Annotated in this window: 57 protein-coding genes, 1 pseudogene and 1 riboswitch (1 of these 59 running past the window's edge); of the genes and pseudogenes, 32 read left to right on the plus strand and 26 right to left on the minus strand. The window is 66.4% G+C overall.

Annotated features, from left to right (window positions below):
• Positions 1-22 precede the first annotated feature (22 nt).
• Positions 23-1,036, minus strand: coding sequence for a UDP-glucose 4-epimerase GalE (galE, locus tag LQ144_RS12580; protein WP_230119046.1), 1,014 nt, complete (start codon positions 1,034-1,036; stop codon positions 23-25).
• Positions 1,037-1,151: 115 nt separating this feature from the next.
• On the opposite strand from galE, the gene LQ144_RS12585 reads away from it, so the two are divergent.
• Complete coding sequence (locus LQ144_RS12585; RefSeq protein WP_230119047.1) at positions 1,152-1,781, plus strand: TetR family transcriptional regulator C-terminal domain-containing protein; 630 nt, start codon at positions 1,152-1,154, stop codon at positions 1,779-1,781.
• 91 nt (positions 1,782-1,872) lie between these two features.
• Positions 1,873-2,484 (plus strand): hypothetical protein, encoded by a 612-nt coding sequence (locus LQ144_RS12590; RefSeq protein WP_230119048.1) that lies wholly within the window; start codon positions 1,873-1,875, stop codon positions 2,482-2,484.
• Positions 2,485-2,533: 49 nt separating this feature from the next.
• Here the strand turns inward: LQ144_RS12590 and LQ144_RS12595 are convergent, their stop codons facing one another.
• Both LQ144_RS12595 and dapD read right to left on the minus strand, forming a co-directional pair.
• The gene (locus LQ144_RS12595; protein WP_230119049.1) at positions 2,534-3,385 is read right to left on the minus strand and encodes a hypothetical protein; all 852 of its coding nucleotides are present in this window, start codon (positions 3,383-3,385) and stop codon (positions 2,534-2,536) included.
• A 60-nt stretch (positions 3,386-3,445) separates the two neighbouring features.
• Positions 3,446-4,474: a 2,3,4,5-tetrahydropyridine-2,6-dicarboxylate N-succinyltransferase gene (gene dapD, locus LQ144_RS12600; RefSeq protein ID WP_230119050.1), complete on the minus strand. Its 1,029-nt coding sequence runs from the start codon at positions 4,472-4,474 to the stop codon at positions 3,446-3,448.
• Between the two features lie 138 nt (positions 4,475-4,612).
• Here dapD and dapE point away from each other — a divergent pair, with 138 nt between their 5' ends.
• On the plus strand, positions 4,613-5,734 hold the full coding sequence (gene dapE, locus LQ144_RS12605; RefSeq protein ID WP_230119051.1) for a succinyl-diaminopimelate desuccinylase: 1,122 nt from the start codon (positions 4,613-4,615) through the stop codon (positions 5,732-5,734).
• Positions 5,735-5,824: 90 nt separating this feature from the next.
• Here the strand turns inward: dapE and LQ144_RS12610 are convergent, their stop codons facing one another.
• From LQ144_RS12610 to LQ144_RS12625, 4 genes are all read right to left on the minus strand, one after another.
• A complete protein-coding gene (locus LQ144_RS12610; RefSeq protein ID WP_230119052.1) occupies positions 5,825-6,664 on the minus strand; it encodes an amino acid ABC transporter permease in 840 nt (279 codons plus the stop codon).
• Positions 6,661-7,311, minus strand: a complete 651-nt coding sequence (locus LQ144_RS12615) for an amino acid ABC transporter permease (protein ID WP_230119053.1) — start codon at positions 7,309-7,311, stop codon at positions 6,661-6,663. The genes LQ144_RS12610 and LQ144_RS12615 overlap by 4 nt, the downstream gene beginning before the upstream one ends.
• A gap of 99 nt (positions 7,312-7,410) precedes the next feature.
• Positions 7,411-8,298: a glutamate ABC transporter substrate-binding protein gene (locus LQ144_RS12620; protein ID WP_230119054.1), complete on the minus strand. Its 888-nt coding sequence runs from the start codon at positions 8,296-8,298 to the stop codon at positions 7,411-7,413.
• Positions 8,299-8,353: 55 nt separating this feature from the next.
• The gene (locus LQ144_RS12625; RefSeq protein WP_230119055.1) at positions 8,354-9,109 is read right to left on the minus strand and encodes an amino acid ABC transporter ATP-binding protein; all 756 of its coding nucleotides are present in this window, start codon (positions 9,107-9,109) and stop codon (positions 8,354-8,356) included.
• A 108-nt stretch (positions 9,110-9,217) separates the two neighbouring features.
• Between LQ144_RS12625 and LQ144_RS12630 the strand changes: the two genes are divergently transcribed.
• The 4 genes from LQ144_RS12630 (at position 9,218) to LQ144_RS12645 (ending at position 12,106) form a co-directional block, all read left to right on the plus strand.
• Entirely contained in the window at positions 9,218-10,003 is a 786-nt protein-coding gene (locus LQ144_RS12630) for a TIGR00730 family Rossman fold protein (RefSeq protein ID WP_230119056.1), read from the plus strand.
• Between the two features lie 23 nt (positions 10,004-10,026).
• A complete protein-coding gene (locus LQ144_RS12635) occupies positions 10,027-10,446 on the plus strand; it encodes a DivIVA domain-containing protein (RefSeq protein WP_230119057.1) in 420 nt (139 codons plus the stop codon).
• An 86-nt stretch (positions 10,447-10,532) separates the two neighbouring features.
• Positions 10,533-11,705 carry a hypothetical protein gene (locus LQ144_RS12640; RefSeq protein ID WP_230119109.1) on the plus strand — a complete coding sequence of 391 codons (1,173 nt, stop codon included), beginning with the start codon at positions 10,533-10,535 and terminating at the stop codon, positions 11,703-11,705.
• A 233-nt stretch (positions 11,706-11,938) separates the two neighbouring features.
• Positions 11,939-12,106 carry a DUF3117 domain-containing protein gene (locus LQ144_RS12645; RefSeq protein ID WP_009357720.1) on the plus strand — a complete coding sequence of 56 codons (168 nt, stop codon included), beginning with the start codon at positions 11,939-11,941 and terminating at the stop codon, positions 12,104-12,106.
• Between the two features lie 112 nt (positions 12,107-12,218).
• On the opposite strand, the gene LQ144_RS12650 is transcribed toward LQ144_RS12645, so the two are convergent.
• Positions 12,219-12,851: an O-methyltransferase gene (locus LQ144_RS12650; protein ID WP_230119058.1), complete on the minus strand. Its 633-nt coding sequence runs from the start codon at positions 12,849-12,851 to the stop codon at positions 12,219-12,221.
• A 360-nt stretch (positions 12,852-13,211) separates the two neighbouring features.
• Between LQ144_RS12650 and sigE the strand changes: the two genes are divergently transcribed.
• The 3 genes from sigE (at position 13,212) to LQ144_RS12665 (ending at position 15,343) form a co-directional block, all read left to right on the plus strand.
• Positions 13,212-13,829, plus strand: coding sequence for an RNA polymerase sigma factor SigE (sigE, locus tag LQ144_RS12655; RefSeq protein WP_230119059.1), 618 nt, complete (start codon positions 13,212-13,214; stop codon positions 13,827-13,829).
• A gap of 8 nt (positions 13,830-13,837) precedes the next feature.
• Complete coding sequence (locus LQ144_RS12660; RefSeq protein ID WP_230119060.1) at positions 13,838-14,860, plus strand: anti-sigma factor; 1,023 nt, start codon at positions 13,838-13,840, stop codon at positions 14,858-14,860.
• Positions 14,861-14,929: 69 nt separating this feature from the next.
• Positions 14,930-15,343, plus strand: a complete 414-nt coding sequence (locus tag LQ144_RS12665) for a Sec-independent protein translocase TatB (RefSeq protein WP_230119061.1) — start codon at positions 14,930-14,932, stop codon at positions 15,341-15,343.
• A gap of 30 nt (positions 15,344-15,373) precedes the next feature.
• Here LQ144_RS12665 and LQ144_RS12670 read toward each other — a convergent pair whose 3' ends face one another.
• Genes LQ144_RS12670 through LQ144_RS12680 form a run of 3 tightly spaced genes read right to left on the minus strand, consistent with a single transcriptional unit; the run spans position 15,374 to position 18,508 of the window.
• The gene (locus LQ144_RS12670) at positions 15,374-16,501 is read right to left on the minus strand and encodes an Mrp/NBP35 family ATP-binding protein (RefSeq protein ID WP_230119062.1); all 1,128 of its coding nucleotides are present in this window, start codon (positions 16,499-16,501) and stop codon (positions 15,374-15,376) included.
• 11 nt (positions 16,502-16,512) lie between these two features.
• On the minus strand, positions 16,513-17,271 hold the full coding sequence (locus LQ144_RS12675) for a DUF1003 domain-containing protein (RefSeq protein ID WP_230119063.1): 759 nt from the start codon (positions 17,269-17,271) through the stop codon (positions 16,513-16,515).
• Positions 17,225-18,508: a CBS domain-containing protein gene (locus LQ144_RS12680; RefSeq protein ID WP_230119064.1), complete on the minus strand. Its 1,284-nt coding sequence runs from the start codon at positions 18,506-18,508 to the stop codon at positions 17,225-17,227. The genes LQ144_RS12675 and LQ144_RS12680 overlap by 47 nt, the downstream gene beginning before the upstream one ends.
• A 76-nt stretch (positions 18,509-18,584) precedes the next feature.
• On the opposite strand from LQ144_RS12680, the gene LQ144_RS12685 reads away from it, so the two are divergent.
• Positions 18,585-19,586, plus strand: coding sequence for a general stress protein (locus LQ144_RS12685; RefSeq protein WP_230119065.1), 1,002 nt, complete (start codon positions 18,585-18,587; stop codon positions 19,584-19,586).
• 126 nt (positions 19,587-19,712) lie between these two features.
• Here the strand turns inward: LQ144_RS12685 and LQ144_RS12690 are convergent, their stop codons facing one another.
• Positions 19,713-21,293 (minus strand): aminopeptidase P family protein, encoded by a 1,581-nt coding sequence (locus LQ144_RS12690; RefSeq protein WP_230119066.1) that lies wholly within the window; start codon positions 21,291-21,293, stop codon positions 19,713-19,715.
• Positions 21,294-21,395: 102 nt separating this feature from the next.
• Between LQ144_RS12690 and LQ144_RS12695 the strand changes: the two genes are divergently transcribed.
• Entirely contained in the window at positions 21,396-22,241 is an 846-nt protein-coding gene (locus LQ144_RS12695; protein WP_230119067.1) for a PHP domain-containing protein, read from the plus strand.
• 65 nt (positions 22,242-22,306) lie between these two features.
• Here the strand turns inward: LQ144_RS12695 and LQ144_RS12700 are convergent, their stop codons facing one another.
• The 3 genes from LQ144_RS12700 to LQ144_RS12710 form a co-directional block, all read right to left on the minus strand.
• A complete protein-coding gene (locus LQ144_RS12700) occupies positions 22,307-23,179 on the minus strand; it encodes a site-specific DNA-methyltransferase (protein WP_230119068.1) in 873 nt (290 codons plus the stop codon).
• Positions 23,180-23,187: 8 nt separating this feature from the next.
• Entirely contained in the window at positions 23,188-24,921 is a 1,734-nt protein-coding gene (locus LQ144_RS12705) for a DEAD/DEAH box helicase (RefSeq protein WP_230119069.1), read from the minus strand.
• Positions 24,922-25,315: 394 nt separating this feature from the next.
• Positions 25,316-26,842: an RNB domain-containing ribonuclease gene (locus LQ144_RS12710; protein WP_230119070.1), complete on the minus strand. Its 1,527-nt coding sequence runs from the start codon at positions 26,840-26,842 to the stop codon at positions 25,316-25,318.
• Positions 26,843-26,883: 41 nt separating this feature from the next.
• Between LQ144_RS12710 and LQ144_RS12715 the strand changes: the two genes are divergently transcribed.
• Positions 26,884-27,570 carry a ferritin-like fold-containing protein gene (locus LQ144_RS12715; RefSeq protein WP_230119071.1) on the plus strand — a complete coding sequence of 229 codons (687 nt, stop codon included), beginning with the start codon at positions 26,884-26,886 and terminating at the stop codon, positions 27,568-27,570.
• Here LQ144_RS12715 and thiE read toward each other — a convergent pair.
• Entirely contained in the window at positions 27,567-28,301 is a 735-nt protein-coding gene (gene thiE, locus LQ144_RS12720; protein WP_230119072.1) for a thiamine phosphate synthase, read from the minus strand. The two genes, LQ144_RS12715 and thiE, sit on opposite strands and share 4 nt — an antisense overlap.
• A gap of 27 nt (positions 28,302-28,328) precedes the next feature.
• Positions 28,329-28,449, plus strand: a riboswitch (TPP riboswitch).
• Between thiE and thiO the strand changes: the two genes are divergently transcribed.
• From thiO to LQ144_RS12740, 4 genes are all read left to right on the plus strand, one after another.
• Entirely contained in the window at positions 28,442-29,866 is a 1,425-nt protein-coding gene (thiO, locus tag LQ144_RS12725; protein ID WP_230119073.1) for a glycine oxidase ThiO, read from the plus strand. Its footprint overlaps the riboswitch before it by 8 nt.
• A complete protein-coding gene (thiS, locus tag LQ144_RS12730; RefSeq protein ID WP_230119074.1) occupies positions 29,863-30,099 on the plus strand; it encodes a sulfur carrier protein ThiS in 237 nt (78 codons plus the stop codon). The genes thiO and thiS overlap by 4 nt, the downstream gene beginning before the upstream one ends.
• Positions 30,100-30,104: 5 nt before the next feature.
• A complete protein-coding gene (locus LQ144_RS12735; RefSeq protein ID WP_290369764.1) occupies positions 30,105-30,941 on the plus strand; it encodes a thiazole synthase in 837 nt (278 codons plus the stop codon).
• Between the two features lie 63 nt (positions 30,942-31,004).
• Complete coding sequence (locus tag LQ144_RS12740) at positions 31,005-31,670, plus strand: 4a-hydroxytetrahydrobiopterin dehydratase (RefSeq protein WP_230119075.1); 666 nt, start codon at positions 31,005-31,007, stop codon at positions 31,668-31,670.
• A 24-nt stretch (positions 31,671-31,694) separates the two neighbouring features.
• Here LQ144_RS12740 and LQ144_RS12745 read toward each other — a convergent pair whose 3' ends face one another.
• The 3 genes from LQ144_RS12745 to LQ144_RS12755 all read right to left on the minus strand — a co-directional run bounded on the left by LQ144_RS12745 (position 31,695) and on the right by LQ144_RS12755 (position 32,960).
• The gene (locus LQ144_RS12745) at positions 31,695-31,997 is read right to left on the minus strand and encodes a hypothetical protein (protein ID WP_230119076.1); all 303 of its coding nucleotides are present in this window, start codon (positions 31,995-31,997) and stop codon (positions 31,695-31,697) included.
• Positions 31,998-32,005: 8 nt separating this feature from the next.
• Complete coding sequence (locus tag LQ144_RS12750; protein WP_230119077.1) at positions 32,006-32,230, minus strand: DUF3107 domain-containing protein; 225 nt, start codon at positions 32,228-32,230, stop codon at positions 32,006-32,008.
• A gap of 61 nt (positions 32,231-32,291) precedes the next feature.
• Complete coding sequence (locus LQ144_RS12755; RefSeq protein ID WP_230119078.1) at positions 32,292-32,960, minus strand: TetR/AcrR family transcriptional regulator; 669 nt, start codon at positions 32,958-32,960, stop codon at positions 32,292-32,294.
• An 83-nt stretch (positions 32,961-33,043) separates the two neighbouring features.
• Here LQ144_RS12755 and moeB point away from each other — a divergent pair, with 83 nt between their 5' ends.
• The gene (gene moeB, locus LQ144_RS12760) at positions 33,044-34,243 is read left to right on the plus strand and encodes a molybdopterin-synthase adenylyltransferase MoeB (RefSeq protein ID WP_230119079.1); all 1,200 of its coding nucleotides are present in this window, start codon (positions 33,044-33,046) and stop codon (positions 34,241-34,243) included.
• Between the two features lie 34 nt (positions 34,244-34,277).
• Here the strand turns inward: moeB and LQ144_RS12765 are convergent, their stop codons facing one another.
• Both LQ144_RS12765 and LQ144_RS12770 read right to left on the minus strand, forming a co-directional pair.
• Positions 34,278-34,523 (minus strand): hypothetical protein, encoded by a 246-nt coding sequence (locus tag LQ144_RS12765; protein WP_230119080.1) that lies wholly within the window; start codon positions 34,521-34,523, stop codon positions 34,278-34,280.
• Between the two features lie 271 nt (positions 34,524-34,794).
• The gene (locus LQ144_RS12770; RefSeq protein WP_230119081.1) at positions 34,795-36,144 is read right to left on the minus strand and encodes a glutamyl-tRNA reductase; all 1,350 of its coding nucleotides are present in this window, start codon (positions 36,142-36,144) and stop codon (positions 34,795-34,797) included.
• 158 nt (positions 36,145-36,302) lie between these two features.
• Between LQ144_RS12770 and hemE the strand changes: the two genes are divergently transcribed.
• Both hemE and hemG read left to right on the plus strand, forming a co-directional pair.
• Positions 36,303-37,397: a uroporphyrinogen decarboxylase gene (gene hemE, locus LQ144_RS12775; protein ID WP_230119082.1), complete on the plus strand. Its 1,095-nt coding sequence runs from the start codon at positions 36,303-36,305 to the stop codon at positions 37,395-37,397.
• Positions 37,398-37,401: 4 nt separating this feature from the next.
• On the plus strand, positions 37,402-38,874 hold the full coding sequence (gene hemG, locus LQ144_RS12780; protein WP_230119083.1) for a protoporphyrinogen oxidase: 1,473 nt from the start codon (positions 37,402-37,404) through the stop codon (positions 38,872-38,874).
• A gap of 159 nt (positions 38,875-39,033) precedes the next feature.
• On the opposite strand, the gene LQ144_RS12785 is transcribed toward hemG, so the two are convergent.
• A complete protein-coding gene (locus LQ144_RS12785; protein WP_230119084.1) occupies positions 39,034-39,900 on the minus strand; it encodes a hypothetical protein in 867 nt (288 codons plus the stop codon).
• Between LQ144_RS12785 and LQ144_RS12790 the strand changes: the two genes are divergently transcribed.
• From LQ144_RS12790 to hemL, 8 genes are all read left to right on the plus strand, one after another.
• The gene (locus tag LQ144_RS12790) at positions 39,890-40,057 is read left to right on the plus strand and encodes a hypothetical protein (RefSeq protein WP_230119085.1); all 168 of its coding nucleotides are present in this window, start codon (positions 39,890-39,892) and stop codon (positions 40,055-40,057) included. The two genes, LQ144_RS12785 and LQ144_RS12790, sit on opposite strands and share 11 nt — an antisense overlap.
• An 89-nt stretch (positions 40,058-40,146) precedes the next feature.
• Positions 40,147-40,848 carry a hydrogen peroxide-dependent heme synthase gene (hemQ, locus tag LQ144_RS12795; protein WP_230119086.1) on the plus strand — a complete coding sequence of 234 codons (702 nt, stop codon included), beginning with the start codon at positions 40,147-40,149 and terminating at the stop codon, positions 40,846-40,848.
• Entirely contained in the window at positions 40,845-42,086 is a 1,242-nt protein-coding gene (locus LQ144_RS12800) for a ferrochelatase (RefSeq protein ID WP_230119087.1), read from the plus strand. The genes hemQ and LQ144_RS12800 overlap by 4 nt, the downstream gene beginning before the upstream one ends.
• A complete protein-coding gene (gene hemC, locus LQ144_RS12805) occupies positions 42,083-43,081 on the plus strand; it encodes a hydroxymethylbilane synthase (protein WP_230119088.1) in 999 nt (332 codons plus the stop codon). The genes LQ144_RS12800 and hemC overlap by 4 nt, the downstream gene beginning before the upstream one ends.
• Positions 43,082-43,102: 21 nt before the next feature.
• A complete protein-coding gene (locus LQ144_RS12810) occupies positions 43,103-44,095 on the plus strand; it encodes a uroporphyrinogen-III synthase (protein ID WP_230119089.1) in 993 nt (330 codons plus the stop codon).
• Positions 44,096-44,105: 10 nt separating this feature from the next.
• Positions 44,106-45,089, plus strand: coding sequence for a porphobilinogen synthase (gene hemB / locus LQ144_RS12815; protein ID WP_230119090.1), 984 nt, complete (start codon positions 44,106-44,108; stop codon positions 45,087-45,089).
• Complete coding sequence (locus LQ144_RS12820; RefSeq protein ID WP_230119091.1) at positions 45,086-46,177, plus strand: LLM class flavin-dependent oxidoreductase; 1,092 nt, start codon at positions 45,086-45,088, stop codon at positions 46,175-46,177. The genes hemB and LQ144_RS12820 overlap by 4 nt, the downstream gene beginning before the upstream one ends.
• Positions 46,178-46,182: 5 nt before the next feature.
• A complete protein-coding gene (hemL, locus tag LQ144_RS12825; protein ID WP_230119092.1) occupies positions 46,183-47,514 on the plus strand; it encodes a glutamate-1-semialdehyde 2,1-aminomutase in 1,332 nt (443 codons plus the stop codon).
• Between the two features lie 132 nt (positions 47,515-47,646).
• Here hemL and LQ144_RS12830 read toward each other — a convergent pair whose 3' ends face one another.
• The 4 genes from LQ144_RS12830 to LQ144_RS12845 form a co-directional block, all read right to left on the minus strand.
• On the minus strand, positions 47,647-48,384 hold the full coding sequence (locus LQ144_RS12830) for an amino acid ABC transporter ATP-binding protein (protein WP_230119093.1): 738 nt from the start codon (positions 48,382-48,384) through the stop codon (positions 47,647-47,649).
• Complete coding sequence (locus tag LQ144_RS12835; RefSeq protein ID WP_230119094.1) at positions 48,381-49,142, minus strand: amino acid ABC transporter permease; 762 nt, start codon at positions 49,140-49,142, stop codon at positions 48,381-48,383. Before LQ144_RS12835 ends, LQ144_RS12830 begins: the two co-directional genes overlap by 4 nt.
• A gap of 3 nt (positions 49,143-49,145) precedes the next feature.
• Complete coding sequence (locus LQ144_RS12840; protein ID WP_230119095.1) at positions 49,146-50,081, minus strand: ABC transporter substrate-binding protein; 936 nt, start codon at positions 50,079-50,081, stop codon at positions 49,146-49,148.
• Positions 50,082-50,377: 296 nt separating this feature from the next.
• A complete protein-coding gene (locus LQ144_RS12845) occupies positions 50,378-51,088 on the minus strand; it encodes a 3'-5' exonuclease (protein ID WP_230119096.1) in 711 nt (236 codons plus the stop codon).
• A 131-nt stretch (positions 51,089-51,219) separates the two neighbouring features.
• On the opposite strand from LQ144_RS12845, the gene LQ144_RS12850 reads away from it, so the two are divergent.
• From LQ144_RS12850 to LQ144_RS23135, 4 genes and pseudogenes are all read left to right on the plus strand, one after another.
• Entirely contained in the window at positions 51,220-51,636 is a 417-nt protein-coding gene (locus tag LQ144_RS12850) for an MGMT family protein (protein ID WP_230119097.1), read from the plus strand.
• Positions 51,633-52,595 (plus strand): annotated as a pseudogene (locus tag LQ144_RS23125) (UvrD-helicase domain-containing protein); the annotation flags it as partial. The gene LQ144_RS12850 and the pseudogene LQ144_RS23125, both read left to right, overlap by 4 nt.
• An 805-nt stretch (positions 52,596-53,400) precedes the next feature.
• Positions 53,401-53,478 carry a hypothetical protein gene (locus tag LQ144_RS23130; protein ID WP_354962151.1) on the plus strand — a complete coding sequence of 26 codons (78 nt, stop codon included), beginning with the start codon at positions 53,401-53,403 and terminating at the stop codon, positions 53,476-53,478.
• Between the two features lie 143 nt (positions 53,479-53,621).
• Positions 53,622-54,764, plus strand: partial view of a PD-(D/E)XK nuclease family protein gene (locus LQ144_RS23135; RefSeq protein ID WP_354962152.1) — the 5' portion only. Its footprint extends 237 nt past the window's final position; only the first 1,143 of its 1,380 coding nucleotides appear in the window; its start codon is at positions 53,622-53,624; the stop codon falls past the right edge of the window.

The raw sequence follows: 54,764 nt of genomic DNA on the forward strand, positions 1-54,764 counted from the left end.
GTTGTTCCCGATGTCGGAGGGGTCAGGAGCTGTAGCCCAGGGGGTTGTTTTTCTGCCAGCGCCAGTGGTCCTCGCACATCTGGTCCACCGTCTTGGTGGTGGACCACGAAAGGTCGGCGAGGGCCGAGGTGGCGTCTGCCCAGAAGGCAGGGAGGTCGCCGGCGCGACGTCCCGTGATTTCGTAGGGGATGGGGCGCCCGACGGCCTTTTCGAAGGAACGGATGACTTCCAGGACAGAGGATCCCCTGCCGGAGCCGAGGTTCCACCGGAACACGCCGGTGCGGTCTGCCACATGATTCAGGGCGGCGACGTGGCCGTCGGCGAGGTCCACGACGTGGATGTAGTCGCGCAGGCAGGTGCCGTCCGGGGTGTCGTAGTCGCCCCCGAAGACCATGAGCTTCTCGCGCCGGCCGACCGCGACCTGGGCAATGAACGGCACGAGGTTGTTCGGGATGCCCTGGGGGTCCTCGCCGATCCGGCCCGACGGGTGGGCGCCGACCGGGTTGAAGTAGCGCAGCAGCGCAATGTGCCAGCGCTCGTCGGCGGCACCGAGGTCGGCGAGGATGTCCTCGATTTGCTCCTTGGTGCGGCCGTAGGGGTTGTTCGCGCCGATTTCCATCTTTTCTACGTACGGGACGGCATTGTGCTCGCCGTAGACGGTAGCCGAAGAGCTGAAGACGATCGAGCGGACGTCATGCCGGTCCATCACACGGATCAGGTTCAGGGTGCCGACGAGGTTGTTGTGGTAGTACTTCAACGGTTCCCGGACGGATTCGCCCACAGCCTTGAGGCCGGCAAAGTGGATGACCGCATCGATGGCGTGCTGGTCGAACACGGCGTCGACCGCGGCCTCGTCCACGAGATCCACGCGGTGGAAGACGGCTTCCTTGCCGGTGAGTTCAGCCACCCGGCGCAGGGACTCCTCGCTGGAGTTCACCAGATTGTCGATCACCACGACTTCATGACCGGCTTCCTGCAGGGACAAGACGGTGTGCGAGCCAATGTAGCCGGTGCCACCCGTGACCAGAATTTTCATGCTCCCACGCTATCCCAGCAGGCAGGGACCCCGCTGAATGTGTCCGTTGTGTGTGGCCGGTCACGTTGCGGCGGGGCGGCCTATCCCTGCAGCACATCCGTGCTAAAAACAAAGAGTGCCGAAAATTGTGGATGCCGCCGCCCGGCGCCAGGAGATCGTAGATGCCGTCTGCCGGATCATCGCCTCCGACGGATTGGAGCGGGCATCCCTCCGGGAAGTGGCCGACGAAGCAGGCCTGGCGGTCGGATCCGTGCGGCACTATTTCGCCAGCAGCGAGGAATTGCTGGCCTTCTCCTTTGCGTCCGTGGTGGACCGCATCGTGGCACGACTGAGCGGCGCGTATGCCGGCGTGTCCGCTTCGTCAGCCGGCAGCGAGACGCAGCGCTCGGCGGTATTAACCCTGCTGGGTGAATTCCTTCCGCTGGACGAACAACGCGCGCTGGACGCCTGCGCCTGGCTGGCCTTCAAGAATGCCGCGAGAATCCGGCCGTTCCTTGCTGCCGAGGCGGATCGAAGCCACCGGGCGGTGGCCGCCGTCGTCGGGCAGTTGATCACCGGTCTTGTCGAAGATGATGGTGGCGGGCAACAGCGGCTGGTCACCGAAGCGGAGCGGCTCCTCGCCACGCTCGATGGCCTGACGATGCATGCCCTCCTGCAGCCGGAGTGGATGACCCTGGAGATGTGCCAGGACGTGCTTGAATCCCATCTGGCAGGGCTGGAAGGACCGCTGGCACCCAAGCATTAACGTCCCCGGGCTGGGGGAATAGACTGGAGCCGGAGAGCGGGATGCCGCGTCAATCGGGGGCGGATAGGAACATGCCAAGGGAGGCATACGGATGCAGCACACAGGCGGTCCAGGCTGGCGGATCACCATGGACACGTCGGGGCCCATGCTCATTGCTCTTTACATACGTGACGTCGCCGGGCTGGACGGTGCCGGCTTTCCGGCACTGTCCCACGCCGCCCCGAAAGTCAGGCACGCGGACCATTCCCACCTGACCGCCGAGGTGGGCGGGATCAGTGCCCTCAAGACCGAGTGGGAAGCGTGGTGGGAGCAACTGCTGAAGGCGCATCCGCAAATGTCCCCGGAAATGTCGCCGCCCGGATTCCGGTCGTTCGCCAATTCCCCGGCGCTGCGGAGGGTCCTGCAGGCACATTTCGGCGCAGCGCTCACCTGGGCGCGCGAACGCCGTAAGGAGTATGCGGAACTGGAGGCCGAGCGGGTGGCCGGAGGATCGGTGCACCTGCTGGAAGACATCGTGGAGGACCGGCTGCTGGAGGTGGGCCGGAACTCACGCGACTTCGACCTGACGATCATCGAACTGCCGCTGGACGAACAGCGCGCATGGTTCCTCGAACCGGACAAGATCATCATGAGCCATGGTCTGCTGCAGCAGCCTGAAGTGTTCCGGAGCTACGTGCAGCCTGTCGTGGAAATTCTCGTCTGAGGGAAGAGTGACCCGGCCGGGCGGGAAGCCCGGCCGTTCGGGGAACCCATCAGGCGGGTGCCTCGGCAAAGGTGATTGTTACCGTACCGTCGGAGCCTGGTGAATCCTGCCACCCGTTCCGTGCCCGCCGGTCCCAGCTCTTTCCGTCCACATCCACCTGTGCAACCGCAAATTCCTTGGCATTTGCCACTGCCCAGTGGGCCAGCGACCACGCCAGGTCGCCCGTGGCCTCAAGTACCAGAGTCGGGCCGGAGGTCGAGGAAGGGATGCTGCCGTACGCGGCCTCGAGCTCCTGGAGCAAGGCCTCGGGCTCACCGGGCCGCTCCGGTGAGCGAAGAGTGCAGTCCAGTGCAGTATGCGCCTGGCCGCTCAGCGCCGAGGCGAAGGCCCGGCCCATCTCCTCGTGCTGGGCGTAGGCGCGCGGGTAGGCCGAACGCTGCACACGTTGCGCTGCTTCGGTGATGTCCATCTCTGCGTAGCCAGGCACTTCGACCAGCGCGTCATAGAAGGCATTGGTTGCGTGGTGCGGATCCATGACCTGTTCCAGGGTGCCCCAGCCCTGCGAAGGGCGCTGCTGGAAAAGCCCCCGGGAATCCGGACCCGCCAGGTCGCCGTGCTCGATGTTCCGCAGCTTCGATTCCTGCATGGCAGTCGCCAGGGCGATGCTTGCGGCGCGCGGCGGCAGTCCCCGCCGCACTGAAATGGCGGTGATCAGGGCGGCGTTTGCCGCCTGGTCGGTGGCGAGTTCTGCCCGCTGTGAACCGACGGCGGCGGTACATTCTTCCGTGACCAGCTGCTCCGATTGTTGCAGCAAGGCCACGGCGGTGTAGATGCCGCCGCCGACGAGCACGACGGAGAGCAGCACAACGACCGCTCCGCGCAGCTTGCGTCGGCGTGTCACGAGGTTACTCCCTTGGTCCGGGGCGGCCGGCCGGTTCGGGTGCCGGCCGCTCCTGGACGGTCAGTTGGCGTGCAGGGCGTCGTTTAGCTCCACAGTCTGGCCCTTGCGGGGGAGTACCTCCACCTCGCCGGTGGTGGAGTTGCGGCGGAACAGCAGGTTCGGAACCCCCGACAGCTCCACGGCCTTGACGATCCGGCTCGTGTCCTCGCCGTCGGCGTCCTTCGGGCCAATAACCCGTACCCGGGTGCCCGCAGTGACGTAAAGCCCGGCCTCCACCACGGAGTCGTCGCCGACGCTGATGCCGACTCCGGAGTTCGCGCCCAGCAGGACCCGCTCGCCGAGGGCGATCTTTTCCTTGCCGCCGCCGGAGAGGGTACCCATGATCGAGGCGCCGCCGCCGACGTCCGTGCCGTCCCCGGCCACGACGCCGGCGGAGATGCGGCCTTCGACCATGGAGGTGCCCAGCGTGCCGGCATTGAAGTTGACGAAGCCCTCGTGCATGACAGTGGTGCCCTCGGCGAGGTGCGCGCCCAGGCGGACGCGGTCGGCGTCGGCGATGCGGACGCCGGCGGGGACCACGTAGTCCACCATGCGCGGGAACTTGTCGACGCCGAAGACGGTCACCGCGCCGCGCTTGCGCAATTTGGCGCGGGTCAGCTCAAAGCCGTCCACGGCACAGGGGCCGAAGTTGGTCCACACGACGTTCGGGAGCTTGCCGAAGATGCCGTCCAGGTTGATGGTGTTGGGACGGACGAGTCGGTGCGACAGCAGGTGCAGCCGAAGGTAGGCATCCGCCGTGTCCGCCGGTGCTTCGTCGAGGTTGATCTGGACGAACACTACCTTCTGCTCAGTACCGCGGTCCGCGTCCGCTCCGCCGGCCGCGATGTCGCCAAGGGTTTCATCGGCGTTCTCGACTGCGCGCAGGCTTTCGGCTGCCACGCCCAGGGCGGGGGCCGGGAACCAGACATCCAGCACCGTGGCTTCACCGTTGCGGGTGGCAACGGTGGCCACTCCGAATCCGTAGGCCGAGCGGGAATCGTCGGACAGCGTTTGGGCAGCGGGCACGGCGGAAGAAGCGGTTTCAGTCATGGCCCCAGTGTATCGAGCCGTCGTGCACGCGCCGAAATGAATCCGTGCCCGGCTGGTCGCATTTGACGCCGTTAAGTAGCCAACATGGAGGATTTGCTGCTGCCCGACCGGGCAGGGCCCGGGAGATAGAGTTGGATGATGATTGCCGAAACTGCCCCCGTAACCCTCGACCTGCGCCAGGACGTTGCCCTGCTGACCGCCAAGCTGCTCGACATCAACAGCGTGTCGGGCAACGAAGCTGAGCTTGCCGACGCCGTCGAGCTGGCCCTCCGGCAGCTCCCTGGCCTTGAGCTAATCCGGGACGGGGATTCCATCATCGCCCGCACGTCCCTCGGCCGCCCTGAGCGAGTCATCCTCGCGGGGCACCTGGATACGGTGCCGTTGCCGGTGACGGACGGCTCCCTGGGAACTGTCCCGTCCACCTGGCCATCGGGCATTCCTGGCGACGGCGTCCTCTACGGCCGCGGAGCCACGGACATGAAGGGCGGCGTCGCCGTCCAGCTTGCGCTTGCGGCATCCATGTTGGACGGCGGCGCGTCGCCGTCCAAGGACGTCACCTTCGTCTTTTACGACCACGAGGAAGTGGAAGCCGTCAAAAGCGGCCTGGGCAGACTGGTGCGGAACCACGGGGACCTGCTCAAGGGCGACTTTGCCATCCTGCTGGAGCCGACGGACGGCACCGTGGAGGGAGGCTGCAACGGCACCATGCGGCTTGAGGCTACGACACTCGGGGAAGCCGCCCATTCAGCGCGTGCCTGGATGGGAAGCAACGCCATCCACGCCGCTGCGCCCATCCTGCAACGGCTTGCGGCGTACAGCCCGCAGACCATCAACGTGGACGGCCTGGAGTACCGCGAAAGCCTTAACGCCGTGAAAATCCATGGCGGTACCGCGGGCAACGTCATTCCGGACCGCTGCGTGGTGGAGATCAACTACCGCTTCGCGCCGGACAAGTCACCTGACCAGGCTGAGGCACATGTGCGCGGGCTGCTGGAGGGATTCGATGTGGTCCGCACCGACGCCGCGGCAGGCGCCCGGCCCGGGCTGAACCACCCGGCCGCCGCGTCCTTTGTGGCCGCAGTCGGAGCCGAGCCCAAACCCAAATACGGGTGGACCGACGTCGCGCGTTTCAGTGAGCTGGGAGTCCCGGCGGTGAACTTCGGCCCCGGCGATCCGCTGCTGGCGCACAAGGACAACGAGCACGTTGAGGCCGAGGCCATCCGTGCCTGCCTCCGTGCGCTGCAGAACTGGCTGGCCTGACGCCGCAGGACAGCAGCCCGTAATGACAGAAGGTCCGCAACCGGGATGGTTGCGGACCTTCTGTCGTTTGCAGTCAACGTGCCCGGGGGCCTACTTCACGATGGTGGACACCCCGGCGGTGGGAGCTTTCGCCACGCCGCCGGCCGCCTTCTTGGACCCGCGACGCTCAATCCAGATGGCCAGGCGGGACACCGCAAGGTTGATGGCGATGTAGATCGCTGCAGCCACGAAGAACACGGGGAACAGGAACTGCGGGCCGAGGAAGTCCGCCATGACCTGCACCGCGCGGAGCAGTTCGCCGTACGCAACGATGTAGCCCAGGGAGGTGTCCTTCAGCAGGACGACGAGCTGAGCCACGAGGGACGGGAGCATGCGCCGGATGGCCTGCGGGAGTTCGACGCTCAGCCGTGACTGGAAGCTGGTCAGGCCGATCGCCAGGCCGGCCTCGCGCTGGCCCTTGGGAAGGGACTGGATGCCGGCGCGGATGATCTCGGCGAAGATGGCCGCGTTGTAGAGCACCAGCCCGGCCACCACGGCAATGAACGAACTTGTGGCGAACACGAGCAGGACGAACAGCATCATCAGCACCACGGGCATGCCGCGGAGGAACTCCAGCACGATTCTTGTGGGAACCCGGATCCAGGCTACATCGGAAATGCGCATGAGGCAGAGCAGGAGTCCCAGCGGGAAGGCGATCACTGCCGCGATCGCGGCGGCGCTCAATGTTGCACCGATGCCGTTGAAGATCAGCGACCAGACGTCCGCCTGGCCAAAGATCGCCCACCGTTGCGCCTGGAAGATTCCCTGCTGGGCAAGTGTGACGAGGGCAAGGGCGAGAAGGGCGCCGATGACCACCACGCCGATGATCGAGCCGATCAGGGAAACTCTGCGGGCTTTGGGGCCCGGGACGTCGTAGAGAACAGAAGTCATCGTGCAATCGCCACCTTTCGTTCGACCTGGTGAGCCACGTAGCCCAGCGGCACGGTGATCAGGAGATAGAAGAAGGCAACGCCCACGAGTACCCACATGACCGCATCGCCGTGTTCGTTCGCCAGTTGTTTGCCGTAGCCAAACAGCTCAAGCACGTAGAAAGCGCCGGCCACGGAGGAGTTCTTGACGAGCGCGATCAGGATGTTGATCATGGGCGGGATCACTGTGCGGAGCGCCTGGGGCAGGATGATGAGGGACAGCACCTGGCTGAATTTCATGCCGATGCTGCGCGCAGCCTCAGCCTGGCCCACCGGGACACTGTTGACGCCCGAGCGCACTGCCTCGGCAATGAACGCCGAGGTGTAGGCGCTCAGCGCGATGATGGCCGCGATTTCGAACTGCTGGAACGTGACGCCAAGCCGGGGCAAAACGACCGCGGCGAAAAAGAAGGCGATGGTCAGCGGAGTGTTTCGCACCACCTCCACGTAGGCCATGCTGAATCCGCGGAGGGCCGTCACCGGTGATACCCGGGCGGCGGCCAGGAGCGTGCCCACCACCAAGGCAATGATGCCGGAAACGACGGCCAGGAACAGGGTTCTGAGAAAGCCGTCCCAGTACTGCGGGAGGCTTTCAATGATGACGTCCATAGGATCCTTCAGCTGCGTTTGTGGGGATGTGCGGTAGACGGGAGCGGGGTCACCGGCTGCCGGAAAGATTTCCGGCAGCCGGTGACCGCCAGGCCCGTTCTAGTAGCGGTCGATGGCGGGAAGTTCCGGTGCCGTCTTGATGACGGCGCCGGCCGTGCCTTCCCAGGCCTTCTTGTAGGACCCGTCCTTGGCGAAGCTTTCCAGCTGGTCATTGATCCAGTTGCGGAATTCGGTGTCATCCAGCTTCAGGCCGATGCCGTAGGGCTCCTTGGTGAAGGTCTCCTCGGATGCCAGCTTGAAGGCGTCCGGTTCCTTGTTGACGAAACCGGCCAGGATGGCGTTGTCGGTGGTGACGGCTTCCACCTGCTTGTTGCGCAGCGGCTCGAGGCAAGCGGAGTAGGTTGCGGCCGGCACCAGGACTGCGCCGTACTTCTCCACGATCGTGGCCGCGGGAGTGGAGCCGGTCACGGAGCAGACATTCTTGCCCTTTACGTCCTCAGGCTTGGTGATGGTCGTGTTGTCCTTGTTCACCATGAGGGCCTGGCCTGCCTCGTAGTACGGGCCGGCAAAGCTGACTTCTTTTTTGCGCTTGTCGTTGATGGTGTACGTCGCAACGATCAGATCCACCTTGCCCTGCTTGATGAACTGCTCGCGGTTGGCGGAAACCGTTTCAACCCACTCGATCTTGTCGGCGGGGATTCCCAGCTTGGCTGCGATGAGCTTGCCGATTTCCACGTCGAAGCCCACGGGCTTGCCGTCCAGGCCCTTCTGGCCGAACAGCGGCTGGTCAAACTTGGTGCCAATGGTGATCTTGCCGGCAGAAGCGAGCTTTTCCATGGTGGAGCCGGCGGCAAAACTGGGCTTCTCGACGGGCGTGGGGTTGGTGCCGCCGCCGGTGCCGCCACCACCGCAGGCACTCAGGGTCAGCGCCAAGGCTGCGGATGCTGCTACCAGAAGGGATTTCCTTCGGGTCAAAAATGCCTTCATGACATTCCTTTCATTGGGCGGCCGCCGAAGACGGCCTGGGTGCGAACTCGGGGGTTCAGTGAGTGAGGAGCTTGGACAGGAAATCCTTGGCACGGCTGCTCTTCGGATTGTTGAAGAACTCTTCCGGCGTGGCATCCTCCACGATCTGGCCGTCCGCCATGAACACCACACGGTCGGCGGCCTTGCGGGCAAACCCCATTTCATGGGTCACCACGATCATGGTCATGCCTTCCTTGGCCAGCTGGATCATGACGTCAAGGACTTCGTTGATCATTTCCGGGTCCAGCGCCGAAGTCGGCTCGTCGAACAGCATGACCTTCGGCTTCATTGCCAGAGCGCGGGCGATGGCCACGCGCTGCTGCTGGCCACCGGAGAGCTGGGCCGGCAGCTTCGGTGCCTGATGGCCGACGCCGACACGTTCCAGGAGGGCCATGGCTTCCTTGTCCGCCTCAGCCTTGGCGACGCCCTTGACCTTAATGGGTCCGAGCGTCACGTTCTCGAGGATGGTTTTGTGGGCGAACAGGTTAAAGGACTGGAAAACCATCCCGACGTCGGCGCGAAGGCTCGCGAGCTCCTTGCCTTCCTCGGGCAGCATCTTGCCGTCAATCGAGATGTCGCCGTCGTCAATCGTTTCGAGGCGGTTGATGGCGCGGCACAGCGTGGACTTGCCCGAGCCTGAAGGCCCGATGACCACCACGACCTCGCCCTTGCGGACGTGGAGATTGATGTCCTTCAGAACATGCAGCTGGCCGTAATGCTTGTTCACGGCATTCAGGGAGACGAGCGCATTGCCGGGCACTTGAGTAGTCATAAGAAGAATCTAGCGAACATCAGCGACTTATGACCGCAATCACTCCGACTTCCTGCTGATCGTAATTCAAGAGATACCTGCAGTTCAGCGGCAGGTTAGCCTTGGATGATGAGCATCAACGCAGATCCGTCTAAATCCGTCCAGCCGCGCCGCAAGGGGCCCCTCGAGCTCCGCCGCAAACAGGCTGCCGTGGAGATGTCGGATCAGCGGCTGCTCGATACCAAGGGGCCGGGCCACTTCATCCATACCGACCCGTGGCGGGTGATGCGGATCCAGAGCGAATTCGTTGAAGGCTTCGGGGCACTCTCTGACCTGGGACAGGCGGTCAGCGTCTTCGGCTCGGCGCGCACCAAGCCGGGCAGCGTGTTCTACGAAATGGGCGTTGAAGTGGGACGCAAACTGGCGGAGGCCGGCGTCGCTGTCATCACCGGAGGCGGACCGGGATCCATGGAGGCCGCCAACCGGGGAGCTGTGGAAGGCAATGGCGTCTCCGTCGGCCTGGGCATCGAGTTGCCGTTCGAGCAGGGCCTGAACCAATGGGTGGACCTCGGCATCAACTTCCGGTACTTCTTCGCGCGGAAGACCATGTTCGTGAAATACGCACAGGGCTTCATCGTCCTGCCAGGGGGACTCGGCACCCTTGATGAGCTCTTCGAGGCCATGGTCCTGGTCCAGACGCAGAAGGTGACCTCCTTCCCCATCGTTCTCCTGAGCTCGTCGTTCTGGGGGCCCATGATCGAATGGATCAAGGGCACCCTGGTCGCCGAAGGCATGGTGTCCGAGAAAGACCTGGATCTGGTGCAGGTGGTGGACGACCCCGAAGAGGCCGTCAACCTCGTCCTCCACGGCCACGTCCGCCCGCCCTCAACCAACGGGGACCAGCGGCCTGAGTAGCGGCGGGACCGTGGTCTGGCACGATGGGTGATGTGAGTTTCTTCCTCGTCTTCCTTGCCATAGTCCTGATTGGCATCACCGCCGTCATCGGGACAGACATCGGGGCCGGCATTTTGCGGAAGAGCCGCCCGGGCGGCCGGCTGATTGACGACGGCTTCGATGAGGCTGTACCTTCCCTGCCGCCGGTCTTGCTGCCGGCTGACGCCAAGCCGGCCGATGTCGACCACGTGCGGTTCGCCCTTGGGCTACGGGGCTACCGGATGGACCAGGTAGACCAGGTGCTCGATGAACTCCGCGATCAGCTTGCAGTCAAGGACGCAGAAATCGAGCGGCTGCGTGCCCGCCTCCGTATCGACGGCACCGGCGTTGCGGCCGTGGCCCGTGCCACCGCTGAGGAAAGGCCCGCAGCCGACGACCTTACTGCTGCCGAGGACAGGTCTTGACCGGTTCTGCCGCCGCCAGCACGATCGGCCTGGCCACGGCGCGGCTGTCGGCAGGGGCCGCGCGCTGGCCGTGGTGGGTCCAGGTGATGGTGATCTACATGGCGGCCCGGCTGGTCAGCGCCGGCATCTTCATGTCGGCGGCGCTGCACCAGGGGGTCAATCCGTGGTTCCCGGCGAAACCCGACTATTGGAACTTCATCAATATCTGGGATGCCCGCTGGTACGGCGAGGTCATCGCGAATGGCTATCCGTCGGAGCTGCCGGTGGACGGCGCCGGGAGCGTCAAGGAAAACACCTGGGCGTTCTATCCGCTGTTCCCGGTACTGGCGCGGACTCTCACGGCTGCCACGGGTATCAGCCCCGCGGCCTCCCTCACGGTCATTGCGATGCTCGCCGGCCTCGCCGCGTCTGTGGTGGTCTACGCCCTTTTCCGTCGCCGGACGGAACACGGGCCGGCCCTGTGGGCCGTTGCGTTCTTTGCCGCGTTTCCGGTTTCCCCGGTGCTCCAGGTTCCTTATGCGGAATCCCTGAACATCCTCCTGCTGGCCTCGGCCCTGCTGCTCGTGCTCCGGAGGCAGTACATCTGGGCCATCCCGGTGGTCCTGGCGATGTGCCTCTCCCGGCCCACGGGGGTACCCTTTGCCGCGATGGCCGGGATTCTTTTCCTGTACCGGGCGGCGGAGGTGTGGATCCTCGGCCGAAGCAAGGGCGTCGCGGTCCCTGAACCTGCACCGCGCGTGCATAGCCCCAGGGAACTGTGGTCCTTGGCTGTGCTGACCGCCGCCAGTGGGGCAGCAGCGCTCCTGTGGCCTGCCATCGCCTGGATAACAACGGGCGACATTGAGGCCTACACCAAGACCGAAACTGTCTGGCGCGGGCACGACCTGGTGCCTGTCAAACCGTGGTTCGACACCGGCGTGCTGCTGTTCGGGCCGGTGCTGGGCCTGGCGGCGCCGTTCATTTTCGTCGCTGCGTTCGCGCTGCTCATGATGTCCAGGCCTGTGCTGCAACTCGGTACGGAACTCAGACTGTGGTGCGCCTGCTACATGGGGTATCTGCTGGTATTCCTGCATCCGCAGACCAGCACCTTCCGCATGCTGCTGCCGCTGTTCCCGCTCGCGTTGGGAGCGGCGATGGTCTCAAGGTCGCGCGCCTACCGCGGGGCCGTTATCACCATGTTCGTCCTGCTACAGATCGTGTGGGTGGTGTGGTTGTGGGCGTGGGCCCAACTGCCAGGCGGAGGCGACTACCCGCCGTGAGATCGATGCCGGCCCAGAGTCGGCACGCGGGTTATCGTCCAGCCGCATCGAATGTCCATCGATTAGCTACAGACGGGTAATTACAGGATAATAGGGGGTAAGCAAGGACAAAAGCATTCGAAGCGTTCAGTCATGGCGGCTGCCGAACGGGCCGCCATAGCGGCTTGTTTGATCATGCGGACTCAGCCCGGCCGGGCTGCTCAGTCCTGGGACTATTGGAGGGGAATTTCCTCATGGCGGCTATGAAACCACGCACCGGCGACGGCCCTATGGAAGTAACCAAGGAGGGCCGCAGCCTGATTATGCGTGTGCCGCTCGAAGGCGGAGGTCGGCTCGTGGTCGAACTCAATGCTGCTGAGGCGGCCAACCTCAAGGAATGCCTCGTAGGCGTTACCGAATAGATTGCCACGCAGGGCCTGCAGCCGGAAGGCTTGGGTTCTGGCGGTCGTTGCAACCCCCGAGATTTTGGGAGTTGCAACGATCGTTTCGTCTTTAACGAAGAAACATCCGGCCTTACTTCTTAACCGCTACCAGCAGCCCGTCACCGGTGGGCAGCATGGCGGAGGCCAGCCGGTCGTCGTCGCGGACGGCCTTGCCCACCTGCCGCAGCACCACAGTGGTGGAGTCTCGGGCGGCGGGGTTGGACACGCGGTCCTTGTCCAGAGCGTCGTTGACGATGAGGAGACCGCCGGACTTGAGCAGGCGCACGGCCTGCTCCACGTAGCGGGGGAAGCTGGGCTTGTCCCCGTCGATGAAAACGAGGTCGTAGGCAGCGTCAGTCAGCCTTGGCAGAACATCCCCGGCCCGGCCGGAAATGGTTCGTGTCCGGTTCGCCGGGCTGCCGGATTCCTGGAAGGCCTCGCGTGCTGCCTTGAGGTGTTCGACATCCACGTCGATGGTGGTCAGCACGGCCTGCGGCCCGAGCCCGCGAAGGAGGCAGACGCCGGAGACGCCCGCGCCCGTGCCGATTTCGACGGCGGTCTGCGCCTTCGACGCCGCAGCCAGAACAGTCAGCACGGCCCCGACGCCCCGGCCGATAGGCGTCACACCCAGTTCGAAGGAGCGTTCCCTGGCACGCAGCAGGACCTCATCCTCGGCAGGCAGATCTTCTGCGTAGGACCAGCTCGTGGACTTGTCGGCGCTCATGTGTTTCGCTTTCTGGGCGGCAGGGGGGATGTTTCTTACAGCGTACTGTGTCCGGCGGTGTGCCGCCGGAAGGTGACGGCGGGGCCGGCTGTGATGGCGGCTACTTCCGTGCGGGCAGCCGGAGCCGACGTCTCCGTGCCCCCCATCGGGGCCCTGAAGAGGGCCCGGCATGCCATTGCTGGACGTCCCCGCTGCCACCGCTCCGCGTTCATTGCGCCCACGGCTAAAGGGGGCCCCACAGTCAGGAAATTCCCAGCCAAATTTGACATGATAAGTATCCGCTCATCCAAGTGGTGATCGGCGCCGAACCAATGATGTAAATCGCATCAGGCGTTAGTACATCCACGAGGGGAGTGGACGATGTCAGGATCAGTTGTGGCACCTGTCCCTGCAGTTGAAGAACCGGGGGCTGACTGGGTCAGGCCCACCTGGGAAGAAGTGGTGACCAACCATTCTGCCAAGGTCTACCGGCTTGCGTACCGTCTTACCGGCAACAAGTACGACGCCGAGGACCTCACTCAGGAGGTGTTCGTCCGGGTCTTCCGCTCCCTGGAGAATTTCAAGCCGGGAACATTGGACGGCTGGCTGCACCGGATCACCACGAACCTGTTTCTCGACCAGGCCCGGCGCAAGAGCCGGATCCGCTTCGACGCGCTGGCGGAGGACGCCGAATCACGCTTGCCGGGACGGGAGCCGGGCCCTGAGCAAAGCTTCGAGCACAACAACCTGGACCTCGACGTCCAGGCCGCCTTGGAGGAGCTCCCGCCGGACTTCCGTGCCGCCGTGGTGCTGTGTGACCTGGAGGGCCTGTCCTACGACGAGGTTGCCGAGGCCTTGGGCGTGAAGCTGGGGACAGTGCGCTCGCGAATCCACCGTGGCCGGACCATGCTGCGGGAAAAGCTTGCCCACCGCGATCCGCGTCCCCAGCAGTCGCGCAAGCCGCGGCTCAAGATGCCCCGCATCGCCGGAGTTCTCTGATCGGCGCCATGCGTCAACTGAACCGCTTGCTGGAGGACCTCAGGAAATTGTCTGCCTCCCTGCCCGGGGCAGGGAGGCAGCATCCGGGCACGCCCGACCATGTCCGCCAGTGCAGCGAATGCGCCGCTGCACTCCGCCGACAGCGCCAGTACCTTGAAAAGCTCCGCGATGCTGCCGTCCCCGCGGCCAGCGATGAACTGACGGCACGGCTGCTGCTCCGGACGCAGCAGCTCGCCATGGCGCCTGCCGCGCCGGCGCCTCGGACGGCCCCCTTGAAGCTGGCCGGCCTGGCTGGAGGGGTGGCCGTGCTGGCCGCAGGCACGGTTGTGGCCGGTGCCTACATCTCTGCGGGGGAGCCGCGGCAATACGGGGCGGCGACCTTCTCGGGACAGGCCGGGAGCCCGGCGGAAGCTGCCGCCGGCGGGGGCCCGTCGGCTGACCCCAGGGTGGCCGCCCTGCGCACCCACGGATGGGCCTGTCCTGACCTGCAGGCCATGGGCTTCCACATCGTCTCGGCCACGTCAAAGGTTTTCGCCGGCCACCCGGGTGTTGAAGTGCGCCTCTCGGACGGCCGGCACACAGCCACCGTCCTTGAACAGCACTCCGGCACAGCTGCCGGCAGCGGAGCGGCGCCGGCAGCCACGGCAGCGCCGGATGTTCCGCTCAACCCCCTGACGGGGCACGCCGCCGGTCAGGACGGATTCGTGGCCGTTGACGCCGGCAAAGCCGTTGGCGGCAGGCTCTGGATCAGGGTGTCCGCCCCGTGGAGCGCCATCTACCAGACAGGCCGGACCACGTTCACGTACGTCTCGGACCTGCCGGCGAACGCCGCGGATGACGCCGTCCCGGCGTTGGCGGTGGCCGGTGCCACCGTAAGCCAGGGAACGGGGGAGCCGGGGATTGCGGCGGACGCCGCCGCCGAGGCGTCCCCGGGCGGTTCCGGCAGCGAATCCGTTGTGGAACGGCTGGAACGCGGGCTGCGCAGAATAGCCCGGCAGGTGGGCAAGATGACCGAACACCTGGCGCAGTGACACAACTCCCGGCCGCCGTGACGGTGGCGAAATCGTCAGCGCCTCCCCGGAGAGGGTAATCTTCCTAAAGTGTTTGGAATCAATGGCCCGGAGTTCTTACTTCTGCTGCTCATCGGCATTCTGGTGATCGGCCCCCAAAGGCTGCCCGAATACACCCAGAAGCTGACCAACCTTGTGCGCGAAGTGCGCCGGATGGCGTCCGGCGCGCGGGAACAGATCAAGGAAGAAGTCGGCATCGACATCGATGAGGTCGACTGGAAGAAGTACGATCCGCGCCAGTACGATCCTCGCCGCATCATCAAGGAAGCACTGCTCGACGACGACACGAAGCCCGTCAGCCCCGGAGCGCCGCTCAGCGGTACGGCTGCCACAACGGCTGCCGTTTCCGAGGCAGTGGAGCCGGTGCCCGACTCGCGGCCCGGTCACGTCCTGGAACGGTTGCCCGACGGCGAAGCCGCACCTTTCGACACGGAAGCCACCTAGGGCGCCTTACACCGCCCGCCAGGCGTTCGGTTACTTGGGTTGCAGGCCCAGTGAGATTCCGGTAAGTCCCCGCGGCCTGGCCGCAAGTTTCCCGGCGATGCCGGACAGAGCGGCTGCTGCCGGTGTTTCCGGGCGGCCGAGCACGATGGGCCTGCCGGAGTCCCCGCCTTCGCGCAGGAGTATGTCGAGCGGTATCTGGCCGAGCAGCGGCACGTCCGTGCCGGTGGCGGCACTCAGCCGTTCGCTGAGCAGCTGCCCGCCACCGCTTCCGAACAGCTCCATCCGCCCGCCGTCGGGCATCTCCATGTACGACATGTTCTCGATGACGCCGGCCACCGTCTGCCCGGTCTGGGTGGCGATCGCCCCGGCGCGTTCGGCGACGTCCGCTGCGGCCGCCTGGGGAGTGGTGACCACGAGGATCTCGGCCTTGGGAAGCAACTGCGCAACCGATATGGCGATGTCCCCGGTACCCGGAGGCAGGTCCAGGAAGAGGGCGTCGAGGTCGCCGAAGTAGACGTCGGTGAGGAACTGCTCCAGTGCACGGTGCAGCATCGGCCCGCGCCATGCAACCGGCTGGTTGCCAGTGACGAACATGCCGATGGAAATGACTTTCACGCCGTACGCCACCGGCGGGAGGATCATGTCGTCCACCCGCGTGGGTGCCTGGGTGATGCCCATCAGGGCAGGTACGGAAAAGCCGTAGACATCCGCGTCCACGATTCCCACGCGCAGCCCTTGGGCAGCCAGGGAGCAGGCCAGGTTCACGGTGACTGAGGACTTGCCCACCCCGCCCTTGCCGCTGGCCACGGCGAACACTTTGGTCAGCGACCCGGGCTGGTTGAACGGGATTCCGCGCTGGCCGCCGGGCCCGCGGAGCTGCTCCTTCAGGGAATCGCGCTGGGCCTGGGTCATGACCTTCAGTTCGACGTCGACGCCCGTGACGCCGGGAACGTCAAGCAGTGCTGCCTCAGAATCTCTGGTGATCGTGTCCCGGAGAGGGCAACCGGCAATGGTGAGCAGCACGGAGAGGTGCACCGCGCCGTCGTCGGAGATGTCAACGGAATCCACCATGCCGAGTTCCGTGATGGGACGGCGCAGTTCCGGATCGATGACGGTTGCCAGGGCAGCGTTGACTGCCGCGGCGAGGGTGGTGCTCATGCTGTGGATGCTCAGCTTTCCGGGGAGGTGGGGCGCGGCTGGGATGACCGGCCCTGGCGGGGCTTGTCCGACTTGACCTTGGGTATCTGTTGGGTCCGCGGATTGCGCTGCCGCTCCCGCTTTTCCTTGAGTTTTTCCCTGACGAGTTCGCGCGGCGACTCATGGCTGCCGGGACCGGAAGGATCGTGGGTCCGGAGCTCCTCCTGGGCTTCCAGCAGGTCCTCCAGAAGGCTCCGCAGTTCAGCCCGGACGTAGTCGCGCGTGGCCACTTCCCGCAGCGCGATCCGCAGCGACGCCAGCTCCCGGGTCAGGTACTCGGTGTCGGACAGGTTGCGTTCCGCGCGCTGGCGGTCCTGCTGGAGAGAGACGCGGTCACGGTCGTCCTGCCGGTTCTGGGCCAGCAGCAGCAGCGGTGCGGCGTACGAGGCCTGCAGTGAGAGCATCAGCGTCAGGAGGGTGAAGCCGAGCTCCACCTTGTCGAACTGCCAGGCGGCGGGCGCGAAAGTATTCCAGGCCAGCCAGAACAGGCAAAACACCGTCATATACAGCAGGAACTGCGGGGTTCCCATGAAACGGGCGAAGCCCTCTGTGGCGTGGCCAAAAGCGTCCGGGTCCGGCGAAAACTTGGGTAAGATGCGCTGGCGGCCGCTCAGGGGCGTGTCCAGGCCGCCCTTGCCCGCTGCCTTGCCTGGTGACCGCGGAACGGCGCCCTTTGCAGTGTTTTCAGCCAATGCGGCCTCCAAGCCTTCTGATCGGAGCTTCGCCGTCATTTGCCCGCCAGTCATCCGGCAACAGATGGTCGAGGACGTCGTCAACAGTCACGGCGCCCACCAGCCGGCCGGCCTGGTTGACCACCGGAAGGGAGTTCAAGTTGTAGGTTGCAAGCGTGCGTGCCACTTCGCTGATGTGGGCCTGGTCCGAGAGCGGCTCGAGGTTCTTGTCCACCAGATTGCCGAGCGGTTCGAACGGCGGGAAGCGCAGCAGCTGCTGGATGTGGACGACGCCCAGGAAGCGGCCGGTGGGGGTTTCCAGCGGGGGCCGGGCAATGAAGATGGAGGATGCCAGGGCAGGCGACAGCTCTTCGCGGCGGACGTGGGCGAGTGCCTCTGCCACCGTGGCCTCGGGCGGCAGGATGACAGGAACGGGGGTCATGAGGCCGCCGGCCGTGTCCTCGTCGTATTCGAGCAGGCGCCGGACGTCTTCTGCGCCTTCCGGTTCCATCAGCTGCAGCAGCTCCTCAGCCTGGGCGGTCGGGAGCTCGCCGAGGAGGTCGGCGGCGTCGTCGGGATCCATTTCCTCCAGGACGTCGGCGGCCCGCTGGACGTCGAGGGCGGAGAGGATCTCCACCTGGTCGTCTTCCGGCAGTTCCTGCAGGACGTCGGCGAGGCGTTCGTCCTGCAGCTCGCTGGCCACTTCGAACCGCCGCTTGTCGCTCATCTCCTGCAAGGCCTCGGCGAAGTCGGCGGGCTTGAGGTCCTCGTGGTTGGCAACGAACTGGGTTGCAGCCTGGGGCTCCGTCTTGGCGCCCTGGTGGGCGTCCGCCCAGTCGATGATCATGGTTTCGTTCCTCCGGAGCCGGCTGAGGGGGGCCAGGGAATGGCCGCGGCGGACGAACAGTTTGCTGACGAACCAGTCACCCGAGCGGTGCTGGTCCATCGCAATGTCCTCGATCGTGGCGTCGCCGCTGCCGTCGCGAAGGGTGACGCGGCGGTCGAACATCTCCGCAACCACGAGGGTCTCTGCACCCCGCTGTTCGAAGCGGCGAAGGTTGACCAGCCCGGTGCAGATGACCTGCGTCTGGTCGATGGACGTAATGCGGGTCATGGGAACGAAGACGCGCTTCTTGCCCGGGACTTCGACGACGATGCCCACCACGTGCGGGGCGCCGCGGGTTCCGCGTGAGAGCACCACGACGTCGCGCAGCCGCCCCAGACGGTCGCCCAGCGGGTCGAAGACGTCCAGTCCCAGGAGGCGCGCAACAAACACGCGCGATAGATGTGTGCTCACCTCTACAGGCTACCGAGTCTGCTCACTTTTAGCTGAATTTCAGCCCGCGCACATCCTTATGGGCAAGAATGGGTGTATGTCAAACATTTTTGGTGCTCCCAAGGCTGGTGTCCCCAACGGCTCCGACGAGTCCCGGACTGTCCCCACCGGGGATACCGTCGGCCGCTATACCTCCTACCTGGACGCCCAAAAGGCTGTCGACTACCTGGCGGACCAGCAGTTCCCGGTGCACATGGTGTCCATCGTCGGCAACGAGCTCAAGATGGTGGAGCGGGTGACAGGCCGGCTCAGCTACCCGCGGGTGGCATTGTCGGGTGCACTGAGCGGCATGTGGTTCGGCCTCTTCGTCGGCGTCATGCTCTCCTTCTTCACACCGGCCGGCGGAACGTTCTCCATCATCAGTTCGGTCCTGATGGGCGCCGCTTTCTTCATGCTCTTCGGCATCGTCACGTACGCGATGCAGCGGGGCAAGCGTGACTTCACGTCCACCAGCCAGGTGTTGGCCAGCAACTACGACGTCGTGGTGTCCTTCGAAGCCGCCCACGAGGCGCGCCGGCTGCTGCAGCAGCTGCCTATGACACCGTCCGACGCCACCGCCGGCGCTGCGCCGTCGAGCTACACTGCGCCGCCGAGCGACACCCAGCGTGAGTACCAGAACGAGCCTTTCCAGCAGCCCGGCCAGCCCCAGCAGCCCGGCCAGCCTCCGCAGTCCGGCCAGCAGGGCCCCTACCAGGGCCAGGCGCCCCAGCGGCCGGCCGGCTGGAACGACCCCTACGGCCAGCGGACGCAGGATGCCCAGGGGCATGACCTCCAGGACTCCCAAACTCGGGGTTCCCAGGCTCCCGGTGCCCAGGCGCACGGCGCACCGGTTGCACCCCAGTATGGGGCCGTCGAGGGCCGGCAGGGCCAGCATAGCCAAGCCCCGGAAGCCGCCGAAACCCCGGACGCCGCGCTGCGCGCCGGCCAGCGGCCTGCGGCTGTCCGCTACCCTGACCTGCCTGACGGCCGCCCGCAGTACGGCGTGCGCGTGAACGATGCCAACCAGCCGGCGCAAAGCAAGGACGAGCCGCAGCGTTAGCGACAGGCGAGCCCCACAGGTGAGACGGAAAGGGAGGGCCACCGGAGAAATCCGGTTGCCCTCCCTTTTTCTTGTAGAGGCTTGCCTCGTTTGTAGAGGCTGGACTCCCGCAAGAGCCCGCTCCGGTTAACCCTTGCCGTTGACTTCCTGCCAGATGCCAGCCATCCAGGCTTCGACGTCGTCGGCCGTGCGGGGGAGCGCGGCGCTGAGGTTGACGGGGCCGTCGGCGGTCATCAGGATGTCGTCCTCGATGCGGACGCCGATCCCGCGGTACTCCTCGGGGATGCCGATGTCCTCATTCTTGAAGTACAGGCCAGGTTCGATGGTGAAGATCATGCCTTCGGCCAGCACGCCGTCCAGGTAGAGCTCCCGCTTGGCCTGCGCGCAGTCGTGGACGTCCAGGCCCAGGTGGTGGCTGGTGCCGTGCGGCATCCAGCGGCGGTGCTGCTGCCCCTCGTCGCTGATTGCTTCCTCGACCGGTACGGGAAGGAGGCCCCATTCGGCAAGCCGTTCCGCGAGGACGGTGGTGGCGGCAGTGTGGATGTCCCGGAACTTCGTGCCGATCTGCGCGGCCGCAAATCCGGCGTCGGCGGCGTCCAGCACGGCCTCGTAGACCTTGCGCTGGACATCGGAGAAGGTGCCGTTGGCCGGCAGCGTGCGGGTGATGTCTGCTGTGTAGAGGGAGTCGGCCTCCACGCCGGCGTCCAGCAGCAGGAGTTCCCCTGCGTTGATTTTGCCGGTGTTCCGGGTCCAGTGCAGCACGGTGGCGTTGTTGCCGGAGGCTGCAATAGTGTCGTAGCCGAGTTCGTTGCCTTCTTCCCGGGCGCGGGCGAAGAAGGCACCCTCCACCACGCGCTCACCGCGGAAGTGGGTCAGGGCACGGGGCAGCGCCTTGACCACTTCAGCAAAGCCTTCCACCGTGGCGGCCACGGCGATCTGCATCTGCTCGACTTCCCACTCATCCTTGGTCAGGCGGAGCTCGGAAAGGGCTTCGGACAGCTTCTCGTCGAGGGCGTCCAGCACGCCGAGGTCCAGGTTGTCAGGGTCCTTGGCGGTGTTGTAGCGGGCAGTGTCCACGAGAGCGTCAATGTTCTCGTCGACCTTGCGCACCAGGCGGATCGAAATGCCGCCGATTTCAGGGGCGCCAACATTCTTGGTGATGGCCGTCTCGAGTTCGTCGATATGGGCCGCCGGGAGGCCGAGGCGTGCCTCGAACTCTGCCAGCGTGGGGCGGGCGCCGATCCAGAACTCACCGGACCGCGAGTCGGCGTAGAACTGCTCGGTGTCCCGTCCGGCCAGCGGGCGGAAGTAGAGAGTCGCACGGTGATTGCCGCCGTCGTCCCCGGTGCCGTCCTCGACGGGCTCGAAAATGAGCACCGCGTCGGGCTCATGGTCCAGGCCCAGCCCCGTCAGGTGTGCGAAGCCGGAGTGCGGCCGGAAGCGGTAGTCGCAATCGTTGGAGCGGACCTTCAGGGGACCGGCGGGCACTACCAGGCGTTCACCGTTGAACTGGTCGGAGATGGCCCTGCGCCTTCTCGCTGCGTGGCCTGCCACGGCGTCGCGCGCGGGGGTCACCTGCGGAGACGGCGCCCAGTTGCTGGCCATGAATGCCTTGAAAGCCTCGGAACTGGGCCGCTGCGAGCGGTTGTTGACCCGCTCTTCGAGAGGCTGGGAAGCGGAGTTTTGGGTGTTTTCTGCGTCGTTCACCGTCCCATAGTCTCACCAGCCGTGCGGCTTAGGCCAACACCGAACCCGAAGCGGCACCGGCCCGTCCGGCCGTATCAGCCGGGCATCTACTAGGCTGGGCTAGTGAGGATAGATCTGCACGCCCACTCAAACATCTCCGACGGCACGGAGCCGCCGGCCGCTGTCATGGCAGCCGCGGCGGCAGCGGGGCTGGACGTCATTGCCCTGACGGACCATGACTCCACGGACGGCTGGGACGAAGCCTCGCGGGCGGCGCTCGAAAACGGGGTGGCACTGGTGCCTGGCATGGAGATTTCCTGCCGCACGGAAGAGGGGATCAGCGTCCACCTGCTCAGCTACCTGCACGACCCGGCCCACCCGGGCTTGCTCGAAGAGATCACCAAGGCCAAGGACGCGCGCCTCACACGGGCCGAACGCATGGTCACTCTATTGGCCGAGGACTACCCGCTGAGCTGGGACGACGTGATCCACCATGTGGCGCCGGGGGCAACCCTTGGACGGCCGCACATCGCCGACGCGCTGGTGGCCGCCGGCGTGGTGGCGGACCGCACTGAAGCGTTCACCTCGATCCTGACCTCGCATTCGCGGTACTTCGTGCAGCACTATGCGCCGGCTCCCGCGCTCGCCGTCGAACTTGTCCGTTCAGCCGGCGGCGTCCCGGTCTTTGCCCATCCGGTGGCGTCCGCCCGCGGACGCGTGGTGGGGGAGCGCACCTACCGGGAAATGATCGACGCCGGACTGGCGGGACTTGAGATCGATCACCGGGACAACACCGAAGCGGGCCGCGAGTTCCTGCGCGGCCTCGCCGCCAGGCACGGCCTGCTCATTACGGGATCGTCGGACTATCACGGCACGGGAAAGCCCAACCTGCTGGGCGAAAATCTGACGGCGCCCGAGGCGTTTGCCCGGATCGAAGAGCTCGGCACCGGCAGCGCGGTCATCCGCTGACCGCCGTTCCCAACTAACTCGCAGTGGTGGCCGTTTTCAGCCCTCAAAACAACAGTAAGTGCGAGTCACTCGGGCGGGTAGGAGGCGAACTCGGCATGCGCGCCCAGGCGCTTGGCCATGACGTCGATGGCCGGCTGGTTCTGATCCACGCACACAAATCTGCGGCCCAGCTTGGCGGCCACGGCGCCGAGCGTCCCGGATCCTGCGAAGAAGTCCAGGCACCAGTCGCCCGGGCGGCTTGAGGCGGCAACAACCCGCCGCACCAGGCCTTCAGGCTTCTGCGTGGGGTAGCCGGTCTTCTCTTTTCCCGTAGGGGAGACGATCGTGTGCCACCAGACATCCGTGGGCAACTTGCCGAGCTCACGCTTCGCCGGCGTCACCAGCCCAGGCGCCATGTATGGCTCCCGGTCCACTTCGGCGCTGTTGAAGTGGTATTTGGCCGGGTTTTTCACGTAAACCAGGATGTTGTCGTGCTTGGTGGGCCAGCGGTACTTGGCGCGCGCCCCGTAGTCGTACGCCCAGATGATCTCGTTGAGGAAGCACTCGCGGCCGAAGATCGCGTCCAGCATGACCTTGGCGTAATGCACCTCGCGGTAGTCCAGGTGCAGGTAGAGCGTGCCGTCGTCAGCAAGCAGGCGCCATGCCTCAACGAGCCGCGGTTCCAGAAACGACCAGTAGTCGCTGAACGCATCGTCGTAGCGGTGCAGGGCGCCCTTGATGGTGTCGTAGGAACGGCCTTTGAAGCCGACACGGTCGCCGTCGCCGCCGGCGTTGAGCACCATTTTGGTTTCCTGGCGCTGCTGGGTCCGTCCCGTGTTGAACGGCGGGTCCACGTAAATGAGTGTGAAGGCGCCGTCCGGCAGCGTGGGGAGGAAATCCGCGTTGTCCGCGTGTACCACCAGGTTGCTGCCGTCCGGCGCCCAGACAGTTTCAGTCATTGAGGCTTTTAGGCCTCGGTGCTGCCCGGCTGTGAGCCGGTTGCCGCGGACTCGCTGCCTGCGACCACTTCGCCGTCGCGGCGGCGGGTGCGCGTGCGGCTGCGACGGGCTCGTGAGGGCTGCTCGCCGTCCGCTGTCGCGGTTGCGGCGGAAGCCGCTGCGGGTGCGCTACCGGCGTCGGAGGCGGAATCGGTGGAACGACGACGGCGGTCTCCCGAACGTCCGCCCGTTTCGCCGCCGGTGCGGCGGCTGCCTTCCCTGCTGCCGGAGCGTGCGCCGTCGCGGCCGCCGGAACGGCCGCTTTCGCGTCCGCCGCTTTCGCGTCCGCCACTGTCCCGTCCGCTGGTGCGGGAGTTCTTCTTGCCGGTCTCTCCCAAGTCCTCCAGGACCTCGGCGTCGACGCCAGCCAGGGTGCGCTTGCTGCGCGGAAGCCTGCCCTTGGTGCCTTCCGGGATGTCCAGCTCCTCGTACAGGTGCGGCGACGAGGAGTACGTTTCGACGGGCTCCGGAACGCTCAGCCCCAATGCCTTGTTGATGAGGCCCCAGCGCGGCATGTCGTCCCAGTCCACGAACGTCACGGCGGTGCCCTTGTTGCCGGCGCGGCCGGTGCGGCCCACGCGGTGCAGATAGATCTTTTCGTCCTCAACACACTGGTAGTTGATGACGTGCGTGACGTCGTCGACGTCGATGCCGCGCGCTGCAACGTCCGTGGCCACAAGGACATCCACCTTGTTGTTGCGGAAGGCGCGCAGGGCCTGCTCGCGGGCGCCCTGGCCGAGGTCGCCATGGATGGCGGCCGCGGCGAATCCGCGGTCCACCAGTTCCTCGGCAACCTTGGCGGCCGTGCGCTTGGTCTTGGTGAAGATGATGGTGCGGCCGCGGCCACGGGCCTGCAGGATGCGGGCCACCACCTCGATCTTGTCCATGCTGTGGGCACGGTAGATCAGCTGGCGGATGTCGCGCTTGGTGAGGCCCTCGTCGTCCGGGTCGGCCGCGCGGATGTGCGTGGGCTTGGTCATGTAGCGGCGCGCCATGGCGACGACCGGTCCGGGCATGGTGGCCGAGAACAGCAGGGTCTGGCGGACGGCGGGGGTGCCGGCGATAAGGGTCTCGACGTCCGGGAGGAAGCCGAGGTCAAGCATTTCGTCGGCCTCGTCAAGGATGACCATCTTGACGTTCTTCAGCACGAGGTGCTTCTGCTTGTAGAGGTCGATGAGGCGGCCGGGGGTGCCGACGACGACCTCGACGCCCTTCTGCAGCGCCTCGACCTGGGGCTCGTACGCGCGGCCGCCGTAGATCGTGGTGATGCGGGCGTTGCGCTTGCGGGCGGCGTTCTGCAGATCATTGGCGACCTGGACGGCAAGCTCGCGGGTCGGCACGATCACGAGGGCCTGCGGGGCGCCGGGCGCGGGCAGCGAGTCATAGCCGGCGTCGTCCGGTCCGACGACGCGCTGCAGCGCCGGGATGCCGAAGCCGAGGGTCTTGCCGGTGCCGGTCTTGGCCTGGCCGATGATGTCGTGGCCGCTGAGGGCGACCGGTAGGGTCATGGCCTGGATCGGGAAGGGGTGCGTGATGCCGGCGTCGGCAAGGGACTCCACGATGTCGGCGCGGACGTCGAAGTCCGCGAAGGTCTTCTCCGCGATCTCGTGCGGCTTTTCGTCCGAGATGATGGTTTCTTCCGGCTCGATGGTCTCGATTCCGGAGTCATCAGAGAGAAGCTGGTGGGTATGCAATTCACTCACAGTGGAGTTTCCTTATTCATTTGGGCATTGGCGCCGCCTGCTCAACGGCCAGCCGCAAGGGCCGTTCCGGAGCACGCTCAGGCGCGCAAGCAAATCCAGTGGAAGCCGATCGCGGGCTATCTAAATACTGGCACTGGGGACCAGCGGGTGTGTCTCAAGATCGCGTAGGGGCGGGCTTGTTGAATTCGAAAATTAAGGAAATCAACGACCGGGCATCCATATCTACCCTTCCAGTCTAACCGGCAAAACCCGTTTCCCTGACGTGCGCGGCGGAGCGCGGGCAGGAGTAGGGCCAGCAGAGGAGGAAGGCGCAGCGCAGCAGGAAGGCGCATCAGGGCAGGAAGGCGCTGCGTAGCGGCAAGTCAACGCCGAGGCATCAGCTTCCTGGCCCGAGTCAGCCGACCAGTTCGAGGTGCACCTCGCGTGTCGCGATGTCCGAGGAGATCAGGCGGACCCGGACTTTGGTGCCCGGCTCCATTTCGCCGGCGCAGCGGGCAGTGACAGCAGGTTCGGCAATCTGGACGATGCCGGACGGGCCAGTGCCGTTGGACGCCTTGCCGTTGGACGCCCTGCCGTTTGAACCCTTCCAGTTCCCGTTTCCGTTCGCATTTCCATTGCCGTTGTTCTTGGCGGGCTTGGACCCTGAGATCACCACGGCGTCGAATTCCTGGCCAATATGGTTGCTGAGCAGGGCCGCTTCCACGGTGTCCAGGGCCAGCCGCTCCATCTTGGCGGCCAGCTGGTCCGAGGACGCCATGATGTCGGGAAGGGAGGGCAGCGCTGCGCGGGCCCAGGCCGGAACGGGGCGGTCATTGCTCAGCGCCTCGCAAATGACAAGGACGAAGCGGTCGATCAGCCGCCGGAGGGGCGCGGTGGTGTGGGCGTACGCCGTGCCAATGGCGGACTGGATGGCGTCGTCCGGAACCGTGCCGTCAAAATAGGTGTACCCGGCTCCGCGGAAGAGCATTCCTGCCGAATGCAGGATGGCGAGCTGCCGGTGGTCGGTGGGATCCAGCGTCCGCAGGTACTCCCCGTAGCTGACTTTTCCGTCCCACGGCTTGCCCAATGCATCGGTCTGGCGCCTGAAATGGGCGAGCGAGCGTTCGTCTGGGGCCGGCATTGTGCGGAGGACGCCCACTTTGCCGTCGAGCATCAGCGAGGCTGCCGCCATGCCGGTCATCAGGGAGATCTGGGCGTTCCAGTCCTCCACCGGAAGCTGCGGGGCCGCCACAATCCGGTAGCCGCCGTCGGGAAGCTGCACGATTTCCTGCTCCGGCATGTTCAGGCTGGCACCGCCGCGGGCCCGCTCGAGCTCGACACGCTTGAGCCCGACTTCGCGAAGGAGCTGCAGGAGCGGGGAGGCGGTTCCCGCATCCAGCTCGGTCTGGACGCCCTTGTAATTGAGCTTCTCACGGCTGCGGACCATCGCCCGCCGCACCAGGGCGGAGACGACCTCGGCCGTTGCGTCGAGTTCGAACTCCCAAACGAACGCCGAACAGAGCTGGCCGGCGAGCAGGCTGCCCGCATTCTCGCTGATGACCTCGGGGTGCAGGGGGATGCGGCCGTCCGGAGCATAGAAGGTCTGGCCGCGGCGGCGGGTTTCGGCGTCGAGGGCGCCGCCGGGCACCACGAAGGACGGCACATCGGCGATGGCGTACAGGATGCGGTAGCCGTCTGCGGATCTTTCGATGAAGAGGGCCTGGTCCAAGTCGGTTGAGGATGGCGGGTCGATGGTCAGGAATTCGACGTCGGTCAAGTCCAGCTCCGGGAGCTGCCGCTGCGCCACAGCCGCCTCGGCCTCCTTGAGCACTTCCAAGGGGAACTGCCCCGGGAGCTCCAGCTCGGTCCGCAGCGCACTCAGGGCCTCCGCCAGGGCATTGGTCTGTTCATGGACGCTGGGGGATAGGCGATGATGTGGCACGAAAATCAGGTTAGCCCGATTTCCGCAGTTAGTCTTGGATTATGGGCACATCCTCGGCTGACACCGCTCGGTACGACCGTTTCGTCGCTGATCTGTTCGGGGTGATGGCATACGGCGAGCTCTCCGCCTTCGAACGGCTGTCGTCGGACGCCCGCTACTCGCCCACGCTCCACGACCGCGCGGTGCTCGGCAGGATTGCCGTCATCGAATTCCAGCACTACGAGCTCGTGAGTGAGAGGCTCGCCGGGATGGGCGTTGACGTCGAGGACGCGATGCTCCCGTTCCAGGCAGCGGTGGACCATTTTCATGAGCGGACGCGGCCCGCGGACTGGTACGAATCCCTGATGAAGGCCTATGTGGTGGACACGGTCTCGGCCGATTTCTACCAGGCCGTGGCCCGCTACGTGGATGCCGGGACCCGGGAGCTTATTCAGCAGATCCAGTCCTCCGAGGAAGCGACGGCGGTCCTCCGCGAGAGGTTGAGGGTGGCCCTTGCCGATGATCCCCGGCTCGCCTCACGGCTGGCGTTGTGGGGACGGCGGCTCCTGGGAGAGGCGCTCACGCAGGCACAGCGCGTGGGCTATGAACACGCCTTCCTGACCGAGCTGATCACTGAAGCGGACAGCGGTGCTGACGACGCCGCGGCCCGGGAGCGGGTGCGCAGCCTCACCTCCGAGCTCGCCGAAAACCATTCCCGGCGGATGGTGCAGCTCGGTCTGAGCGGCTAGTTCAGGCCTGCCACCGGCGCGCCTGCGCCCTTCACTCCGGCGTTCTCCGCTCCCGCATCCAGGGCCTCGAGCAGTTCGGCTGCCGCGGCCTCCGGATCCGGCGCCTCGGTGATAGCCCGGACGACGACGATCCTGCCGGCGCCCGCTGCCGCGACCTGCTCCACGTTGGTGAGGTCGATCCCGCCGATGGCGAACCAGGGCAGCAGCAGGCCGCCGACCCTTTCCTCGTCCGCCGCCCTTACGGCCTCCGCCGCATAGCGGACAAGATCGAGCCCGACGGCGGCCCGGCCGGGTTTGGTGGGGGTGGCCCACACCGGGCCAACGCAGAAATAGTCCAGACCGCTTCGCCCGGGGGAGGCGGCGATCGCGGCATCCACCTGGTCAGGGGTGTGCGTGGACAGCCCGATCACCGTGGCGTCATGCAGCAGCTTCCGTGCGGAGCGCAGCGGCAGGTCCTTCTGGCCGATATGGAACACCGGGGCCCCGGACAGCGACGCAATGTCTGCCCGGTCATTGACGGCCCAGAGCCGGCCATGCCTGTGGGCTGCCTGGCGCACAACTTCCAAGAGTTCGAGTTCCTCGGCCGCCTCGATGGTCTTGTCCCTCAGCTGGATGATATCCACCCCTCCGGCGAAGGCCGCATCAACGAAATCGGTGAAATCGCCGCGCTCCTTGCGGGCATCGGTGCAAAGGTACAGTCGGGCGGTGGTGTGGACATCATGCGCGGTCATGGCAACCAGCCTAGTTCCTCTAAACTGGGCAGGTACCGCGGGAGCCCGCTGCAGCTGTCACAAACGCCGCAGGGCTGAGAGGGCGTAAGAGCCGACCGCTTGACCTGATCCGGTTAGTACCGGCGTAGGGAAGGATTTCCATGCAGCTTGGATCCGGCGGGAGCACTTCCGCCACAAACACTTCTGCCGCGGAACCGCTGCACGCTGACGTTGCCGTCATCGGCGGCGGCGTGATCGGCCACGGGATTGCCTGGGAGGCGAGGCGTTCAGGACGCTCAGTGGTGCTTATTGACGATGCGCCGGGGACGGGGGCCAGCTGGGCCGCTGCGGGAATGCTCGCCCCTGTCAGCGAGCTGCACTACCAGGAGCAGGAACTCCTGGAACTGATGCTCGAATCCTCTGCCAGATGGCCCGATTTCGCCGCGGCGCTCGCCGATGGCGGAGCCGGCAGGGAGACCGGTTATCTTTCGACGCCGACCATCGCCGTCGGTGCGGACCCCGCCGACCGCCGCACCCTGACGGACCTTCGGGAAGTCCAGCAGGCGTGCGGCCTGGTTGTCGCGCCGCTGACCATCCGTGAGGCCCGGTCGCGGGAGCCGCTGCTCAGCCCGGGCATCTCCTGTGCGCTGGACATCCCGGCTGACCACCAGGTTGATCCGCGGATGCTGGTGGCAAGCATCGCAGCTGCGCTGGCCCGCCACGAACCCGGTTCGCGGACGGCCGTTGCCGGTGCAGAAAACGGCTATGAGATCAGGGAAAACGCTGCCGGCCTGCTGTGGGACGGCGGGCAGCGCGAACGGGTCTGCGGCGTCCGGCTGGCGGGCGGCGGCACTGTGCGTGCCGCCGAAACCGTGGTGGCCAACGGACTCGCGGCGGCGTCGCTGGATGGACTGCCGGACGGGCTGAAGCTGCCCCTGCGCCCGGTCTACGGCGACATCCTCAGGCTCCGGGTTCCCGCGCACCTCCGGCCGCTGCTTACGGCCACGGTCCGGGGCATTGTCCGCGGAATACCCGTCTATCTTGTTCCGCGGCAGGACGGAACGGTGGTTATCGGCGCCACCCAGAGGGAGGACGGGCATTCAGCCCCCAGCGCCGGCGGGGTCTACCAGCTCCTCCGCGACGCCCAGGTGCTGGTGCCGGCCGTGGCAGAACTCGAGCTCCTGGAATCGACCGCCAGGGCCCGGCCGGGTACCCCCGACAACGCCCCGTTGCTGGGCCGCGTACCCCTCGGCGGCATTACGGCGGGGCAGGGCAGCACCGTGCGGCACGGAAGCACGGCGGGCCGGGCGGGCACTGCGGCCGACGGGGGGCTGCGGGCAACTGTTGCCGGGCTCATCATCGCCACCGGGTTCTTCCGCCACGGCGTGCTGCTGACGCCAGCCGCAGCCGCCATCTGCCGCGGGCTGATGGACGGCGTGGAGGACAAACGCTGGCACGCCTTCCGTCCGGAGCGGTTTTCGGCCGGGCGCCCCGCCGCGGCGGGCGCAGCCGCCCCGGGCAACGGCACACCGGCCAGCTGCGCAACGGGCACAGTCACATTTGACCGAGACAAGGAACCAGCATGAACATCACACTGAACGGCAACCAACACGCAGTGGGCGCAGGCGCCTCCGTGACAACTCTGGTCAGCAACGTCACCGGGCGGACACTGGCTGCAAACGGGCAGGCGGCCGACGGCCAGCGGCTTGGCGTGGCCGTGGCCCGCAATTCGGAGGTTGTGCCAAGGAGCCAGTGGAACAGCACGGCGCTCGCCGAGGGCGATGAAATCGAACTCGTCACGGCAGTTCAGGGAGGATGAGGACGATGACTGAAACAACGACAGCGGCGACCGGCACGACTGATAAGGCGACGGGCAGGGCGGGGTTCAAGGCAGACCCCCTGGTCATCGACGGCGTGGAGCTGACCTCGCGGCTGATCATGGGCACCGGCGGGGCTCCGAGCCTGGACGGACTGGGCGCGGCGCTCCTGGCCTCCGGCACCGAACTGACCACGGTGGCCATGCGCCGCTATTCGCCCGCCGAAACCGGATCCCTGTTCCAGCTGCTCCTTGACCACAACATCCGTGTGCTGCCGAACACGGCCGGCTGCTTCACGGCACGCGACGCCGTGATGACGGCGGAACTCGCCCGCGAGGCCCTGGAAACGGACTGGGTCAAACTCGAAGTCATCGCCGATGAGCACACTCTCCTGCCGGACGCGGTGGAACTCGTGGATGCCACCGAACAGCTCGTCAGCCGCGGCTTCAAAGTCTTCGCCTACACGAACGACGATCCGGTCCTGGCGCTGCGCCTTGAAAACCTGGGTGCGGCGGCCGTCATGCCGCTGGGATCGCCGATCGGCACCGGCCTGGGAATCTTGAATCCCCACAACATCGAGCTGATCGTGTCCCGCGCCTCCGTCCCGGTGGTGCTGGACGCCGGCATCGGCACAGCCTCCGATGCCGCACTGGCCATGGAGCTGGGCTGCGACGCCGTGCTCCTGGCCACCGCCGTGACCCGGGCGCAGAACCCGGCCCTGATGGGGGAGGCCTTCAAACACGCGGTTATCGCCGGTAGGCTGGCGAAAGCGGCCGGGCGGATCCCGCGCCGCGAGCATGCCTTGGCGTCATCGGCCATGGAAGGCCGGGCGGAGTTCCTCTAACCCGGATCACCGCGGCCCGTCCGGCGGGCAGGCTTAGCCCGTAACCTCGCCAAGGAGTCAGCAGTGGCCGCCACGGACGACATCCTCACCCGCCCCCAGATCGACGAGGCCCTCGGGGGCCTGCCGGACTGGCGTTACCGGCTCGGCGGACTGGTCACCGTCTATAAGACGCCGACGGCGGCCGGCGCGCTTGAGCTGATTGCCGCCGTCGGGCGCCTTGCGGAAGAACGCAACCACCATCCGGACCTGGACTGGCGCTACAACCGCGTGTTCATCCGGTTCAGTTCCCATGACGCCGGAACGGAGGTGACGGCACGCGACGTCGGCGCCGCGGCCGCGGTCAGCGAGGCAGCCGCAGCGGCGGGTGCCCAGGCGGAGCCGGGACTGTACCGCACAGTGGATATTGGGATCGATACGGCGGCCGCAACAGAGATATCGGAGGTCTGGCGCGTTGCCCTGGGCTATAAGAAGGGCCGGTTCGGCGATCTTGTGGACCCTTACGGCCGCGGTCCGGGTCTGTGGTTCCAGGAAACGGATACCCCGAATGACAACCGCCTCCATCTGGACATCCACCGGTCCAAGGCTGAATCCGCGCCCGTCCTGGACAAGACCGCGGCAACCGGCGCGTTAATGAACAGTGACCACGCACCCATGTGGGTGGTGGTCACTGACGCTCAGGGTAACCGGTTGTGCCTGTGCACCGAGGAAGGCCACGGACCGGATCTTTGAGCCAGCCGGGTCGCGGGTGGCTCCCTACATCTTCAGGGCCGCGGTCAGCCGCTGCGTGTCCTGCCTGGAACGGACCCGGCCAAGGAACACCGCTACCGCTGCAGCCGCCGAGGTGCCGGCCGCCATGGGAAGTATCCACGGAATCCACGTGAGGCCCGGCTGGTAGCCGAGGCCCGCCCAGATGCAGATAATCCAGGCGAGCATCCCAACCGCCGTGGCCACGCCTGCCGGCAGGATCATGCCGTACTTGGCATGGCGCTTGTCATTGGCCCAGACAATGAAGCCTGCAGCAACGGTGACCAGGAAGACGATGACGAGGGACAGCACGGCTTGGCCTAGAGTGCGCCGAAGCCGACCCGGCGGACTTCTTCCGCGCCGATCTCGACATAGCCCAGAACGCTGGCCGGAATAATAATCTGGCGGCCCTTCTCGTCGCTCAGCCGCAGCTCCGTGCCCTTCGCGAGGGACTCCGACACAACCTTGGCCACGGAGTCAGCATCCTGGGTCGATTCCAGCACAATTTCGCGGCCGATGTTCTGAATGCCGATCTTTACTTCCACAGCAAGGCCTCCCAGCCAATCAATGTTGAATCATTTCCAAAGGTAGTTCTCCCTTTGTAGTCTAGGTCTCTTTGGGGAAGCGAGAGATTCCGCGCCAAGCTAAACGGTAGATCAGGTCACTGGCCACATCCAGGTCCAGGTTTCCGTCCGTCTCAAGCCAATAGCGGGCGCTGACCTGGGCCATGCCGGCAAGACCCCGGCCCAGCAGCTGGGCCTCCAGGAGCGGCAGCTTGGTGTCTTCCGCAATGACGCGCGCGATGGCGTCGGCGAAAGCCTTGTTGAAAGTCTCAAGGCGCGAACTGACGTCGGGATCGTTGATGAGGTCAGACTCGAAGACAAGCCGGTGCGCCTGGTCGTCGCTGTCGATGAAGCGGTAGTAGGCCCGCATGACAGCCTGGACGCGCTCCTTGTTGTCGGTGGTGGAGTCGAGCGCCCCCATCATGAGGTCAGTCAGCGCGCTGAGGTGGCTGTCCAGGAGCGCGAGGTAGAGCTCGCGCTTGGACGGAAAGTGCTGGTACAGCACCGGTTTGCTCACATGGGCAGTTTCCGCGATCTCGTCCATTGCGGCGCCGTGGTACCCATTGGCGACGAAGACCTCCTGCGCGGCCGTCAGCAGCTGGGCACGGCGCTCATCGCGGGGCAGCCTGGCCGACCGCTGCCCGGCGGCGCGGGGGGCGCCGGAAGAGGAATGCGCAGCCTGAGTTCGATCAACCGGTGCATCGTGAACCACTGTGGCCTTCTTTCCATTTCAGTTAGCTTCACTTTACCCGGGGGTAATATGACCGCGCGGTATCTTCAGGCATACATTGAAGTATGGCTTCTCCGTCCACCGCAAATACAGCCCGCATCCCACTGGAACCGCTCGTCGATCCGGCGTCCGGACTTTCGCCCGAAGAGGTGGAGCGGTATTCCCGGCACCTGATCATTCCGGAGATCGGGGCTCTTGGCCAACGGCGTCTGAAGAACGCCCGGGTCCTGGTGATCGGCGCCGGCGGTCTCGGCTCGCCGGCCCTGCTGTATCTCGCCGCGGCCGGCGTCGGGACCATCGGTATCATCGACGACGACGACGTGGACCTGAGCAACCTGCAGCGCCAGATCATCCACGGGGTGGCCGACGTGGGGCGGCCCAAGATCGAGTCGGCGCGCGATGCCATCGTGGCGCTGAACCCGCTGGTTGAAGTCCGCCTGCACGATGTCCGGCTGGATGCCTCCAACGCCCTTGATCTCTTTGCCGGCTACGATCTCATCCTTGACGGAGCCGACAACTTTTCCACCCGCTATCTGGTCAATGACGCCGCGGCGATCCTGGGCAAGCCGTACGTGTGGGGTTCGATCTTCCGCTTCGACGGACAGGTCAGCGTGTTCTGGGAAAACCACGGCCCCACCTACCGGGACCTGTATCCCGAAGCTCCGCCGGCGGGCTCGGTGCCGTCGTGCGGCGAGGGCGGTGTATTCGGAATGCTGTGTGCTGCGGTCGGAGCGCTGATGGTGACGGAGGCCGTCAAGCTGATCACCGGCGTCGGACGTTCCCTGCTCGGCCGGGTGGCGCTGTACGACGCCCTGGGCGGAAGCTGGCGCGAGATCAGGGTGGCAAAGGACCCGGCGGCACCGAGGATTACGGAGCTGACGGACTACGAGGTATTCTGCGGAATCGCCCCGGCGGAAGCCGCCGACACGGAGCACACCGTCACGGCGACGCAGCTGGCCACGATGCTGGCCTCCCGCGACGCCGGGCTGAAGGACTTCGATCTCGTTGACGTGCGGGAAGCGGGGGAATACGACATCGTCCGGATCGAGGGCTCCGTGCTCATCCCGCAGGGCCGGATCCTCTCCGGCGAGGCCTGGGGCGACCTGCCGCAGGACAGGGACATCGTCTTCCACTGCAAGGCCGGAACACGCTCCGCGGCCGTGCTGGCCGCCGCCAGGAAGGCCGGCTACCAGCGCGTGAGCCATCTCGACGGCGGCATCCTCGCCTGGGTCAGGGACGTAGAGCCCCAGAAGCCCGTCTACTGACAGGGGCGCCGTGTTGTCGGTGGGGCAGGGCATATCACCCCGCGATGATCGGAATTTGCCGGGACATAATGACTTCGCCGGTGATCCAGTGCAGCAGGTCCACGGTGAGCTTGTAGGTCCCGGTCGCAGGCGGTCGCAGGAGCATGTCATAGCGCTCGGCAGCGCCGAAATTGACGATGCTGGTCCGCAGGGGGCCAGTGGCGGAAATTGGCCGTGCAGGCGCCGACGGGCTGGACGTGTCGCGGAAGGCCCGTCCGTCGTGGGCTATCAGCTCGGCCATGGCAACACGTCTTGGTCACCGGGTGGTCCGGATGGACCACCTACTACCAGTCCGAATCGTCGTCGGCTGAGGACCGGGCCCGAAATTGTGCGTGAACGTGAATCCAAGGTCGCACCTCCAAGTAGGCGTCGCGGTAGCCCCAATGGTGCGCACAAAACCTATGGAAAGCTTGGGCTTCAGTCCGGCCTCGGTGTTGCGTTTTTGGACCCGGCGATGCCAACACCCGACGGCTCAGCGGCCCGAGGACCCGTGCAGGCGCAGGTGCAGAAGGCTAGGCGGAGTTCCTGCGGGACCCGGCCTCAGGGAGCTGGGAGGGAGCCGGTACGCCGTGGTCCACAGGGCATTCGGCCGTGGCCTTGGCGGCAGGCTGTTCCACGGCGATGCCGTAGAGGGTTTCCAGTGCGGCAACGTAATCGTCCTGCTGACCTTTGGCCGCAAGCTCCCGTGCCCTGACGGTGGGGACGTGGAGCAGTTGCTTCACCATACGCCGCAGGGCGAATTCGACTTCCTCAGCGGCCGCGGTGCAGCCGTGACGGGCGCGGACCTTTTCCATTTCCGCGTCCAGCACGTTCATGGTGTGGCGGCGCAGGGCCACGATGGCCGAGTCCACGGACCGGACCTCGCGTTCCTGTTCAAATGCTTCGGCGGCGCCGGAAACGATGCTGCTGGCCTGAGTCAGGGACTCGGCCTGTTCCTGGGGAGCTGCCAGGCGTACGGATTCCAGCGTTAGGAGCTCAACGCCGTCGAGCTCTCCCACCGCGGGATCAAAATCGTGGGTGAGTGCCAGGTCGATGGCGATCAGGGGCCGGGTGGATCCGGCACGGACCTCGTTGAGCTCCGCTGCCTCCACCCTGGTGTCCGAACCGCTGCAGCCGATCATGACGTCGGCGGCGGCGACGGCGGGGCGCAGGGTGTCGCCGTCGAGCGCGGTACCGCCGCGCGTTGCCACGAAAGTGGCCGCGCGGCCTGAGGATGAAAAGACGGAGATGTCGCTGCAGCCGCGTTCCCGCAGCAGCGCCATGGTGGCGCCCGCATAGGCGCCCGTGCCGAACACCACGACTTTCTTGGTGGACCAGTCGGCGTCTTCGGAGAGGTCAGTCGCGAGGTCGAGGGCCACCGAGACGATGGAGAGGCCCCTGGACCCGAGCGCCGTCTGTGCACCGACGTCCTTTGCCGTTTTGGACGCTGCCTGGAAGAGCCGGACCAGGCCGGAGCTGGCGGTGCCCTCATGCTGCGCGGTAATCAGCGCCCGCCTGACCTGACCGGCAATTTCCCGTTCTCCGACGACCGCGGAGTCAAGGCCCGAACTGACGGCAAAAAGGTGCTGGCTGACTTCCGGGCCGGTCCGTGTGCTGAAGGAACGGGACACGAGCTGTTCGCTGAGTCCGCTCATCTCGCTGATCTGTCCCACCAGGGCGGCCCGCGCGGCTTCGACGTCATCCGCGTGCGGAGCTTCGCCATAGATCTCGTAGCGATTGCAGGTGGCAAGGACAACCGCACCCGTCACTGCCGGCGATCCGGCGAGGGAGGATGTAGCGATGCCTGAAGAACCGTTGCTTAGCTGAGCAACGGTTTCGAGGTCGATGTCGGCGTGTGTAGCCACCAATGAAAAAAGAACCACAGCAGGACAATCATAGCTTTTTCGCAACCACGTAGAACAACCCCTGGCCGCAATGCCCGGTCCAACAGCCTGTGATTCCTGCCACGCGGGCTAATTCCGGCCAGGGGATGACAGGCTGTCGTTATCTTTTAGTGGCGATTTTCGGCACAATCAAAGGCATGACTTCTAGCGCTGCAACATCAGATGGCACGGTTCTTGATGCAGGCCATCCGCTCGTGGACGGGCGCACTTCCGACTCGCCCCTCATCACCGCCTACCGCGGCGGGAAGCCGAGCCGCCGGCCGGTGTGGTTCATGCGCCAGGCAGGGCGGTCCCTGCCCGAATACCTGAAGGTACGCGAAGGCGTGGCCATGCTGGACTCGTGCCTGCGCCCTGAGCTTGCCTCCGAGATCACGCTGCAGCCTGTGCGCCGCCACGATGTCGATGCGGCGATCTTCTTCTCGGACATCGTCATCCCGCTCAAGCTGGCCGGCGTGGGAGTGGACATCGTCCCGGGCGTCGGCCCGGTCCTGGACAAACCGGTCCGCACCGCCGCCGATGTCGCCGCTCTGCCCAAGCTCACGTGGGAGGCGCTGGAGCCGATCCGGGAGGCCGTCCGGCTCACCGTGGCACAGCTTGGCAAGACGCCGCTGATCGGGTTTGCCGGAGCGCCATTCACCCTGGCCGCTTACATGGTGGAGGGCAAGCCCTCACGCGACCACCTCGGCCCGCGCACGATGATGCACGCGGACCCGGAAACCTGGACGGCGCTGGCCAACTGGGCAGCCGACGCCTCGGGCATGTTCCTGCGCGCCCAGTTGGAGGCCGGCGCCTCTGCGGGACAGCTGTTCGATTCCTGGGCGGGATCCCTGGGCCTCGCGGACTACACCAGGTCCGTGGCTCCGGCCTCGGCGCGCGCCCTCGACCACGTCCGGCACCTGGGCGCACCGCTGATCCACTTCGGCACCGGAACGTCGGAACTGCTGGTGGCCATGCGCGACGTCGGCGTGGACGTGGTGGGGGTCGATTACCGACTGCCGCTTGACGAAGCGAACCGCCGGCTGGGCGGCACCGTGCCGCTCCAGGGCAACATCGATCCGGCGCTCCTGTCCGCCCCGTGGGAGGTGCTCGAAGCACATGTCCGGGAAGTCATCGCGTCCGGCGCCTCGGCGCCGGGCCATGTCCTGAACCTCGGCCACGGCGTGCCGCCGGAAACGGACCCGGACGTGCTGACGCGCGTCGTCGAACTTATCCACTCCATCGCCCCGGAGTAAAGCGATGGGTGCGGGCAGCTCTCCTGTTGCCGGACGGACGGCCCTGGTGGTGGGCGGCGGCATCTCCGGTCTCCTCGCAGCCCGGGAACTGGCGCAGGCCGGACTGGACACCACGCTGCTCGAAGCCACGGACTCGTGGGGCGGCTGCGTCGGCCGCCATGAGGTCGCCGGCCTGGACCTGGACAGCGGCGCCGAGTCGTTCGCCACGCGCTCCAGCGCCGTGGCCGATCTGGCGACGGAGCTGGGCCTGACCAAAGACATTGTTGCCCCGCATCCCGGCGGTGCCTGGGTGCAGCTGCCGGACGGCCCGCGTGAGCTTCCCAAGACGGGTGTGCTGGGCATTCCGGCGAACCCGTGGGACCCCGAAGTGCGCCGGTCCCTCGGGCTCGGCGGTTCGCTCCGCGCCTCGCTTGACAGGTTCCTGCCCGCGTCCGTGGGCACCACAGCCGATGTCGCGAGTGTCTCCTCGCTGGTCCGCGCCAGGATGGGGCGGCGTGTCCTGACCCGCCTGGTAGAGCCCGTGGTGGGCGGCGTGCACTCGGCTGATCCGGGACTCCTGGACGTGGACATGGTGGCTCCCGGGCTCCGCGCCGGGATCACCCGGCACGGTTCGCTGGCCGCCGCGGTGGCGGCCCAGCGCCGCCGGCCCGCCGAGGGGGCAGCGGCAGCCAAGGCAGGCTCTGCCGTCGCCGGGCTGAGGGGCGGCATGCACACCCTGGTATCAGCCCTCGTGGCCGATCTACGCCGCCGCGGCGTGGGGCTTGTGACCGGCGCCCGGGCGGACTCGGCGGCGCGGACCCCGGACGGCTGGCGGATCCGTACCAGCGGAACCGGGACTCCGGAAGACGGGGCCAACGGACAAACGTACGACGCCGGTGTGCTGGTGATCGCGCTGGACGGTCCTGCCGCCGTCGGGCTTCTTGAGGACGCCGTGCCGGCCCTGGCCGGCCACCGGCCCGGCCCCGGCCCGGAAGTCAAACTGGTAACACTTGTTGTGGATCTCCCTGAGCTGGACCGGCGTCCGCGCGGAACCGGCATCCTGGTGGCTCCGCAGACCCCCGGCATCCGCGCCAAGGCGCTCACCCATGCCACAGCGAAGTGGGACTGGCTGGCGGCGGCGGCCGGCCCGGGCAGGCATGTCCTGAGGCTGTCGTATGGCCGCCGCGACAGCGCCGCTCCGGCCGCCGACACGCCGGAATTGAGCGCCGACGCGGCGCTGCTTGAGCAGGCAATGCGCGACGCGTCCGCCCTGCTGACCGTGCCCGTTAGTGCGGACAGCCTGGTGGACTGGGATGTCGTGTCATGGGCCGGCGCGCTGCCTTTTGCCGCGGTCGGGCACCGGCAGCGGGTTGCCGAGGTCCGCAGGATCTGCGCCGGCAGCGAGGGACTGCTGCTGGTGGGCGGATGGCTCGCCGGAAACGGGCTGGCCGCAGTGGTGGCGGACACCCGCAAACAGTTGCAAGACGTCCTCCACTAGCCTGTTTTTCCGTCCGGAGCCGGTGATGAACGGGCCCGTTCCGGCCTGTGCACGGCGCGGGCCAGGCTGCTGTACGACCGCCCGCGATACCTGCTGGCGGCCCTGACCGCAAGTTTTTCCCGGCGGCGATTTGTGTCTAGGGTCGATGACTATGGTCAATCAGAAGTCCGATAATTTTCGTACGCTGACTGGTTTCCATGGGGGACTTCGGCGCGGCACTGCAGCAGCTGCGCTCGGAGCGGTACTGGTCTTGTCCGCAGGTGTTCCTGCATCCCACGCTGTTAGCCTCGGGTCTCTCACAGACACGGAAGAAGGCGGCACCTCAAGCCCGGCTCCGGCCGGCACGAGGGTCAGCGCCACGGTCAGTGGCGACTTGGTCTCCGGAGACTCGGGCCCTGGTGACTCGGGCTCCGGCGGTACGGGCCTCGAGGCCTGGGCCGCGGCAGCATTGGCGGGGCGATCGGACCCGCCGGCTCCGACACCCGCCCTTTCGCCGTCATTCTCCCCGCCAGTGTCCCCGGTTCCGACGCCCACCGTGCCGCAACGGGCAGTGCCGACGCCGACCGTGCCGACGCTGTCCCCAGTGCCGTCGGTGCCCACATCGCCCGAGCCGTCGCTGTCGCCTTCCACGACGCCGTCGCCGGCTGCGCCGCTCCCTTCGCCGTCCGCTACGGCTTCCGCGCCGTCTTCCTCGCCTTCACAGGCTCCCGCCGGCACGGCTACGCCACCCGGGACATCGGCAAGTGCTCCCACGGAGGCGTCTTCGCCGGCGTCGACTGGCTCCGGGGCCGCCCCCGCAGCCGGAGCCCCGGCGCAGGGCCCCGCGCTGCCGTCATCCGGGGTTGGTCCGCAGGACGCGGCGGCTCCGGCATCCGGATCGTCAACTTCCGCGAAGACGCATTCCCTGGCGGAGGCAATCGGCAGGCCCGCTGCGGCGTTGGGCGCCCACGGGCTCGGCGCTACCGGGACAGCCTCCGGAGTGTGGGGGGCGGCAGAACTGTCCGGCCCGATGAACATGGCGACCATAGACTCCCGCTACACAGCGCATGCGCCGTCCGAAAGCGCAGTTCTTGGCGTTTCGCAGGGCAGCGCTGCCTGGCCGCTGGTCTGGGCAGGAGCCGGGCTCGTGGTCCTCGCCGGTGCCGCCGGCCTCGTCGCTTTGAGAATTCGCAGGCCCCTGTGACAGCAGGATGCTGTGAAATAAGCCACTTCTACACGCCGTAGAAGTGGAGTTTTTCGACTTGGGAGCATGAAAGGGGCAGGATGGTATCCATGAGCCACACTCCTGCCGAATCTGTCACCAAAGCCGAAGAAACAGCCGAGCAGTTCTTCACCCTCTGGACCGTATTCAAGCGCTCCGCAGACGTCCTCCGCACCGCTGATGCTGCCGAAGATTTCGACGCCCTCGTGGCGCGCCTGGCAGAGGGCGGGGTGACCCACCGCGGAAGCTACGATGTCTCCGCCATGCGCGCCGACGCCGACATCATGGTCTGGCTGCACGGGCCCAAACCTGAGGCGCTGCAGCAGGCCATCCGGGACATCCGCCGCAGCAAGCTGTTTGCCGGAACGGAAATAGTGTGGTCCGCCATGGGTGTCCACCGCGAGGCTGAGTTCGCCAAGAACCACACGCCGGCCTACTCCCGCGGCGTGGCACCGGCCGAATGGCTCTGCGTGTACCCCTTCGTCCGGTCCTACGAGTGGTATCTCCTGCCGGAGGATGAGCGCGGCCAGATGTTGCGGGACCACGGACTGTTGGGCCGCGACTTCCCGCAGGTTATTTCCAACACCGTGTCTTCGTTCGCGCTCGGCGACTGGGAGTGGATCCTCGGCCTGGAGGCTCCCGACCTCGTGGACCTCGTGGATCTCATGCGCCACCTGCGCTCTACCGAGGCCCGCAACCACGTCCGCGAGGAAATCCCCTTCTACACCGGCCGCCGGATCACTGCCGGGGAGATTGCCGAGGTCCTGGCATGAGCCCGCTGGGTCCCCAGGAATCCGCCGTTGCCGTGAACGCGGTGACGGAAGCCGGCCGGATGGCGCCCAAGGATTACGACGCCGTTCTCCTCGCCTCGTTCGGCGGCCCGGAAGGCCAGGAAGACGTCATCCCGTTCCTGCGGAATGTCACCCGCGGGCGCGGGATCCCGGATGAGCGGCTGGAAGAGGTGTCGCACCACTACCGTGCCAACGGCGGCGTCAGCCCGATCAACCAGCAGAACCGCGAACTGAAGGCGGCGCTGGAAGCGGAGCTGGCGGCCAGGGGCATCGGGATGCCGGTGCTCTGGGGCAACCGCAACTGGGACCCCTACATCCCGCAGACCCTGCAGGACGCCTACGACGCCGGCCACCGCAAGCTGCTCATGGTCACCACCAGCGCCTACTCCTGTTACTCCAGCTGCCGCCAGTACCGCGAGGACATCGGCATGGCACTGACCGAGACGGGCCTCGATGGCAAGCTCGAAGTGGACAAGGTGCGCCAGTACTTCGACCACCCCGGCTTCGTGGAACCCTTCATCGAAGGCACGGCCGCCGGAATCGCCGACGTCCGGTCCCAGCTGGAAGCAGCCGGAACCTCCGGGGCCCCCATCCATGTTCTCTTCGCCACGCACTCCATCCCGACGCGTGACGCTGATGCTGCCGGACGTTCGGTGGACGAACCCCGCGAGTTTGCCGAGGGCTCGGCCTACGTCGCCCAGCACCTGGCCGCCGGAACCGAGGTCATGCGCCGCGTCGAAGACGAATCCGGCCTTTCCGCACCGTGGTCCCTGGTGTACCAGTCGCGCTCCGGCGCCCCCCATGTGCCCTGGCTCGAACCAGACATCAATGACGCCATTGAGGACCTGGCCAAGCAGGGAGTCAAAGGCATCGTGATCGTTCCGCTCGGGTTCGTCAGCGACCACATGGAAGTGGTGTGGGACCTCGATACGGAAGCCATGGAGACCTGCAGCAACCTCGGGCTCGCCGCAACCCGCGTTCCCACGCCGGGGACCCACCACCGTTTTGTATCAGGCCTTGTGGACCTCATCTGCGAACGCACCGCGGCGAACAACATCGCGGACCGCCCTGCGGCGACACCGCTCGGGCCCTGGTACGACGTCTGCCGTCCCGGGTGCTGCGCAAATTTCCGCGGCGAAAAGCCAACCATCGCCGGTGCCGATACCACTGTGGGCACCGGCCACGACCCCCATCCTTCAGCGAGGCAGGACGCGCAGTGACTGTACGGATCGGCACCCGGGCCAGCAAACTGGCCCTCACCCAGACACAGCAGACCGCTGACCTGCTGGCCGCCGTCGGGGGTTTCCCCGTGGAGCTTGTCCACGTCAGGACCGAGGGCGACGTCCTTAAGGGTTCGCTGTCACAGATGGGCGGCACCGGTGTCTTCGTGGCCGCACTCCGGGACTCCCTGCTCCGCAACGAGTGCGACGTCGCCGTGCATTCCCTCAAAGACCTGCCCACGGGCCCGGCGGAAGGGCTGACCCTCGCCGCGACTCCGCGCCGCGTGGATGTCCGGGACGTCCTGTGCTCCCGCGACGGATTCAAGCTGGCTGATCTCCCCAAGGGCGCCCGGGTGGGCACCGGCTCGCCCCGCCGGGCCGCCCAGCTCCGTGCGGTCCGCCCTGACCTGGACATCGTGGACATCCGCGGCAACGTGGACACCCGCCTTGGGCGCGTTCCGGGCCTCCCCGGAAACGCCACCGACGCCGTAGTGGACGGAAAATCCTGTGATCTCGATGCCGTGATACTGGCCGCTGCGGGCCTGGAGCGCATCAGCCGGCTGGACACCGTAACCGAATACCTGGAGACGGACATCATGTTGCCGGCCGCGGGGCAGGGTTCCCTTGCCATCGAATGCCGCACAGCCGATGCCCCCCGAAAAGCAGGTTCCACCGAGGGTTCGCAAGGCGTTCTCGCACAGGCACTGGCGGCCCTCGACGACAAAGACACCCGGCTTGCCGTCACCGCGGAGCGTGCGCTGCTGGCCCGGCTCGAGGCAGGCTGCGCCGCCCCCGTGGGCGCCTACGCCTACCGCAAGGGCAGCATGCTCCACCTCGAAGCAGTGGTCTGCGCCGTCGACGGTACGGCTTCAGTGCGCGACAAGCGGGCCACGGACGGACTGACCGAAGTTGGCGCGACGCTGCTCGGCATCGAACTGGCGGAAGTCCTCCTGGCCGCAGGGGCTGCGGACATCGCGGACCTGACAGCGTCCTGACCGGCCGGCGGGGACCACTTTATGGAACGAAGCGGCGAAGGTCCGGCGATCGGCTCTGCCCGGAACCAGGACGCGCAGCGCCCCGAAGAAGAGTTTCCTGAAACGCGAGAGTTCTCTGAAACGCGGCGCCCGCTGGCGGGCGACGGCGTACTGATCACCCGGAGCTCGGAACGCGCCGGCGCCCTTGCAGCACAGCTTCGGCTGGCCGGTGCAGAGCCGCTGCTGTTGCCGCTGACGGACTTCGAACGCGCTGCGGACCAGGCGGCCCTGGACGATGCCTTCGATGGCCTGGGCGCAGGCGACTTTGACTGGCTCGTGGTCAGCAGCGCCACCAGCGTCCTGGCGCTGGAGCACAAGGCGGCCGAAAGAAACGTGGCCTTGCGTCGGTGGATACCGTCGGGAACGCGGGTGGCCGCGGTGGGACCGTCCAGCCGAAGCGCACTGGAGGCCGCCGGGATCGCCGTGCACTTCGTCCCCCAACACGAACAGTCCGCGGCTGGTCTTGCCGGGGAATGGCCCGGGGGGCCGGCCAGGGTGCTGCTGCCGCAGGCCGATATCGCAGCTCCCACGCTTGCCCGCGGACTCAAGGCACAAGGCGCGGATGTGCGGACGGTGGTGGCCTACCACACGGTGGACTACCCGGCGGGGCCGGGCCGCCGCCTTGCCGCGGACCGAACGTCGGCCGGCGGCGGTGCGGACTCCGACGGCGGCTCATTCCTGGTGACTCCGGCGGAAGCAAAAGCCCGCATGGCCGACGGCGGGATTGCCGCCGTCGTCGCGGCTTCGCCGAGTGCCGCCCGCCGCATCCACGCGGCGCTTTCACCCTTGGGAGCCTGCCGCTTCGTTGCCATCGGGAAGACAACCGCGGCGGAAGCTGAGGCCCTGGGCCTGACCGTTGCTGCCACGGCAGGCGAGTCCACCCCTGAAGGGCTTGTGACGGCGGTCATCCGGGCCCTCCATCCCGAAGCCGGCACGACCCCAGACATCCATTCGTCAGCAGCAGGCTCCCAGTGAAGGACAGGACATGAGTTTTCCGAACCACCGCCCCCGGCGGCTCCGCACCACTCCCGCGATGCGCAGGCTCACTGCCGAGAACAGGCTTGCCCCCGCAGAGCTGATCCTCCCCGCGTTCATCCGCGAGGGCCTCGCCGAACCCCGTCCGATCGCGTCCATGCCGGGCGTGGTTCAGCACACCACCGAAACCCTTAGGCGTGCCGCCGCAGAGGCCGTGGAGCTGGGCGTGGGCGGAATCATGCTGTTCGGCATTCCGGAGGTTCGCGACGCCGAAGGAACCGCATCGCTGGATCCGGACGGTGTCCTGAACAAGGCCATCCGCGATGTGCGGGCCGAGGTGGGCGACGACCTGGTGATCATGAGCGACGTCTGCCTGGACGAATTTACCGACCACGGCCACTGCGGCGTCCTGGACAGCGACGGCTACGTGGACAACGACGCCACGCTGGAGATCTACGCCAAGATGGCCGTGGCCCAGGCCGACGCCGGCGCCCACGTGCTGGGCCCCTCCGGAATGATGGACGGCCAGATCGGCGTCATCCGCCAGGCCCTTGAGGACGCCGGACACGTCAACACCGCCGTTGTGGCCTACGCCGCCAAATACGCCTCCGCCTTTTACGGCCCGTTCCGGGAGGCCGTCGATTCGCAGCTGAAGGGCGACCGCCGGACCTACCAGATGGACGCCGCCAACCGGCGCGAGGCCATCCAGGAAGTGGAACTGGACCTCGCTGAGGGGGCCGACATGGTGATGGTCAAGCCCGCCATGAGCTACCTCGACATCCTGAGGGACGTCGCGGAAATGAGCCCCGTGCCGGTTGCTGCGTACCAGATCTCGGGGGAGTACGCCATGATCGAGGCGGCAGCGGCGAACGGCTGGATCGACCGGCGGGCCGCCATCACGGAGTCCGTCCTGGGCATCCGGCGCGCCGGCGCCAACATGGTCCTGACCTACTGGGCGAGCGAGCTGGCTGGCTGGCTGAAGGAATCCAGATGAGCGAAACTCCGGTGAGTTCGCCCGCTCCGGCCGGCCCCACTGAACCGGTCGGGCCAACCCGGATCCTCCTAGGGCTCAACACCTTCGGTGATGCAGGGACCGGGCCGGACGGAAGCCCGGTGCCGCATGCCCAGGTCCTGCGGCAACTGCTGGAACAGGCGGAGCTGGCAGACGCCGTCGGACTTCACGCCTTTGGCGTGGGGGAGCACCACCGCAAAGACTTTGCAGTATCCGCCCCGGAGGTCTTCCTCGCCGCAGCGGCCGCACGGACCCAACAGATCCGGCTCGGTTCGGCTGTCACCGTGCTCAGCTCCGACGATCCCATCCGGGTTTTCCAGCGGTTCTCCACCGTTGACGCGCTTTCCAACGGACGGGCGGAAGTGATGCTGGGACGGGGCTCGTTCATCGAATCCTTCCCGCTCTTCGGGCTCGACCTCGCGGACTACGAGGTCCTCTTCGAGGAAAAACTCGAGCTGTTCCACAAAGTCCGCGCGCAGAACCCCGTCCACTGGGAAGGGCGCACCCGGCCGGCCCTGAGCGGGCTGAGCGTATATCCGCATCTGGAGCACCACCTCCTGCCTGCCTGGATCGGGGTGGGCGGCACCCCCGAATCCGTGCTCCGCTGCGCCGAATACGGATACCCCATCATTTTCGCGATCATCGGCGGCGAGCCGCGCTCCTTTGCGCCGCTGGCCAATCTTTACCGGGAGGCCATGGCCAAGTACGGCCATCCCCTGCAGCAGGTTGCCACGCATTCGCCCGGGCACGTTGCGCCCACAGACGGGGAAGCGCGGGAGGAGTTTTTCCCGCACTGGCTCGAACTTCGGAACCGGATCGGCTCGGAGCGTGGCTGGGGCCCCGGCAGCCGCGCCGAGTTCGACGCGATGTGCACACCCGAGGGCGCCCTCTACGTTGGCTCGCCCGAGACCGTGGCACAAAAGATCGTCCGGCTCAAGCACAACCTTGGGGCGGACCGCTTCGATCTCAAATACAGCAGCGGATCGCTGCCTCATGCCGCCATGATGCGCTCCATCGAGCTGCTCGGAACGGTTGTGGCACCCCGCGTCAACGAACTCCTGAAAGAATAGGACGCATGACTTCCAGCATGCCTCGCAACGAGGAACTCTTCGACCGCGCCCGCCAGCTGATGCCGGGCGGAGTCAATTCCCCGGTCCGGGCCTTCGGCTCCGTGGGCGGCACTCCGCGGTTCATGGTCTCGGCCAAGGGTCCGTACCTGACGGACGCCGACGGCAACGAATACGTTGACCTGGTCTGCTCCTGGGGTCCGGCACTGCTGGGCCACGCCCACCCGGCCGTCCTCGAAGCGGTCCACGCAGCCGTGGACCGCGGGCTGTCCTTTGGCGCGTCCACCCCGGACGAGGCCAACCTGGCGGCGATCGTCAAGGAACGCGTTTCCGCCGTGGAGCGGCTCCGCATGGTGTCCACCGGCACGGAGGCCACCATGACCGCCGTCCGGCTTGCCCGGGGTTTCACCGGCCGAAACCTCGTGATCAAGTTCGCCGGCTGCTACCACGGCCACCTCGACGGCCTGCTGGCCTCGGCCGGTTCGGGCGTTGCCACCCTGGCCCTTCCCGGGTCGGCAGGGGTCACCGCAGCCACGGCTGCCGAAACCCTGGTGCTCCCGTACAACGACCTCGGAGCGGTCGAGGCCGCGTTCGCCGAGCACGGCCCCAACATCGCCGCCGTCATCACCGAAGCCGCGCCCGCCAACATGGGAGTCGTCACCCCCGGTGACGGCTTCAATGCGGGGCTGTCGCGCATCACGGCCGCCCACGGCGCTCTGCTGATCGTCGATGAGGTCCTCACCGGGTTCCGCACGGGCTACTCCGGCTACTGGGGCCTGACCGGCGGGGCCGCAGAGTCCACCGAAAAGTGGACCCCGGACCTGCTGACCTTCGGAAAGGTGATCGGCGGCGGCATGCCGACGGCGGCACTCGGCGGACGCGCCGACGTCATGGACTACCTCGCCCCGCTCGGCCCGGTCTACCAGGCCGGCACACTGTCCGGCAATCCGGTGGCCATGGCCGCCGGCGTTGCCACCCTCACGCACGCCACCCGTGAGGTCTACTCGTTCATCGACGCCCGCTCGCTGGAGCTCTCCTCGGCCCTCTCATCCGCCTTGGACGCGGCCGGCGTGGACCACTCCATCCAGCGCGCTGGGAACCTGTTCTCGGTGGCGTTCGGCACCTCGCAGCACGGCGTCCACAACTACAGCGACGCCCAGAAGCAGGATGTGTTCCGCTACGCGCCCTTCTTCCACTCCATGCTGGACTCGGGCGTGTACCTCCCGCCATCGGTATTTGAGGCCTGGTTCCTCTCGGCAGCGCACGACGACGCCGCCATGAACCGAATTTTCGAAGCCCTGCCTGCCGCCGCGAAGGCGGCCGCCGCCGCCAAGGCCTGACCCGCCGTCGTCCTCCCGGGCGCGGGTTATCACCGCCCGTGCCGGAAACGGAAAATCCCCGGTCCGAGGACCGGGGATTTTCTGCATCCTTGCCCTCCGGGCATGAACGGTAATGCGACCTTGGCTACGACCTTAGAGAACGTCGGACAGGAAGCCCTGCAGCCGCTCGGTGCGGGGACCGGTGAAGATCTGTTCCGGCGGGCCGGATTCCACCACAACGCCGCCGTCCATGAAGGTGACGGTGTCCGAGACGTTCCGCGAGAAGCCCATTTCGTGGGTCACCACCACCATGGTCATCCCGCCCTTGGCCAGATCGGCCATCAGGGCCAGGACGCCCTTGACGAGCTCGGGGTCCAGGGCCGACGTCGCTTCATCGAAGAACATCACCTCCGGCTTCATGGCCAGCGCGCGTGCGATCGCCACGCGCTGCTGCTGGCCTCCCGAGAGGTTGGCCGGTCGCGAGTCCGCTTTGTGCTTGAGCCCCACGAGGTCCAGCTGTTCCAGGGCCTCGGCGCGCGCCTGGTCCTTGGGCAGCTTCCGCAGCTTTCGCAGCGCGAGAGCCACGTTCTCCACGACGGTCTTGTGCGGAAAGAGGTTGAACTGCTGGAAGACCATGCCGATGCGCTGGCGGAGCTCGTCCGGGTTGTCTTTCAGCACGGAGCGCCCGTCCAGCAGGATGTCACCCTGGTCCGGTTCGATCAGCCGGTTCATGACCCGCAAAAGGGTGGACTTTCCGGAACCGGACGGGCCGATGACCGACGCAGTCGTTCCAGTTTCCACGTGCAGGTCGATGCCCCGAAGCACATGGTTGCTGCCGAAGGAGAGGTGCAGGTTCTTGCCAGTCAGTGAACCGGACGCGAATTCGCTCATGGCTGCGCTCCCTTCCCAATCAGTGCTGCGGCGTCGTCCGGCTGTTTCTTTTCCGGCCGTCCGGTGCGCAGACGGTTGTCGATGTAGTTGACCAGGTGCGTCAGCGGGATGGTCAACAGGAGGTAAAGCAACGCCGCGGCTACCAGCGGGGACAGGTTCCCAGAGTTTGCCGTGGCGTCGTTGCCGATGCGGAAGATTTCCCGCTGCGACGCAAGCAGGCCCAGGAAGTAAATCAGGGACGAGTCCTTGATCAGCGCGATGAACTGGTTGACCAGCGCCGGCAGGACGCGGCGGATGCCCTGCGGCACCACCACGAGCCGCATGGACGATCCGTAGCTGAACCCCAGTGCCCGGGACGCCTCCAGCTGGCCTTTCTCCACGCTCTGGATTCCGGACCGGAAGATCTCCCCGATGTACGCCGCTGCCATCAGGGACAGAGCCATGATGCCCAGCGGGTAGGGATTGCTGCTGCCGGTGATGTCTTTCACCACCGGGCCGAGCCCGATACTGATGATCAGGATGGTGACGACAGCAGGCAGGCCCCGGAAAATGTCCGTGTAAACCCGTGAAATCCAGCGCAGCACGGCATTGCGGGCGATGGCCATAATGGCCAGGAGCATGCCGAGAACGCAGCCGATGATGCCGGACAAAACGGCCAGGATCAGCGTGTTGGGAAGGCCAACCGTCAACAGGGAGGGGATGACCTGGGCCATCGCCTCCCAGTTGAAAAAGGTGTCAAGAAACTGGGCGAAATCCATAGGCTAGGAGGCCGGGAGTGCGGAAGCCTTGCTGCCCGGCTTCCAGTTCTTGGGGGTTTCACGGTCCGGGTACCACTGCTTGGCCAGCTTGGACCAGGTACCATCGGCGACCACGGCGTCGAGGGCCGAGTTGAGCGCGTCGGTCAGCGCCTGGTTCTTGCTGTTCACCGCGTAGGCCGTGAAGTTCTGGGTGTTGATGGTCTTCTCGACGATGGCGGTGCCGTCGCCGCTCTTGACCTGGCCGTCAGCCTGCTGGGAAGGGGCTACCCAAGCATCCACCTGGCCGTTCTTCACGTTGGCGTAGGCGGTGTTGTAATCGGGGAAACGGACCGGCTCGATCTTGAGCGTGTTGGTGACGTAATCGTCCTGCACGGTGCCCTGGACGACGGCGACGCGCTGGTCGCTGCTGACGTCCTTGAAGCCCTTGATCTTGGAGTCGGTCTTGGCAACGACTGCCATGTAGCCGAAGTCGTAGCCGTTGGTGAACCCAACGGATTCGCGGCGCTTGTCCGTGGTGGAGATCGAGGAGGATCCGACGTCGAACTTCTTGTTCTGAACCTGGGCCAGCAGGGCGGAGAAATCGGTGGCCGCGAACTCCACCTTCAGTCCGAGCTTGGCGGCCATCGCCTTGAGCAGTTCGTTGTCGAATCCGGTGAAGTTGCCGGACTTGTCGATGAAGATGTTCGGCGGGGCATCCGAAAGCGTGCCGACGCTGAGTGTTCCTTCGCTGAGAAGGCCGAGCTTGGACTTGTCGATCTTGTCCAAGGCGGTGACGTCCTTGGTGGTGTACTTGTCCAGCGAGGTCTGATCGCTGCCTGCAAGGGCATCGGTCGGCGACCCGCTGGGCGCAGCGGCGCCGCCGCCGCATGCGGCCAGGGAGACGGCCACGGCAATTGCCACGGGAACGCTGGTCAGCCACTTCATAGCTTTGATTTTCATCAAGCAATCACTTTCATAGAGATTTCACGAGGATTTGGGGGCGGTCCAGTCGCGCAGTCAGCGCGAAGACGACTGCCATAGCAGAGCCGGACCGCAAAACTTAATCATCTCACCACCCGCTGAATAGGGGCTGAGCCGAATTAATCGCGAGGAAATATCTCTATTGCTGAATCTAATTCAGATGCGCGGTGCGGCGTAAGTGCTTCCTTTGCAAATGAAGCCCGTTTGCGGAATCTGGACCAGTTCCTTTTGTGTCGGTGGCGGCATTCCTCTGCGTGTGAGTTGCGTCGCAGACCTCAGAAGTCGCCCCGGCTGGCGTCTTCAGGGGGCAGGACAGGCCAGTCTCCCTCGATCACCGCGGCCGGCTTGGTCTTGCGGAGATATTGCTGGAAATCCGCCGCCTGGCTGACGGCCCAATCCATCTGGAGCTGGTGCAACTGGCTGGCGGGCAGCTTCAGCTTGGGGAACTTGCCGGCCATCGCATCCAGCATGCGGAGAGTCGCCAAGGCATCCGCGGCAGAGGTATGGGCGTTTTCGAGGTCCACGCCGTACTCGTCGCACAGTGCCGTCAGCGTCCTCTTGCCTTTGCGGTAACGGTCCACCTGCTTATTCATGATGTACGGGTCGAGGACCGGAAACCTGCTTAGCTGCGGGACGCCGTACCGGGCCGATTCGGCGGCAAGGACCGTGAAGTCGTAGCTGGCGTTGAAAGCGATCACCGGCACTCCGGCGTCGAAGAGCTCCTGAAGTACCGCTGCGAGTTCCCGGGTGACTTCCGCTGCTGGCCGGCCATTGCTGCGTGCGTGCTCGGTGGTGATCCCGTGGATGTCACTCGCTTCCGTGGGAATCTCGACGCCGGGGTCCGCCAGCCACTCATGTTCCTGGATCACGCCTCCGGAGGCGTCCACCACGGTCACGGAGGCCGTCACGATTCGTGCGGCGCGGGAATTACGGCCGGTGGTTTCGAGGTCGAAGGCGGCCCGGGGGAGGGTGTTCCAAGTGCTCATGGCTACACGCTACCGGCTGGCACTGACAGTTTCGGACCGTGTCGCGGGCTCCGCCGGAACTGGCGTCGGGCTGCTGCGCGGGTCACTTGCGGGGTTCGGCCGGGAGGCAGAGCGGCCGATAGTCTGAAGCCATGCGGACGGAGTATGTGGAGGCGGTGCTGGCGGTCGTCGGGCTCATCCCCGCCGGCTCGGCCGTTGCCTACGGGGACGTTGCTGAATTGCTCGGATCCGGCGGCCCGCGCCAGATCGGCGCTGTCATGAGCCACCATGGAAACGCCGTGCCATGGTGGCGGGTCCTCAAGGCCAGCGGGCAGGCGCCGGAGGGCCTCGAGTCCCAAGCCCTCCAGTTCTATCTCCGCGAGGGAACCCCGTTGCGCGGCGACTTCCTCCGGTTCGCAAGGACAGGGGACGGCCGCTGGCGCGTGGACCTGGCTACGGCACGGTGGGCGCCTTCGGATTCAGAGTTCGACGCCCTGGACGTGATCGCCGAGGGCCTGGAGGCGTCGCTGCATAAATTGTCAGTCGCGGATGATGGAATGTCTGAGTGACCGTAACCATCCAGCAAACCGCACCCTTCCCCGAGCCGGGGGCGCGTTGGGAAACCCCCGCGACCGCCCCGCAGCTGGCCGGGACCGGTCTCCGGCTCCTGCCGCCGCGCCAGATCCACAGTGCCGTTCCGGTCCTATCCGAGGACCAGCTGGCCGCGGTCGAGGTGGCGCCAGGCTCCGGTCCCGTGCTGGTCCCTGGCGGGCCCGGCACGGGAAAATCGACCGTTCTCATAGAAGCGGCGGTCCGCAGGGTAGAGATGAACGGAACGGATCCGGAGCGGGTGCTAATTCTGGCGCCTGGCAGGCTGGCCGCGGACACCCTGCGTGACCGCTTCACGGCTCGGCTGAACCGCAGCCTAAGTACCACTCCCGCCCGAACCTGGGCGTCCTATGCATTCGATCTCATCAGGCGCGCCAAGGCGGAAGGTATCCTGCCGTTGCCCCGTGCCCCGCGGCTGCTGTCCGGTCCGGAACAGGACCTGATCATCAAGGAACTGCTGGAAGGCCACGCCCTGCCCGGCCTGGGACTGCCGTGGCCCGCCGATCTTGATGCTGCGCTGCCCACCAGAGGCTTCCGGCAGGAAGTGCGGCAGCTCTTCGACCGGATCATTGAATCCGGGCGAACCCCCGAGGACCTTGAGAATCTGGGGCGCGAGTGCGGCCGGCCGGACTGGATCGCGGCCGCTGCACTGTACGCCGAATACCGGGATGTCCTGGACCTCCGCATGCCCGAGGCTTTTGACCCTGCCGGGATCATCACGGCGGCCCGGCAGCTGTTCCAGGATTGTCCCGATTTTCTGGCCGCGGAGCGGGAACGCCTCCAGCTGATCCTTGTTGACGATGTTCAGGAAGCCAACCCGGCGGTCTTTGAGCTGTTGGCAGATATTGCCAGCGGCAAGGACGTCTACGTCACGTCCTCCCCGGACACCGTTGTCCAGGGGTTCAGGGGGGCGCGGCCTGACCTTGTTGCGGAGCTTCCGCGCCTCCTGGCAGGCGCTGACGAAGGGAGGCAGGCATTGGAGAAGCCGCTCCGCCACGCGCACCGGCACAAGCCCGCCGTGGCGAGGGCGTGGCTGGGCGTCGCGGACCGGATCTCCCTTCGGGCAGGTGGGCAGCTCGCCCGGCGCCTTGATGAACTCGACGGCGACAGCGGCACCGGTGTGGAGGCGGCCGCCCGGGACGGCGAGGATTTCGATGGAACGGTGGAGGCACATCTGCTGCCGTCGGCGGTCCATGAGCTGCGGTACGTGGCGCAAAGGATCCTTGAAGCCCAGATAAACGACGGCCGCGACTTGGCGGAGATGGCCGTGATTGTCCGCAACGGCGGCCAGCTCAGTCAGCTCCAGCGCTATCTGTCCGGTCAGGGCATTCCCGTACGGATTCCCGTGGCGGAGTCCGCCGTCCGCGACGAAGTCGCTGTGCGTCCGTTGCTTGACGCTTATGCCGTGGCCCTTGATTCTGACCTCCTGACTCCGGAGTCCGCCGTGTCGCTGCTGACCTCACGAATCGGGGGCGCAACGTCGCTTGAGCTGCGCAGGCTCCGCCAGTCCTTGCGCCGGGAGGAAATCCTGGGCGGCGGCGGACGCTCCAGCGACTCGCTGCTCGTTGAGGCCCTAGGGGAGCCCGGGGCGCTCGCGTCACTGGGGATCGAGGGGCGGTCAGCACGTCGCGTCGCGAAGATGATCCAGGCGGGCCGGAGGGCCGCTGCCGAAGCCGGGGCGAACGCCGAGACTGTTCTGTGGGCGCTGTGGAACTCCACTGGTCTTGCGGCAGCCTGGACGGCAGCGGCTCTGTCCGGCGGACTCGTCGGGGCGCGGGCTGACCGTGACTTGGACGCGATGATGGCGCTGTTCCACACCGCCGAACGCTATGTCGATCAGATGCCGGGTTCGGGCCCGGAGCAGTTCCTTGAGTACCTGCTCAACCAGGAATTGCCCATGGACACGCTGGCGGCGCGGGCGCAGGTTGACGACGCCGTGGAGCTGATGACCCCTGCCAGCGCTGCAGGACGGGAGTGGCCACTGGTCATCGTGGCAGGACTTCAGGAAGGCGTGTGGCCGAACACCCGGCTCCGCGGCGAACTGCTGGGCAGCACGCTGTTCGCCGACGCCGTGGAACACGGCGTGGAACACGCGCTCCAGCTCGGCCCGCTGAGCCGGCTCCGGGAGATCCGGTACGACGAACTCCGCAGTTTCTCGACGGCGGTATCGCGGGCCAGGGAAGTACTGATCTGTACCGCCGTGGCGTCGGAAGATGAACAGCCCTCCTCATTTCTGGATTACGTCGCTCCGCTGCGCCCCGGCCAGGACTCGAGGGGGTTCACTCCTGTGGAACGGCCTTTGACGCTCCGTGCCCTTGTGGCCGAATTGCGCCAGTACGCACAGCTCGACGGCAGGTTCGCTGCCGAATCTGAGGAAGCAGTCCGTGTCCTGGGCCGCCTCGCGACCGCGGATCCTCCCGTTCCCGGGGCACACCCCGACACCTGGTGGGGGCTGGCGCCCCTGACATCCGACGATCGTATTGTGCCGCCCGGGGGCACGGTGTACGTTTCGCCCTCAAAGGTTGAGACTGTTCAGAAATCGCCGCTGGACTGGTTTATCCAGGCGGCGGGCGGAGAGGCTGCCACCGATTTCGCCCGGAGCCTGGGCACCTTGGTGCATTCGATCGCCCAGGATCTTCCTGAGGGCTCCGGCTCCGAATATCTCGCAGAGCTCGTCCGGCGCTGGCCCGCCCTGGGGATGAAAGACAACTGGGAAGGGCGGCTGGACTTTCAGCGGGCGGAATCCATGGTGCGGAAACTTGCGCAGTACATCCTGGTGATGCGCAGCGAAGGCAGACAGCTCGTCGGCGTGGAGCAGGACTTCGAGGTGCAGCTGAGCCAGGCCGGAGCCGAACCCCAGACAGATGCCGGCGCCGACCGGACTGCCCGTTCCGCCGTCCTGCGCGGCCAGGTGGATCGGCTGGAAATCGACTGCCATGGCCGGCTCGTGATCGTTGACCTCAAGACGGGCAAAAGGCAGCCCGGCAAAGCCGAGCTCGGCCGGCATCCCCAGCTTGGCGCCTATCAGGCGGCGGTGCTGGCGGGGGGATTCGAGGGCCCAGGCATTACCGCCGATGCCCAGCCGGGC

Source organism: Arthrobacter sp. Bi83 (assembly GCF_918698095.1).
Taxonomy (GTDB): domain Bacteria; phylum Actinomycetota; class Actinomycetes; order Actinomycetales; family Micrococcaceae; genus Arthrobacter.

Excerpts from the sequence above, each read along its gene's own strand:
- galE (WP_230119046.1), bottom strand. The coding sequence starts at position 1,036 with ATGAAAATTCTGGTCACGGGTGGCACCGGCTACATTGGCTCGCACACC.
- LQ144_RS12590 (WP_230119048.1), top strand. The coding sequence starts at position 1,873 with ATGCAGCACACAGGCGGTCCAGGCTGGCGGATCACCATGGACACGTCG.
- dapD (WP_230119050.1), bottom strand. The coding sequence starts at position 4,474 with ATGACTGAAACCGCTTCTTCCGCCGTGCCCGCTGCCCAAACGCTGTCC.
- dapE (WP_230119051.1), top strand. The coding sequence starts at position 4,613 with ATGATTGCCGAAACTGCCCCCGTAACCCTCGACCTGCGCCAGGACGTT.
- LQ144_RS12610 (WP_230119052.1), bottom strand. The coding sequence starts at position 6,664 with ATGACTTCTGTTCTCTACGACGTCCCGGGCCCCAAAGCCCGCAGAGTT.
- LQ144_RS12615 (WP_230119053.1), bottom strand. The coding sequence starts at position 7,311 with ATGGACGTCATCATTGAAAGCCTCCCGCAGTACTGGGACGGCTTTCTC.
- LQ144_RS12620 (WP_230119054.1), bottom strand. The coding sequence starts at position 8,298 with ATGAAGGCATTTTTGACCCGAAGGAAATCCCTTCTGGTAGCAGCATCC.
- LQ144_RS12625 (WP_230119055.1), bottom strand. The coding sequence starts at position 9,109 with ATGACTACTCAAGTGCCCGGCAATGCGCTCGTCTCCCTGAATGCCGTG.
- LQ144_RS12630 (WP_230119056.1), top strand. The coding sequence starts at position 9,218 with ATGAGCATCAACGCAGATCCGTCTAAATCCGTCCAGCCGCGCCGCAAG.
- LQ144_RS12635 (WP_230119057.1), top strand. The coding sequence starts at position 10,027 with ATGGGTGATGTGAGTTTCTTCCTCGTCTTCCTTGCCATAGTCCTGATT.
- LQ144_RS12640 (WP_230119109.1), top strand. The coding sequence starts at position 10,533 with ATGGTGATCTACATGGCGGCCCGGCTGGTCAGCGCCGGCATCTTCATG.
- LQ144_RS12645 (WP_009357720.1), top strand. The coding sequence starts at position 11,939 with ATGGCGGCTATGAAACCACGCACCGGCGACGGCCCTATGGAAGTAACC.
- LQ144_RS12650 (WP_230119058.1), bottom strand. The coding sequence starts at position 12,851 with ATGAGCGCCGACAAGTCCACGAGCTGGTCCTACGCAGAAGATCTGCCT.
- sigE (WP_230119059.1), top strand. The coding sequence starts at position 13,212 with ATGTCAGGATCAGTTGTGGCACCTGTCCCTGCAGTTGAAGAACCGGGG.
- LQ144_RS12660 (WP_230119060.1), top strand. The coding sequence starts at position 13,838 with ATGCGTCAACTGAACCGCTTGCTGGAGGACCTCAGGAAATTGTCTGCC.
- LQ144_RS12670 (WP_230119062.1), bottom strand. The coding sequence starts at position 16,501 with ATGAGCACCACCCTCGCCGCGGCAGTCAACGCTGCCCTGGCAACCGTC.
- LQ144_RS12675 (WP_230119063.1), bottom strand. The coding sequence starts at position 17,271 with ATGACGGCGAAGCTCCGATCAGAAGGCTTGGAGGCCGCATTGGCTGAA.
- LQ144_RS12685 (WP_230119065.1), top strand. The coding sequence starts at position 18,585 with ATGTCAAACATTTTTGGTGCTCCCAAGGCTGGTGTCCCCAACGGCTCC.
- LQ144_RS12700 (WP_230119068.1), bottom strand. The coding sequence starts at position 23,179 with ATGACTGAAACTGTCTGGGCGCCGGACGGCAGCAACCTGGTGGTACAC.
- LQ144_RS12715 (WP_230119071.1), top strand. The coding sequence starts at position 26,884 with ATGGGCACATCCTCGGCTGACACCGCTCGGTACGACCGTTTCGTCGCT.
- thiE (WP_230119072.1), bottom strand. The coding sequence starts at position 28,301 with ATGACCGCGCATGATGTCCACACCACCGCCCGACTGTACCTTTGCACC.
- thiO (WP_230119073.1), top strand. The coding sequence starts at position 28,442 with ATGCAGCTTGGATCCGGCGGGAGCACTTCCGCCACAAACACTTCTGCC.
- thiS (WP_230119074.1), top strand. The coding sequence starts at position 29,863 with ATGAACATCACACTGAACGGCAACCAACACGCAGTGGGCGCAGGCGCC.
- LQ144_RS12735 (WP_290369764.1), top strand. The coding sequence starts at position 30,105 with ATGACTGAAACAACGACAGCGGCGACCGGCACGACTGATAAGGCGACG.
- moeB (WP_230119079.1), top strand. The coding sequence starts at position 33,044 with ATGGCTTCTCCGTCCACCGCAAATACAGCCCGCATCCCACTGGAACCG.
- LQ144_RS12765 (WP_230119080.1), bottom strand. The coding sequence starts at position 34,523 with ATGGCCGAGCTGATAGCCCACGACGGACGGGCCTTCCGCGACACGTCC.
- hemE (WP_230119082.1), top strand. The coding sequence starts at position 36,303 with ATGACTTCTAGCGCTGCAACATCAGATGGCACGGTTCTTGATGCAGGC.
- hemG (WP_230119083.1), top strand. The coding sequence starts at position 37,402 with ATGGGTGCGGGCAGCTCTCCTGTTGCCGGACGGACGGCCCTGGTGGTG.
- LQ144_RS12790 (WP_230119085.1), top strand. The coding sequence starts at position 39,890 with ATGGCGACCATAGACTCCCGCTACACAGCGCATGCGCCGTCCGAAAGC.
- LQ144_RS12785 (WP_230119084.1), bottom strand. The coding sequence starts at position 39,900 with ATGGTCGCCATGTTCATCGGGCCGGACAGTTCTGCCGCCCCCCACACT.
- hemQ (WP_230119086.1), top strand. The coding sequence starts at position 40,147 with ATGAGCCACACTCCTGCCGAATCTGTCACCAAAGCCGAAGAAACAGCC.
- LQ144_RS12800 (WP_230119087.1), top strand. The coding sequence starts at position 40,845 with ATGAGCCCGCTGGGTCCCCAGGAATCCGCCGTTGCCGTGAACGCGGTG.
- LQ144_RS12810 (WP_230119089.1), top strand. The coding sequence starts at position 43,103 with ATGGAACGAAGCGGCGAAGGTCCGGCGATCGGCTCTGCCCGGAACCAG.
- hemB (WP_230119090.1), top strand. The coding sequence starts at position 44,106 with ATGAGTTTTCCGAACCACCGCCCCCGGCGGCTCCGCACCACTCCCGCG.
- LQ144_RS12820 (WP_230119091.1), top strand. The coding sequence starts at position 45,086 with ATGAGCGAAACTCCGGTGAGTTCGCCCGCTCCGGCCGGCCCCACTGAA.
- hemL (WP_230119092.1), top strand. The coding sequence starts at position 46,183 with ATGACTTCCAGCATGCCTCGCAACGAGGAACTCTTCGACCGCGCCCGC.
- LQ144_RS12830 (WP_230119093.1), bottom strand. The coding sequence starts at position 48,384 with ATGAGCGAATTCGCGTCCGGTTCACTGACTGGCAAGAACCTGCACCTC.
- LQ144_RS12835 (WP_230119094.1), bottom strand. The coding sequence starts at position 49,142 with ATGGATTTCGCCCAGTTTCTTGACACCTTTTTCAACTGGGAGGCGATG.
- LQ144_RS12840 (WP_230119095.1), bottom strand. The coding sequence starts at position 50,081 with ATGAAAATCAAAGCTATGAAGTGGCTGACCAGCGTTCCCGTGGCAATT.
- LQ144_RS12845 (WP_230119096.1), bottom strand. The coding sequence starts at position 51,088 with ATGAGCACTTGGAACACCCTCCCCCGGGCCGCCTTCGACCTCGAAACC.
- LQ144_RS12850 (WP_230119097.1), top strand. The coding sequence starts at position 51,220 with ATGCGGACGGAGTATGTGGAGGCGGTGCTGGCGGTCGTCGGGCTCATC.